The following is a 57,345-nucleotide window of genomic DNA, read 5'->3' on the forward strand; positions in this document are numbered from 1 at the left end:
CTTACCCGAAATCTGATTTATTCAACAAAGCCCACCTGAACTACGAAAACCGATACCTATTTCACCGGCACAAAGGCTGAGTGGGCAAATCTCAAATGCAGACGTTATCGTCACTAATTTTGAGTACGCCTACGATTCTACAATCGAAGGTACTGAACCTTGCGGACAGAAAGTCTGTTATAGACTATCACTGATACGCAAATCGGATAAGGTAACTTATCCAAAGGTGATATACCTTGTAGAACAAGGAGATGATTTCAGGCCTTACCAGGCATCTTATTACTCCCTTGATAACCAATTGCTCAAAAAAGTCTCCTATAAAAATTACCAGAAAATTTTAGGTAAATATCGGCCATCTGAAATTGTCGTACAGAGTGCTCGATATGCAAAAGGCTATTCAGTGATGAAATATAGTAACGTAAGACTGGAAAAATTACCTGAGTATTTTTTTACAAAAGAGGCGATGTTAAGGGGGGGGCAATGAAAATATCTCTCTACGTCCTTATTCCCTTTTTTACTTTAGTCTCTACCCTGGTTCAGGGACACTGTCTGTCCGCAAGTGTGTTGCAAGATAATATGGATGTTACTTTGGCAGCGCAGATTTCATATGTAAATAAAGAACCGTCAATCTGGAAAATTGATGGTCGCAATCCGTACGTGGCCGACAATGTTTATAATGATATTGCGTTAGGCATAAAAGGTCAGTGCGATCTAGTGGATAATAATCTCAATATGGATTTTTCATTTTATTCTTTAGGTTATTATCCGATTCGCAGTCCCGGAGTCTTTGAAAAAGATAAAAATCGTGCAAGGATAATGATAGATCGACTGCGTTTTACCTATGCTTTATCTGATACAACACGCCTGGAAGGAGGGAAGCTGAGACCTTCAAAAGGGGCCTTTTTCTTAAGATCCCCCGCTACATTGCTGACAAATTATTATTCCGGTTTTAAAACAAACCGAATATATGGGCCAGCAATGGAATCAGCTTATAGCGAATCATTTTGGGGGGGCACATTATCTAAAGAGTATCAGGATTATAATTTTTTACTTACGCTAGCTCCCAGATTGAGCAGTATCGATAAGTACTATGAATCATCAGGCAACTGGTCTGCAGCACAACGCTCAAATAGTGAAGAGCGTTACCTATTAACTTATAATGATTACCGACTAGCTAGTCATCGCCTGTCCGCTAATTTACTATTAGGCGATAATCCGGCGTTTTCATTATCAGAACTATATAATTATACATCACAGTTTTTAATTAATGCTGAGTTTTCCTGGCATAAAGGCCAGAAGTGGCGTCACTTCTCAAATGATAAAAAAGAGGCCGTACTGGCTGGCTCATTTCCATCCTCACTCTATTCTGTGGAGGATAAACAAGGCGTTGAGTTTGCGCTTGGCGGGCAGTATACAACTGATAGCTTTAGCGTATTCGGCTTAGAATACTATTTTCAGAGTGAGGGATATTCGAAAAAGGCCTGGCAGGAGCAGATTGATTTCATTCGCTTGATGGGATACAGGACTGGCTACGATTTTTTAGACCGGGCGTTTGATAGCTATAAGTATCTTATGGCCTCAGAGATTGGTAACACTTCAAATAAAGGCATGCTGTTATCCAAACATTACTTTAATACCTATTTTAGTCTGCGTAATAATGACCAGTCCACCCTGCAACCCTATGCAATGATAAATATAGCGGATGGCAGCGTATTATTTGGGGCCCATTTTATTAAACCCTTGCAAGGTAAGTGGGCGCCGTTTGAGTTATATGCCGGCGCATACAGCTCCCTGGGAGGTTCTGAATCAGAGTTTGCGCTATTTGGTGAAACACTAAGCATTTATGTCGGTTTTAAATACTATTTATAAGGATATTTTATGGTATCACAGCTATCAACACCTTCTGTCGCTCTTATCTTTGCAGGACAAGGTAACCCTGTTATTGGAATGGGGTCTGATTTGTGGGATCTGAATGCAGTCACAAAAAATATTTGGGACTGCGCGAGCGATATTACCCAAATTGATATTCGCCGTTTATGCGAGCGCGGGCCGATGAGTCGCCTGGTCCAGACAACGGCTCAGCAAGTTGCCGTTACGGCTATTAACGTGACGCTCTATTGCCTCTGTCTGGAAAAAATGCCTGATTTGCCAATCGTGGGTTCTTGCGGGCATAGCGTTGGCGAGTACAGCGCGCTTTTCGCTGCGGGTGCATTTAACCTGGAGGCGCTTTTTAGGATGATACATACCCGTTCAAAGATTATGAATGATTTAAGTAAAATTCATAAAGGAGCTATGCTCGCGGTTAAGGGCGCTGATTTTGAAACCTTAACTAACATGATTTCCGCATCTGGTATACCTGTCGAGGTGAGTTGTGATAACAGCTGTCGTCAGCAGGTTATCGGTGGCACGACTGCTGATCTGGGCCGTATCTCACAGATCCTTTATGGTGCCGGTTTAGAGGCGGTTAAACTGGGGGTTAGCGGCGCATGGCATACGCGTCTGATGGCCGATGGTGTTCAGATGATGCGCGATTTTTTGCAAAAAATCGATATTTGTTCGCCTAAATACAGCGTGCTGATGAATGTTACCGGGCAAGCAGAATTCCTTCCTGAGCAGATCAAAGAAAATCTGGCTCTACATCTGACGCATACGGTGCAATGGTCAAAATCTCTTACGGCTCATTTACAGAATTCTCAGCCGGTAACTTTTCTGGAGTTCAGCAATAAAGCTTATTTAGGACAACTCCTTTATGACTTCCGGCGTTTCGCGCCAGAAAATGTCGTGCATTGTAGAAAGCTGATTGGCTTGTAATGGAGGCGCTATGATCCCTGACTATTTAACATTTACTCGTTATCAGGATAAACGAGTGATTATTTATCTTTATCTTTTAACTATGTTTTTACTTTTCCTTTTCTGGAAAAACAATGGTTATAACTTACTGCCAAGTAATGTATTGAGCCTGAGCGTTATCCTGGCATTAATTGTCTTTTCTTTTATTTACGAGCTGAAAAACTATTGGGGTTATAAATGTGTCATGAAGCATATAGATTTTTCCTGTTTTCAGGGGAAAGCTATATCCTCGTATGAGGCGTTTTTGTGGCATCCGGCAGTGGTTACCTTCTCATACTTTGCGATCTTTTATCTTCTCATTACGAGCTGCCTGTCGTTTATGTCATCGGGTCATGCACTACTTTGTATTGCTATTATTTCGCCATTGGCTATTTACCTGGCGTTTAAATATGCACGTTATAGCTATGTGAAGCGAATGAAGGATTTTACTGCCCAAAAGGTAGTCTGGCGCAATCTACATCATTACGTCGGTTTTAATCTTTTTATCACCTTTTTAATGAATAGCTTGATAGTCAGCCCGTTAGCAAATGAGGATGATTTTTCTTTGGCGGATGGTTTTTTTTCAGCCAGATTAATGATAGCGATGTTTATTCTTTGCGTTATTGTTTTGTTTTTAGATATGATCTTCATCCGTCCATCGAAACGCTACATTTTTCTCGGGCGATTGTTCCTGAGGGAATTTGACTTCCATCTATCAAAGTCAATCCCCTGGCCATGGCTCTATAATAAAGCGATGTGGCTTAGATTATTCATGGTTTTAATCACTCAGTTTATTTGGATTGTATTGCTCAATGTCATTTTGGCATTTTCGGGATTGAGTATTTATTTTGAATTTTATTTTTTATCCTGCTCTCTGCCTTCATTTTTTTATTTCTATCTACATGCTTACTGGCATTGGCATAATGATTATATCGTCGCATGTGATATGTATTTTCGTTGCGATCGAATTGAACGTTAAAATGAAATAAAACTTACTAAGGAGATATGCACGACAGCATTGCAGTTTACAATCCTGAATGAGCGGATGTAGATTATATGTGAATGTTAATCTGAAAAGATGTATTGTTGAATGGATAAAGCCAGTCAGTTCCCTGACTGGCTTGGTTTTTTATTTCTGTAAAGAAGAAACTACGTCGCCCCAGTTCGTCGCTGCATCATAGACGAAGTTTGACCAGATACCTGATTTTTCATACATCATTGAATTCAGGTGATCTGCCAGTATGCTACCAATACTGGATGGGGAGCCACTCAGCAAGTTGCTAAGCATATCCAGAGAGGTTTCCAGCGCCGTTTTGGCAATGGTAAGGGAGCCATCAAAGCCGACTTTCATCAGTCCAAGTGCGGATTGAATAGTGAAATCAACCAGGGCACAAGGCAGGTCAAAGAGGCCAGCACCCGAGATATTTTCCATTTCATATTGTGTTAATTCTTTCATTTTTTATTCCTGTGCTATTACTATTTATAATTACTTAGTTGCGGGCAAGCTGAGTACACCCTCGTAAATATTAACCAGGGCTTTGTTTTGATAATAGTGAATATTTAAATGAACCGGTAATTCATTATGAATAGTTAACGTGATGATAAATTCGTGCTTCTAATAAAAATTCCGAATAATTGCGTTTTTTATAATTGATTGATTTTATATTTTATGGATATGGGTTTACTACCAATCTTTTATCTCTCTTACTGAAAGTAATCGCTATGTGGCATTTTTAGAACGTAATTTTTAAATTTTATGCTGCGGGTATTATGAATTCACATAGTGATGTTAGATTGTTTTATGTGAATGGCCCTATACTGCTATCCATAAAAATAAGCTATCTATAATTCACCGTCGCTTTCTTCGTTCTAATATAGATAATCCCTCAGGCAGTTCATGTTTGTCCTTTACCTATTTCAAAAAAGTTGTTTTTGATGTTTATCACCAGGTCAGAACAGCTGCACGGTGATAATCCCAGAGACTGAGCGGCGCTGCTATCCTCCCGGTGCGTTTATTGCGAAGCATCTCATGCCGCTTTCTGCTTGTCTGCCTGGGCTCAGCCCTCTTATGGGGAGGTGAAGTGGGGATTTGAAACGTAGCGTTAGCTTAAAGAAGATGAGAGGGATAACGCTAAACCAACGCTTAAAGCGGCGAAGATAATTGGGAGGGGAGACCGTCACGCAAGCTTTCGCCAGTACGCAGCAGGGACATCATACCTGCCACGTACCATGTCCCTGGCTGCTTAACCACTTTACGCGGGAACGGTCTGAACTGCCCCCTGCTTAATCACCTGCTCAATCTCAAAGCGGTTAGTCACCTTACTGTCGATTTTGATATACACCGAACGTTCGTTGTTAACTACCAGTACCTCTTTAACTCCTGCTTGAGCCTGTAGCCGTTGCTGTAGCATTTCATCCGCCACCACGTCGGCAGGGATCTCGACCCGCAGGCTACTAACGTAAGGCGGTTCGCTCATGGTGCTGGCCACCAGTAACCACAGCATTGCCAGCAGGGCGCCAAGCAGGAAAACGGTTTGTGAATCAAAAAAGCCGTCTACCCAGCCGCCTAGCGAACCGCCAATCGCGACTCCAAGAAACTGGCTGGTAGAGTAAATCCCCATCGCTGTTCCTTTGTAGCCGGCAGGTGATTCTTTACTGATTAACGAAGGCAGTAACGCTTCGAGCAGGTTAAACGCGAGGAAAAATAGCTGAACGCCGGCAACCAGTTCCCAGAAATAGCCTCCCGCTCCCCAAAGTACGATCTCGGCGATCAGTAAAATGGCAACGCAGAGCAGAAAAACGCGCTTCATTTTGCGCTTTACTTCGGCGTAAATAATAAACGGCACCACGGCAACAAAAGAGACCAGCATGGTGACCAGATAGATTTTCCAGTGCTCAGCTGCGGGAAAACCGGCAGCTTCCAACTGACCCGGCAGGGCAACAAAGGTGGACATCAGCATAATATGCAGGCACATAATGCCGAAATTGAGCTTCAGTAGTTTTGGCTCGGCAAGCACTTTGCTAAAGCAGCCTTTCACCATACCGGATTCACGGTTAAGCACGTGATTATGGCTATTTGGCACAACCCACAGCGTAAGCAGAATCCCGAGCATCGCCAGAGCGGCAATCATCCAGAATAAGGCGTGCAGGCCTAACTGGTGGGTGATAATAGGTCCGAGGACCATGGCGATGGCGAAGGTAATACCAAAGCTGACGCCGATAAACGCCATGGCTTTAGTGCGATTCTGTTCGCGGGTTAAGTCGGAAAGCAGCGCCATTACCGCTGCGGCAATCGCTCCGGAGCCTTGCAGCGCGCGGCCAAGAATAATGCCCCAGATCGATTCGGAAAGCGCGGCGATAATGCTGCCGAGAACGAAGATTAACAAGCCGCCGACGATAAGCGGTTTACGGCCAATGCGATCGGAGAGGAGGCCAAAAGGAACCTGGAATATTGCCTGCGCCAGTCCATAGATGCCTATAGCCAGGCCAATAAGGGCTTCACTTGCGCCCTGGAGCGCCATGCCATAAGTGGTCAGAACCGGCAGGACCATAAACATGCCGAGCATGCGCAGAGAGAAAACGGTCCCCAGACCCCAGGTTGCGCGCAGTTCGCCTGGCGTCATTTTGTTATCGTTCATTACCACCTCAATCTAAAAACTGCGCCTAGTGTAGTGGGGGGAGCCAGAAGCGTAAATAGATGTTTGTTTAACAGATATTACTGCTGTGTTGCACGATGAGGTGAGGGCGGTAGACAAAAAGAAACCAGCGGAGCGGGCTCCGCCGGCTAGCGGAGATTATTGGCAGTTAAAATCAACCCATTGGCCGCCTGCATCGGCGGATTTGACGCATTGCTCAACCCAGTAGACCCCGTGGAGCCCGGCTTCGACGTCCGGATACCAGAAGTTATCCAGAAACGCCTGGTCACTGCGATCCATTGCATCGATAGCGATGGCGTAACGGCGGTAAAGGTTGGCCCATGCCTCAAACAGCCCTTCCGGGTGGCCGCCGCCGATGCGGTCGTCTGCCAGCGCCTGCGGACTTAAATAGGGCATTCCACGTTCCAGAACGCGCGCGGGTTCGCCCTGCACCTCATAGCTGAGCTGATTTGGGCGCTCATCCCACCACTCAAGGCTGGCTTTTTCGCCAATGACGCGGACTTTTTGTGAGTGCATAGCGCCGCTGTTGACTGCGCTGGTCCACAGTGAACCGACGGCGCCATTATTATATTCCATCAGCACGAAGGCGTTATCTTCCAGCGGCGCGCGCGATTTGACGAAGCTCTGACGTGCGCACATCAGCCGGGTGATATTCAGATTTGGCACCATGGTTTCCGCAATAAATAGCGGGTGAGTCGCCAGATCCCCCAGCACGTAGCTAGGGCCGGCATATTTGGGCGTTACCCGCCAGCGGGTAGATTCAGCCTGCAGTTCAACGGCTTCATTATGAAAACCGTGGGCAAACTGCATATTGATAATGCGGATCTCCCCGAGCATACCCTCCGCGATCATCTGCCGCGCCTGCTGAATCATCTGGTGCCCGGCGTAGCCGTAGGTAACGCCGATTATTTTGTTCTGCTTTTTGCTCAGCGCCAGCAGCTCGCGGGCCTCGGCGGCGGTAAAGCACAGCGGTTTTTCGCAGATAACGTGCAGCCCCGCTTCCAGCGCTGCTTTGGTGATCGCGAAATGGGTATTGTTCGGCGTAGTGACCGAAACGGCTTCAATGCCGTCAGGGCGTTTGGCTTCCTCTGCAAATAGCGTTTGATAGTCGGCGTAGCAGCGCTCGGGGGCGATTCCGAGCTGCTCGCCAAATTGACGGCCGCGTTCGGCATCAATATCGAGCGCGCCGGCCAGCAGGGTAAAGACATTGTCGCGCAGCGCTGCACAGCGGTGGCTGTAGCCAATCTGGCTGGTGCCGCCGCCGCCGACCATTCCCCAGCGCAGGGAGCGAGATAAGGGTTTCATGCCGTTTAACATGATGATGCACTCCTCTAAATAGAGACTTCGGATTTCAGATGTTCTTCTGGATAGCCCGCACCCGGAGAGCGCGGACCGGGTTTCGGGCTTTACATTTCTCCACGCGCCTCGCGCTCTTTCAGCTCTTGCATAATCTGTGGGTACTGTTTATCCAGCCGATAAAACAGCAGGGTGATGATGACCACAATCCACAGGAAGAACGAGCCGTAGAGATAAACGTTATTAATCATGTCGATAGCGCTTTGCGGTTGAACGCCGGATCCGCTGCTGGAACTGACGTAGCCCGAGAGGCTTAACAGGCCGGAGATAACCGCGGCGGCAATGCCTGCGCCGAGCTTCGTACCGACAGACCCCGCAGAGAAGATCATTCCCTCCTGGCGGACGCGCGTTTTCCACTGGCCGTATTCGACGGCGTCGCCGCAGAAGCCGAATAGCACGGCATTCAGCGGCGCGAAGCCGATACCGCGAATAATGGCGTTGGCCAGCGCCCAGTGGTAGTCGTCAGAATTAAACATAAACAGCACCTGGCCTATGGTCGCCAGCACAATGCCGCAAAGGGCCACATTGCGTTTACCGTATTTTCGAATGGGGACGGAACTCAGGAAGGTGAAAATAATGATGCAGGCGGTTTCGGCCACGAAAATGGAGCTGTAGAAAGTATCGTCGCCTAGCACGTAGCGGCAGTAGTAAGGTAGCGCGATACCAACCACGGTGTAATAAACGCTCTGGGCTGTCCAGAGGATCGCACTGGCCCAGAAGTACTGGTTACGGAAGAGGGCGTAAAGCTGCGTTTTTACCGCTACGTTTCCCTGCTTTTCACGCGCTTTGATAACCACTTTTTCTTCACATTTGTAGAAGCAAAACAGCAGTAACAACAGCGCCAGAAAAGCCCAGATGGCCATGGTTTTAATCCATGCTGCCTGATCGTCGCCGAAATATTTCACCAGCGGCAACGTACAAGCTACGGCGAGGATGCGGCCAAATGGCGACATCGACATGCGGGTGATGCTAAGCATATCCCTTTCCCAGGAGGTCCGGGTCATCATCGCGGAGAGGCTGCCATAGGGGAGATTGATCGCGGTGTAGCACACGGTGGTACAGAAGTTATAGGCTACCAGCAGGTAGAGAAACTGCAGCGTTCCGGTGGTTTGGGGCACGGTAAACAGCAGAATCGCCGATACGGCGTAGGGGACGCTCATCCACAGCAGCCAGGGGCGTGATTTTCCCCAGCGAGAGTTTGTGCGCTCAACCATCAGACCCATAATGACATCGGAAACACCGTCAAACAGACGTGAGATCAGCATTACCAGACCGACCGTGGCGATACTAATGCCGACATAATCCGTATAGAAAAGCGTTAAAACTGTGCCGATCATGCCGAAAACGACGTTACAGGCGGTATCGCCTCCACCATAGGCTATTCGGGTTGTCCAGGTTAACTTATCGCCGCGTGATGCTACGGGAGAAATAAGGATCTGCTGTTCACTCATGGTCTATTCCTTTGTCGGGGGGACAAGTAAGGACCTCAGCGCCAGTTCCACCGGCACTACCTTATCCTGATGTCAGCCAGAACATAAGGAAATGTTTGTTTCGTTTCAATGGTTATATGAAATTTAACTTCTGTATATGAGAGGCGGATCGAAAAATAGAAAAGATTGTGCGTCCGATGTGGCTCGGGGAATCATCAAGTCATTCTGATTAATAAGGTTATTTGCTGCCTTTTTTGACGCTCATTGATTCATCTTGTATATGCCATTTGTGATTTTGAGTGCTGATTTTGTGAAGTGAATCGATAAGGCATCAGGTTTTTATTTTTCATTATTAATGTAAATTGAAATTAATTTTTCTTTTTTTGTGGTCGGGCATGCTGCAGCATGCCCGACTGATTAACGCATTTAACCGGTATTGCCGAACGCGGCGGTGGAGGAGGTGGATTTTGGCGCCGAATCAGCCGCGAAAATTCCTTTGGCCGCGAGCCCGGCGACGGTGATCGCGGCGGGGATGCCAAGGATCAGAAAAACGCTTTCGAAGCTAATATTCAGCGCCAGCATCTCAGCTCCGGCAAAAGCGCTGAGGATGGCGCCCATGCGGCCCACGCCGTGCATCCAGCTGGAACCTGTAGCCCGCGCTTCGGTAGGATAGTAGCGGGCGGAAAGCGCATTCATACCGGTATTGGCGCCGTTTAAACAGGCTCCGCTGATAAACGCCAGCAGGCAGATGAGCGCAAAGCTTGCCGCTGCATATCCCATTGCCATCGTAAACAGGCCGCCAACGGCGTAAATCATTCCGAGCGCCCGATGCGGATTAATCCGGTCCATCAACCAGCCCGCAAACAGCGAGCCAATGGTTCCTCCCGCCTGGTACATTGCGGTCATCACCGCCGCCTGGCCAACCGTTAATCCCACCTCTTTCACCAGCGTCGGTAACCAGCTACCGAGAAGATAGACCAGAAAGAGCCCCATAAAATAGACCAGCCAGAGCATCATCGAACCGAAGCGATACTGGCGGGAGAGAACGATACGCATCGCATTTGCCTGCACGGGCTGGGCTGGGAGAGTGAACTCGGCATCATCGGCGATTTGGCCCGGATAGAGGCGCTGCAAAATCAGCCGAATACGTCGGGCTGGCGCGCGCTTAACCACCAGAAAACGCACCGATTCCGGTAACAGCCAGATCAGGAGCGGCGCGAACAGCAGCGGGAGGATGCCGCCGAGCAGCATCAGCGAGTGCCAGCCAAACTTCGGGATTAGCCATGAGGCGGAGAATCCTCCCGCCGCGGCGCCAAAGGTGAAGCCGCAAAAAATAATCGTAATCAGAAACGAGCGCTGACGCTCAGGCGCATACTCCGACACCAGAGTGCCGATATTCGGCATGGCGGCGCCTAATCCGAGCCCGGTCAGAAAACGAAAAAGCACCATCTGTTCGATGTTTTGCGAAAGGGCGGTGGCAATGGTCCAGAAGCCGAAGAAGAAGACGCTATTGATGATGATTTTTTTCCGCCCCAGCCAGTCGGCGAGCGGCCCGGAGAATATAGCGCCCAGCGCAAGGCCTATCAGCGCGGCGCTGATGACAAAACCGAGTTCATGGTTGCTTACTCCCCATTCCTGCTTCAGCGTCGGGGCGATAAATCCCATGATGGCGATATCAAAGCCGTCCAGCGCAATCACGCAGAAGCCTAAAAACACCACCAGTTTTTGAAAGCGGCTGAGCGGATTGGCGTTGATTAACTCCCTGACGTCCAGGCGTTGAGTCTGTGTCATGGGATGCTCCTTATGCGCAAGGGCGCAGGTAGGACTGCGCGGCGTTAAACAGCAACTGAGCGCGAGTGAGTGCCGGCAGCGCGCCGCGTTCGCCGCTTAGCGGAACCTCGATAGAAACCGGCAGCGTCGCCGGAAGCGCCGCCATCAGTCCATGCAGATCGAGCCCGCCTTCGCCGGGCACCTTACGCGCGGCGCGGGCCTGGTAAATCAGCTCCTGTTCATCTGCTGGGATCTGCGGCGAGGCATCGCAAAGCTGCATATAGTTGAGGCAGTTTTTCGGCAGCGCGGCGAGCGTAGACAGCGACTCGCCTGAGCGCCAGAAATGAATCGCGTCGATCAAAATACCGATATCCTGGCGGCCGCTGGCGGCGATAAGCGCCTGGGCTTCGGCGATGGTGCGCAGCTGTGTCCAGGGCATGGGCTCCAGGTTCATGGTTAAACCATACTCCTGGCCAGCTTCGGCAAGCCGGGCCAGATTTTCCGCGCTGCGAGCGCGGTTGTCATCATTTCCGGCGACTAAAACCTGTCTGGCGCCCAGACGCGCGGCGGTATGGAGAAAGAGCTGCAAACGAGCGTCCAGCGAAAAATCTGGCGTCAGGCGGACTATCTCAACGTCCGAGACGCGAATACCGGTTTCTATCAGCGCTGCCAGGGTATCGCGGACAGCGGCAGTATCGCCCAGCATGCCATAGTCAGGGTCGGTCGCCGTGGCGGGAAGCAGGCGCAGGCCGACGTGAGTAAATCCGGTTTGGGCCGCGATCCGCACCTGTTGCGGTGGCGGGACGTCGAGTAGGGTAAGCGCGGCGAGTGACAGGGTTCGCATGTTCATAAAGGACTCCAGTACAGTTGCAGGTGATTGTTGTTATGCGTATTGCCGTCCCTGGTAAAATGCTTTACTGCGTTGCTTTATTAATGTTTTCTGCCAGTTTTTTACCGACCATGTAGCCAAAGGTCATGGCCGGACCAAGCGTGATACCGCCGCTGGGATAGAATCCCCGCATCACGCTCGACATATCGTTGCCGATGGCGTAAAGGCCCTGAATCGGCTGCTGCTGCGCGTTGAGAACCCGCGCATTCTCATCGGTAATTAAACCGCTGAAGGAGCCCAGCGAACCGGGCAGAATGCGTACCGCATAAAAAGGCGCGCGGCTGAGTTTCCCAAGCGTAGGGTGAGGGGAACGGCTGGCGTCCCCCTGCGCGCGGTTGTATGCCGACGCGCCGCGCTGATAATCCTTATCCTCTCCCTGGTCTACAAAACCGTTAAAACGGGCGATCGTTTCCGCCAGCTGCTGCGAATCGATAGCGCATGCTTTCGCCAGCGCTTCCAGCGTCTCGCCGACGTACAGATAGCCGGTGCGTCGCCAGGACTCCGGGGCAAAAGGAAAAGGGCGGGCATGGCCTAACCCATAGCGCCGAAGCGCACGGCTATCGCCAATCAGCCACGCCTGTGGCGCTTCGCCAGGCGGCGTGGCCTCCAGCAGCGCGGCGATAAAATCGTGGTAGGAATCAGCCTCATTGGTAAAGCGTTTACCGTTGGGCAGTACGGCAATAAAGCCGGGCTTGGCGCGTTCAACCAGATGTGGGAAGACCAGCTGCAGACCGCTGGCCTGCGTCACGCGCGAAACGGGCGCCCAGGCCATCGCATGCCTGAGCGTGGTATCAAACTGGCCGCCGACCGTTTCGCCAAGGCGGATGCCCTCCCCCTGATTACCCGGAGGCGCGGCGGAGAAGTGGCCATAGCCGCTGGCGGCGTGCGGCACGTTTTCGGCCAGGCGCTGTCTGTCGTGAGGAAAGCCGCCGCAGGCGAGGATCACCGCACCGGCCCGAACCTCTATCCGGCCGTCGTCGCTGCGTAATATCGCGCCCTTTACTCCGTTTCCGGATGCGAGCAGCCGTTCAACCGGCGCATTAAGCTGAAAAGTCACTCCTGCATCCAGCGCCGAGCGCAGCAGCCGGGCAACCAAAGCGTTGCCGTTAACCAGATGCTGTCCGCGTCCGGCGCGCAGTCGCTGCCAGCCGTGGCGCAGCAGGCGACGGCTGGCATACAGCGCCGATCGCGGCGAGCGAGTGGCGTTGAAAAAGTGTGCCATATCCGTGCCGCCGGCAATGCCCATCCCCGCGAGGCTGATAGTCTCCAGAGGCGGGCGCAGGCGATGCAGCCAGTCGCCGAGCAGCCGCCCATCGAAAGGCTGCGCCGTGACCGAGCGCCCTCCGGCGGCCGATCCCGGCGAATGATGAAAATCGGGCATTTTGCTGCCGGAAAGAAACTGCACGGCAGTATGGCGGCGGAAAAAGTCAATCATCTCCGGTCCGTGCCGTAAGTAGGCAAGCAGGCGCGCATCGGCCGGTTCACCGTTCATTTCATGCTGCAAATAAACCAGCGGTGCGTTGGGCTCTTCCTTAATCCCCTCTTCACGCGCCAGCGGATTATGCGGGATCCACAGCCAGCCGCCGGACCAGGCGCTGGTGCCGCCAATCACCGACTCTTTCTCCGCAACCAGCACGCTGGCGCCGCCAATGGCGGCAGTGACGGCGGCGGAGAGCCCCGCCGCGCCGGAGCCGACCACCAGAACATCCACGTTCATCTGCCCGCTCATAACCGACTCCTTATTGCAGCGGTGAAAAATCAGTAGGGCGCAGAAGAACCGACTCCAGGCGCTCAACGGCGGCCAGTTCGCGGTTCTTGCGTGAAAACGTCAGCCAGCGTTCGTCCTGCGCCATGCGCGCCCGACGCACCAGGCGATCGTCCAGGCTTTCATAGGCCCAGATATGCACCACTTGATTAACCACCCCAATTTCAGTAAAGAAAAAGCCGATGAGTTTGCCGAGATGTTCGGTTTGTACGGCGTAAGCATCGCTTTTATATAACGCCAGCCAGTCGGCCATTTTCAGCGGATTAATGGTGTAGGTACGTTTTTCATAGATCATAATTTTCTCCTGTTGAGAGTGCGTGTTGTTGCGCCATATGGCTGGCTGAGAGATAGCCGAAGGTGAGCGCCGGGCCGAGAGTAATGCCTGGACCGGGATAGGTGCCTGCCATAATCGAATCCATATCGTTACCGACGGCATAGAGCCCTTTAATGGGGCGCCCCTGCTGGTTAATGACCTGAGCATTGGCGGTAGTGACCAGGCCGCGCGAGGTGCCGAGATCGCCGGTATAGAGGGTAATGGCGTAAAACGGCGGGCTGGTCAGCGGAGCGTTACAGGCGTTTGGCCGATGGCCGGGATCGCCCATCGCGCGGTTATAGCTGTTGCCGCCTTTGGCGAACTCCGGGTCGTGGCCTTGGGCGGCATCGCGGTTATAGCGTGCCACCGTTTCTGCCAACGTCTGCGGGTCCAGCCCGAGCTGTTGCGCCAGTTCCGCCAGCGTTTCGGCCTGGTGCAGATAGCCCGCCTTCACCAGCGCGTCGTTATTCACCGGAGCAGGGCGCGCAAGGCCCAGGCCATAGCGCTTCATGGCCAGAGCATCACAAATCAGGAAGCAGGGGGCGTTTTCTGCCCGGCTTTGCATGGCGCTGGCGAAATGGTGATAAGAATTTGATTCATTCACGAAGCGAACCGCTCGCTGGTTAACGGCAATGACGCCGGGTTTCGCGCGGTCGGTGACCAGGTGAGGGAAGCGCTCTTGCGTGCCGTCGGGACGCCGTAAAACCGAGACCGGCGCCCAGAAAAAGTTAGACGGCAGATCGGCGCCTTCGCGGGCATTGACCGCGGCGGCAAGGCGCAGCGCGGCGCCGTCGTTGGCGGCGGGCGACATGGTGTAGTGCTCGCGAGTAGCAGGGCGATAGCGTTCAGCCAGTTTGCCTGCGGCAAAACCTCCCGCCGCCAGCACCACGCCGCAGCGGGCTTTGAGGAGCTGTGGCTGCCCATCGTTCTCGATTTCCACGCCGGTTATTTCGCCATTGCGTTCGCTTAGCGAAAGCACATTCACGTTGAGCCTGAGCTGCATTCCTTTGCGAAAGGCGAGCGTCGCCATGCGCGCTATCAGCGCGTTACCCATCGCCAGCCGTGTTCCTCGAGGGTATTTGAGCCGATCGCGGCCGTAGCGCAGCAGCAGCTTGCCGCAGTGGGTGATAGAGCGCAGGGAGCGGCGCAGATCGAGAAAGTGCTGGATATCGACCCGATTAACCATCATTCCGCCAAATAGCAGCATCCCCGGCGGAGGAGAACGGAGATCGCGGAAATATTCGCCTAGCTTGCGCCCGTCAAACTCCACCACCTCCAGCGCCCGGCCGACGTCGACGGCACCGGGTTCATCCGGGTAATAATCCGGAGAAAGCGGACGCAGGCTATATTTCACCGCCCCCTCTTTTTCAAGAAACGCCAGCGCTTCGCGTCCCGAAGAGATAAAAGCTTCGATCAGATCCTGACGATAGTTGGGCTCGCCGATGATGGTCCGCAGATAGGTTTTGATTGCCTGCTGACTATCGTCTGTAGTCATTGTTCGCGCCTGATCGCTATCGTGGATCCATACCGCGCCGCCGGAAATGGCGGAGGTGCCGCCAAACTGCGGTGCTTTTTCCAGCATCAGCACCGACAGTCCTTTACAGCAGGCGGTCACCGCCGCGGCAAAGCCTGCTGCGCCGCTGCCGATAACGATGACATCCCAGCTTTTCATGCTGCCGCTCCTTGTTCCTGCGGAATGGCGCCAATGAACTGCCCCATGAGTTTCATCTGCGCCAGCGCCATCTCCGGCCCGGTCTGGATAGTGCAGCCGCGATCGCGGGCGAAGGCCAGAAGCGGGGTGACGATCGGCGCGGTTACCACGTCAGCGACATGCGTTGCTGCGGGAAGGGTTTCCAGCAGCGCCTGCGGCAGCGGTAAAGAAGCGAAACCGGTCATTCCCGCCGGAGAGCCATTCACCACTAAATCCAGACCAGTAAGGGTAGCGGGCAGGTCGCTGAGCTGAACGTGGGGAAAATGGGCTGCCAGTCGGTTATGCAGTTGCTGAAGGGTAGCGGGATTCTGGTCATGCAGGGCCAGCTGAAGGATGCCCGCTTCGCATAATCCCCAGGCAATTGCGCTGCCGACGCCGCCGCAGCCGGAGAGCAGCGCCTTTTTACCCGCGGCATTAAATCCATGCGCCTCTGCGGCAAGCTGGAAGCCGACGCCATCCAGCATATCGCCTTGCAAACGGCCATCGGCCAGCTTACGGATGACATTGACGGCATTCAGGTGTCGGGCTCGCGGCGTTAACTCATCAACCAGGGCAGCGGCACGCTGTTTATGCGGAACGGTAACCAGCACGCCGCTCATGTTGTGCCAGCCGCGTAGCGTATTGAGATAATCAGCAACGGCATGCGGAGCGATATCCACCGGGATCATGACGCTATCCATCTGTCGTTCGGCAAAGTAGCGGTTGAAGTTCTCCGGCGATTTAACCTGGGTAATCGGGTGGCCGATAACGGCGACGACCTGAGTGAATCCACTGACCATTTCCAACCTCATTTTGTTAAATGAATGTTGTGAAAGTATTTCAGCGGAAGCTGAGAGCGACAACGCAGAATTCGGCCATACTGGTTGTTAATCGCACCACCACTGCGATAATCGCGCTAAACTGATCATATTGTTGCGAAAGTGTGAACAGCTATGCAAAACCAGATTCATTCCCGCGATCTAATCGTCGGCCTGCAAAAGGGGCTGGCGCTGATCCAGCTATTTTCGAAAGAGTTTCCGCGTCTCACGGTGCCGCAGGCGGCGAAAATGAGCGGTCTGACGCCTAGCGCCGCACGCCGTTTTTTCCTCACGCTGCTGCATGAGCGCTATCTGCAGACCGACGGACGTCACTACTGGCTGACGCCCAAAGCGTTAAGGCTGGGGCAGGCGTATGTGGATTCGGCGCAGTTTCCGCGGATGGTGCGACCGATCGTGGAGTACATCGCCAGCCGAACGGAAGAGCATGCTTCGGTAGGTGTGATTGATGACGATGAGCTGGTTTATATCGCCCGCAGCAAGCATACGCCGTTTAACTCGACTTCAGTGCGTCTGGGAGAAAGGGTGCCGATTTACTGTACCGCCGGAGGGCGGCTCTGGCTGGCTTCGCTGGCGGAAGATGAATGTGAAACCGTTTTGCAGCGGATCCGCCGCGAACAGCGCACGCCCTATACGGTAACGGACGTAGCGGCTTTAATGGAAAAGATCGCTCAGGTGCGTCGGCAGGGCTATGCCGCGATTGAGCAGGAGTTTGAAATTGGCATGCTGGTGCTGGCGGTGCCGCTGTCCGACAGGGAAGGGCTCTACTGGGGGGCGCTGAGCTTAACCAGCCATCAGTCGAGAACGTCGCTGGAGGCGCTGTGTCGCGATCATCTGGATTTACTCTATAGCGCCCAGGCGATGCTGGTGGGCTAACCCGCGTCGCAGCGCGGAGTAGAAATGGGCAGGCTGATAGCCTGCCCGCATAATTACGCTTTCGCGACGTCGATAAAGCTGTTCCAGTCGGAACCTGCGTTGTTAACGAAGGTTGACCAGCTGTTAGAGGCCGTATTAACGAAGCCATTCCAGTTATCCAGACCTGCGGAGACAAAAGCGTTCCAGTCCACTTGACCGCTGAGGAATTTGCCAAACTGTACCGTGCTATCGATCACGAAGTTAGCGAAGGCTGCGCCGGAGGTCGCGACAAAAGAGCTGAAACCAACTCCCGAGTTGACCACGAAATTGGTAAAGCTCGTGGCAGCATCGACGAGGTTGAAACCACCGGAAACGCATTCCATTTCGCAAATATTTAATTCTTTCATTTTTTATTCCCTTATTGGACATATTGTAAATTGCGAGCTACTTGCTCGAGCGAAAGGCTAACACCATGGGAAAGAGAGAAACCAGATGCCAGGCTGAGGGATATGCTTATTTTTCTATCAATTTTTAATGAATCTAATACATATGATGTACATCATTCACCTGTTAGAAAATGAAGCGAATGGCCAGTTTCTTTAAATAATGTGAATTAGAAGGAAGGGTAGATAAAAAAAACAGCCCCCGATCTTACGAACGGAGGCTGTAGAACGATAGCTGACCTGCGAGTTATCTCGCCATTGCCAGCAGGCTATGTGAATCCGGCACCATAAAGTCAACGGACATCATCACCGACAGCGCGGTAATGGCGACAATCGAAAAGACGAACAGCTTACGCGCCCAGACTTTATCATCCGCCACTTTATAGCCGCGCAGCGCCATACCGAGCCACCAGACGCTCACGGCCGCAGCGACAACCAGATATTTATATCCGGCGTAGCCGCCCAGAGAGAGCATCAGCGTAGCCACGGTGAAGGCGATGATGTAAACGGTAATATGATTTTTGGCGACTGAAATGCCTTTCACCACCGGCAGAACCGGAATATTCGCTGCCTGATAATCCTTAAAGCGGAAGATCGCGATAGCGTAGGAGTGGGGCATCTGCCACAGGCTGAAAATCGCCAGCAGAATCGCGGCACCGCTGTCAAAATCACCGGTAACCGCGCAGTAGCCAATCACCGGCGGCGCAGCGCCGGAGAGAGAACCAATCAACGTGCCGTAGACGGAGTGGCGCTTCATGTACAGGCTGTAAACGCCGACATAAACCACGAACCCCATCACCCCCAGCCAGCAGGCCAGGGGATTAGCGCCAAACCACAGGAGCATGAAGCCAGCAATACCCAGCACGGTGGCGTATACCAGCGAAGCTTCTGGCGAGATCAGCCCTTTGACCAGCACCCGGTTTTTCGTCCGTTCCATCTTACGATCGATATCACGGTCGATATAGTTGTTGAAAACACAACCCGAGGCGACCACCAGGGATACTCCGAGGAGCGTCCAGAGAAATAGCGGATAGTCGATGTGGCCTTTGGAGGCCAGCAGGAAACCGCCAATCACGGAGATCAGGTTGCCAAAAATGATGCCTGGTTTCGTTACTTGCAGGTATTGCTTAAACATACTCGCCGCTCTTAGTGCATCATCATGTTGTAGTTCAGGTTCCACATAATCCAGATGGAGCCAACGACTACGATAGCAATGATGATTACGGTGAAGATAAATGCGGTCAGGTTCCAACCTTCGTCCGATTTACTGTTCATATGCAGGAAGTACACGAGGTGTACCACAATCTGCACAACTGCAGTAACCAGGATGGTTCCCAGAATTGCCGCATGCGATGCGGAGCCACTCATCACCATTGCAAACGGGATAACCGTCAGAATGATCGACAGAATAAATCCTGTCATGTAGCTCTTCACGCTGCCGTGAGAAGCGCCGCTATGATCGGTAGAATGACTCATTACATCGCCCCCATCAGATAAACAACAGAGAACACGCAGATCCACACGACGTCCAGGAAGTGCCAGAACAGGCTCAGGCACATAATACGGGTGCGGTTAGTGCTGGTCAGCCCACGACGGGAAACCTGAACCATCAGCACCGCCATCCAGATCAGACCTGAAGTCACGTGCAGACCGTGGGTGCCGACCAGCGCGAAGAACGCTGACAGGAAGCCGCTGCGATCCGGACCCATACCTTCAACAATCAGATGATGGAATTCATAGAGCTCCATCGCGATGAATCCTGCCCCGAAGAGGAAGGTCAGCGCGAGCCAGGAAACGACCTGGCTCTTGTTGTTTTTGTACATGGCGATAGCCGCCATGCCGTAGGTGATGGAGCTGAACAGCAGCAGCGCGGTTTCAACCAGAACGAACGGCAGTTCAAAAATATCTTTACCGGTCGGACCGCCCGCCGTGCCGTTCACCAGAACGGCATAGGTAGCGAACAGAGTGGCGAAGATAATGCAGTCGCTCATCAGGTAGATCCAGAAACCGAATACCTTCATCGGTCCTGTATCATGGTGCCCGTGTTCGTGCGCGTGGGCGTTATGCGCAAGAGTATCAGTTGCCATTTTTCAGCCCTGCTTTGTTAATCTCATCGAAATGCTGATTTTCCAGTTTTTCGACTACTGCAACCGGCACGTAGTAATCCACGTCCTCGTCAAAGCTCTTAATGATCCAGGTCGCCAGGATGCCGACGAAGCTTGCAATCGCCAGCCACCAGATATGCCAGATCATTGCGAAACCAAACAACGTTGCGAAAGCTGCAATGACAATGCCCGCGCCGCTGTTTTTCGGCATATGAATCTCTTCATAGCCAGCCGGTTTCTTATACGCTTCGCCTTTTTCTTTCATTTCCCAGAACGCGTCACGCTCGTGAACGACAGGAACGATAGCGAAGTTGTAGAACGGCGGAGGAGAAGAGGTTGCCCACTCCAGCGTACGGCCGCCCCATGGGTCACCGGTGAGGTCGCGGTTCTGCTCGCGATCGCGGATAGACACGTAGAACTGAATCAGCTGGCAGAGGATACCGCAGGCGATCAGCGCCGCACCGCAGGCTGCAACAACCAGCATCGGATGGAACTGCGGGTCAATCTGCTGGCTCAGGCGACGGGTCATACCCATGAAGCCCAGCACGTACAGCGGCATAAACGCCACGAAGAAACCGATGATCCAGAACCAGAAAGCGCGTTTGCCCCAGGTTTCGTTCAGCGTGAAGCCAAAGGCTTTCGGCCACCAGTAGGTCAGACCTGCGAAGCAACCGAACACCACGCCACCGATGATGACGTTATGGAAGTGCGCGATCAGGAACAGGCTGTTGTGCAGCACGAAGTCTGCGCCCGGTACCGCCAGCAGAACGCCGGTCATACCGCCTACGGAGAAGGTCACGATAAAGCCAATCGTCCACAGCATTGCTGAGTTGAAGACGATGCGGCCCTGGTACATGGTGAACAGCCAGTTGAAGATCTTAACCCCGGTCGGGATAGCGATGATCATGGTCGTAATACCGAAGAAGGCGTTTACGTTCGCGCCCGCACCCATAGTAAAGAAGTGGTGCAGCCAAACGATGAACGACAGAACGGTAATACATACTGTTGCCCATACCAGCGAGGTGTAGCCAAACAGACGCTTACGCGAGAAGGTTGCGGCGATTTCGGAGAAGACGCCGAATACTGGCAGAACCAGAATGTACACTTCCGGGTGACCCCAGGCCCAAATCAGGTTGATGTACATCATCATGTTGCCACCCATATCGTTGGTAAAGAAATGGGTGCCCAGGTAGCGGTCCAGGGTCAGCAGCGCGACGGTGACGGTCAGAATTGGGAAAGAGGCGATAATCAGGATGTTGGCGCACAGAGATGCCCAGCTAAATACCGGCATCTTGAACATGGTCATGCCAGGGGCACGCATCTTGATAATCGTAACAAAGAAGTTAATACCAGTTAACGTTGTACCAATACCGGATAGCTGGAGAGCCCAGATCCAGTAATCGACCCCGACGCCTGGACTGTACTCAATTCCCGATAGCGGCGGATAGGCCAGCCAACCGGTCTGCGCGAATTCACCGACGCCCAGAGAAAGGTTAACCAGAATCACGCCCACAACGGTGAACCAGAAGCTCAGGTTGTTAAGGAATGGGAAGGCAACGTCGCGCGCACCGAGCTGAAGCGGAACCACCAGGTTCATCAGACCGATAACAAACGGCATCGCTACGAAGAAGATCATGATAACGCCGTGGGCGGTAAAGATCTGATCGTAGTGATGAGGCGGCAGGAAGCCTGCTTCCCCGGCCGAGGCCAGCACCTGCTGGCTACGCATCATAACGGCGTCAGCAAAGCCACGCAGCAACATGACGATTGCTACGATAACGTACATGATACCGAGACGTTTGTGGTCAACCGAAGTCAGCCACTCGTTCCAAAGGTAGGACCACTTACCGAAGTAAGTGATGGCAGCCAGAAGCGCCAGCCCCCCAATGATAATTGCAGCCACCGTAACCACAATAATGGGTTCATGGTAGGGCACTGCATCCAGTGTAAGTTTTCCGAACATCGTTTTCTTCCTCGGCCCCTTAGTGAGCGGTTTCCGCGTGGCTCATGTCCATGCCTTCCATTCCTTCGTGCGCTGCACGCTCGCCCTCGGGTTGGGTCATATCCATGCTCTTACCGTGAGACATAAATTTGTTCACCACATCTTTAAACAAATCAGGTTTCACGTTAGAGAAGTATTCCACTTTGTTGTATTCGCTAGGCGCAGCCAGTTTGTCGAACGTTTCCATGGAGTCCATAGCGTTCGCAGACTGTTTGGCTTTCGCTACCCACTGATCGAAGGTTGCACGATCCGGCGTGGCGATAGCTTTGAACTTCATTCCTGAGAAGCCCGGGCCGCTATAGCTGGCGGAGATACCGTCGTAAGTACCAGGTTCGTTCGCGATGAGGTGCAGCTGAGTTTGCATCCCGGCCATTGCGTAAATCTGGCTACCTAAACGTGGGATAAAGAACGAGTTCATCACGGAGTTGGAGGTCACTTTGAAGTGTACCGGTACGTTCGCCGGGAAGGCGATTTCGTTGACGGTAGCAATGCCTTGTTCCGGATAGATGAAGAACCATTTCCAGTCCATCGAAACGACTTCGATGGTGATAGGTTTTTCATCGTGAGCAAGCGGTTTGCTCGGCTCTAATGCGTGAGTTGTTTTCCAGGTCAGAACGGCCAGGAACAGGATGATCAGAATAGGAACCGTCCAGACCACAGCTTCAACTTTGTTGGAGTGTGACCAGTTCGGGCTATACTTCGCATCTTTATTGCTCGCACGATACTTCCAGGCAAATCCTACTGCCATCAAGACGGCTGGAATAACGACGATCATCATCAGGCCAAAGGCCGTCAGAATCAGAGAGCGTTGCTCCAGTCCAATCTGTCCTTTTGGGTCGAGGAGTGCAGAATCACAACCACTGAGTAATACAGTGCCTGCGATTAATGACATCCATCCCAAACTTTTATTGTATTTCCTAAGTCTCATTGAACGACCTCAATTCCACGGAATCTGGTGGCGCTTAAAGTGTACGGGCATTTTACGGGAAGGTTGCATTACTGTAAACATAGTTGGAGCTGTGTCTGTTCTATGTTAGCGGCTTCTGCTTGCCTTGTCACATATGTTACGGAGTGTGACATTATAGCTTGCAAACCTTGATTTACGCGGGATTGATAACGAAAGGGATAAGAATGAAAGGGTTTATAAGAGAATGAGCATAACCACCTGCAAAACAACACAAATAATTAACAATTAATTATCAAATTAAAGACATCATAAAAGCCGAAAATAAAACCAGCTGAGCTGAATCGGTTAAATTATTTATAGATTCGCATAAAAATTGTCAATAATTTCCAGAAATCTAAAACGCACAAAACAACAAATCAGGTACATTGAATATAGAATCGTTAATAAGACGTTATAATTACGTTTAGTAATTACAACGTCCATTTACGTTCTTGCGCTGATTTAAATCAACTCGGTTTTGCGCAATGCGAGGTAGTCAAGGAACGCGCCGAGCAAAATACCCGCAACGGCGGTAAGAACGGCAACCTCAAGCAGGCCCGCGAGGAAGGAAAAGGTGGTGTAATCCAGCGCGTTGAGGACCAGCAGCAGTAGCCATATCGCCAGTATCAGGCAGCCAATCGCCAGAATAACTAATGCCAGCCCGTAGGCCTGAGGAAAAAGCGTGCGCGGCATAAAGCTCTCCGAACGTTGAGTATGTTCAAGCGTACGGCGACAAATTAACAGCAGCAAAATCCCCGGAACCGCAGCAACAACGGAAAAGAGATAGAAAGCAGGCCATCCGTGAGCTTCGACAAACCAGCCGGCGATAGGCCCCACATATACGCGCCCAACGGCGGAGAGCGCTGAGAGCAAAGCGAACTGGGTGGCTGAAAATGACTTATTGCACAGCGTCATCAGCAGCGCAACGAATGCCGCCGTGCCCATTCCGCCGCACAGGTTTTCGAAAAACACCGCCGTCGCCATGGAGAAAAGGTGTTTATCGGTAATTGAGAGCAGCCAATACCCGGCGTTGGATACCCCCTGCAGCAGGCCGAAAATCAGCAGCGCGCGGAAAAGCGTCAGGCGCTGCATAAGCACGCCGCCATAAAGCGCACCGACAATCGTGGCGAACAGGCCGAGCGTTTTATTGACCATGCCCACTTCGCCCGCATCAAAACCGACGCCGCGAATCAGGAAGGTGGTGGTCAGACTCATGGCAAACGCGTCGCCAAGCTTATAAAGGACGATAAGCAAGAGAATAAGCCAGGCATTATTGCGGCCGAAGAAGTCGCGCAGCGGTGCGGCGACGGCCTGCTCCAGCGTCTTCGGCACCGGAATGACGTCGCTGGGTTCCGGGGCCAGCAGAGTAGCTATAATGCAGGGGATTAGCAGGGCGGCCATCAGCCAGTACATTCCCTGCCATCCCAGCCAGCGATCGGCCAGCCATAGCGCCAACCCGCCGGAAACCAGCATCCCCAGACGATAGCCCAGCACGCTGATTGCCGCCCCGGTGCCTCGCTCTTCAGCGGCCAGCACGTCGGTCTTCCACGCGTCAAACACGATATCCTGCGAGGCGGAGCAAAAGGCGATAACGACCGCCAGCGCCGCCATCCAGCGTAGTTGCGTGGAAGGTTCAAGGAATCCCATCGCCGCAATGGCAATAAGTAGCAGGATCTGAGTCGCCAGCAGCCAGCCGCGTCGACGACCAAGAAACGGCGGCGTATAGCGGTCCATTACCGGCGACCAGAGGAATTTAAAGACGTAGGCCTGCCCGACGAGCGAGAAAAAACCGATGGTTTTGAGATCGATGTTTTCAACGGTCATCCACGCCTGTAGCGTGCCGGAGGTCAGGGCTAGCGGTAATCCAGAGGCGAAACCGAGAATCAGCAGGATAGCTGATTTTGGCTGCGTGAAAATGCGTAAATAATGATTGGACATAGCATATCGTGCAGACCCGACGCGAGGCCGGGTCTGCAACTCAAATTAACGCGCGTTTTGCTTGATGAAATCGTGAATGCTGGTGTCCTGCGCCATGTCGGCGATGGTGTCGGTCATGACGCTATTAACCGCATCGGCAATATTTTTGTTCGAGGCCTGGAAGGCGCCTTCAACAGAGTAGCTGGCACGGTAGTTTTTCGTCATCTTATTGCCGTTGGCGGCGGTCGCGATAATCGCAATATCCGCTTTGGTCGCAATGTTGTAGCGTACGTTGCCTTGAGAAACGTCGGCGTACAGTTTGTTGACGATGATTTGCAGGTCAACCGCGCCGTTTGGACCAATCATGTAGCCACGCGAGGTCATCTGCTTCTCGAGCACTTCCTGCAGCAAGAAACGCAGATCGCGGGAGGCGGTTAGCGTAACCTGCTGATTATCACGGGTGACTTTCGCCAGCGCCTGATCCGGACGCTGATCGGCGCCGTTAATGCTGACGGTCACGCCCATCAGGCTCGGATCCTGCTGCGGCAGCGTGATTTTCGGCGATACCTCAATAGTGGTCGGCGGAGTGGCGCATCCGGCCAGCATAAACAGCGCGACCAAAGGAAAGAGAATTTTCTTAAACATGTTCAGGGTCTCAACGCATGGTGGAGTGGTAATGAGGAAAATTCCCGCCATCATAACATCGCCAACGGCAAGGGGAAGTGGCAACGCATGTAAATTCATCGTCTTGTGCGTTTTCTGGCCTTGCCATATCGGTTATCGCCATCCGGACGGGGCTTCAGCGAGACAGAATCAGTAAACCTGATACTTTTGCCGCAAAATATCAGAGGAATGCTAATTTTTTGTTGTTTTCGCCCAATGGAAGCGGTAAAAGCGGCTAACATTTAAAGGGAATGGCGGCAATACAGCGTTGTCGGAGGAGAAAATTCATGATGATACGTGAACAGATCGAAGCAAAACTTAGGGCAGCGTTCGACCCGGTGTATCTTGAAGTCGTGGATGAAAGCTATCGCCACAACGTTCCTGCGGGCTCTGAAAGTCATTTTAAAGTGGTGTTGGTAAGCGATCGCTTCCTTGGCGAGCGTTTTCTTAATCGTCACCGTATGATTTACGGAACGTTGACTGAGGAACTATCAAGCACCGTGCACGCTCTGGCGTTGCATACCTACACAATCAAAGAGTGGGAAGGGCTACAGGATACCGTCTTTGCTTCTCCTCCTTGTCGCGGAGCTGGAAGTATCGCGTAGAAATCACATTTGCAACCGCTGGAGCTTTTCCAGTATGTTGCGTGGAGATTTATGAGAAAACGGCCTGCGGGCCGTTTTGTTTTGCCTGAAAATTGTGCGATGCGCGCATTTTGGCAGGCAAATTTGCTCGGGAAATGTGAAAAAAGCCGCAGCAGTGGGCGACAACCGTTCTCGACTCACAAAAGTGATGCCGCTATAATGCCGCGTCTTTTATTATGAATGTCTTCGGGATGATTCTGACGACAGGGAATGTGTTTCTGATTTGAAGAGGGCATCCCGGTTCTGCGAAGCAACCAGTTCGCGCTTCCAGAGTTGACCGAGCACTGTGATTTTTTTGAGGTAACAAGATGCAAGTTTCAGTTGAAACCACTCAGGGCCTTGGGCGCCGTGTAACGATTACTATCGCCGCTGACAGCATCGAGAATGCTGTCAAAAGCGAGCTGGTCAACGTAGCGAAAAAAGTTCGCATTGACGGCTTCCGTAAAGGCAAAGTGCCGATGAATGTTGTTGCTCAGCGTTATGGCGCATCTGTTCGCCAGGACGTGCTGGGTGATCTGATGAGCCGCAACTTCGTTGACGCGATCATCAAAGAAAAAATTAATCCGGCCGGCGCGCCGAACTATGTTCCGGGCGAATACAAGCTGGGTGAAGATTTCACCTACGCGGTAGAGTTCGAAGTTTATCCGGAAGTTGAGCTGCAGGGTCTGGAAGCGATCGAAGTTGAAAAACCGGTTGTTGAAGTGACCGACGCCGATGTTGATACCATGCTGGATACTCTGCGCAAGCAGCAGGCTAACTGGAAAGAAAAAGACGGCGCAGTTGATGCTGAAGACCGCGTTACCGTTGACTTCACTGGTTCCGTTGACGGCGAAGAGTTCGAAGGCGGCAAAGCCTCTGACTTCGTCCTGGCGATGGGCCAGGGCCGCATGATCCCGGGTTTTGAAGAGGGTATCAAAGGCCACAAAGCTGGCGAAGAGTTCACCATCGACGTGACCTTCCCGGAAGAGTACCACGCTGAAAACCTGAAAGGTAAAGCGGCGAAGTTCGTTATCAACCTGAAAAAAGTTGAAGAACGTGAACTGCCAGAACTGACTGAAGAGTTCATCAAACGTTTTGGCGTTGAAGATGGTTCCGTAGCCGGTCTGCGCGCTGAAGTGCGTAAAAACATGGAGCGCGAGCTGAAAGGCGCCGTGCGTAATCGCGTTAAGTCTCAGGCTATCGAAGGCCTGGTAAAAGCTAACGATATCGACGTACCGGCTGCACTGATCGACAGCGAAATCGACGTTCTGCGTCGTCAGGCTGCTCAGCGTTTTGGCGGTAACGAGAAACAGGCTCTGGAACTGCCGCGTGAGCTGTTCGAAGAGCAGGCTAAACGCCGCGTTGTTGTTGGTCTGCTGCTGGGCGAAGTGATTCGTACCAACGAGCTGAAAGCTGACGAAGATCGCGTAAAAGGTCTGATCGAAGAGATGGCTTCCGCTTACGAAGATCCGAAAGAAGTGGTCGAGTTCTACAGCAAGAACAAAGAGCTGATGGACAACATGCGCAACGTTGCGCTGGAAGAGCAGGCCGTTGAAGCCGTGCTGGCGAAAGCTAAAGTGTCTGAAAAAGCCACTTCCTTCAGCGAACTGATGAACCAGCAGGCGTAATTTCGCCTCCAGGTTTAAGGTTTGAGTAAAAACCCGTTGCCGAAAGGCTGCGGGTTTTTTTATTGCAATGATAGCCTTAGGATGAGTGCGAAAAGGCGATTTCAGTGATAGCGTTACGGCAAAAGATTGTTATGCTTGAATTATGGCGACGTCATCCCCATAACCGGGAGACGTAACTGCATTGGCATAATCATGCGTCGTAATGAAGCGTGCATCTATGCACTTCTGCCCGACAGCAGAAATTCTGGCTGATAATCCGTCCGTAAGGTTACAATCAGTGCAGCGGTTTTTTTCAAATTAATCCAGGAGACGGAAATGTCATACAGTGGCGAACGAGACAACTTTGCACCCCATATGGCCCTGGTGCCGATGGTCATTGAACAGACCTCACGCGGCGAACGTTCATTTGATATTTACTCCCGTCTGCTCAAGGAGCGCGTCATTTTTCTGACCGGCCAGGTAGAAGATCACATGGCTAACCTGATCGTGGCGCAGATGCTGTTTCTGGAAGCGGAAAACCCGGAAAAAGATATCTATCTGTACATTAACTCTCCGGGCGGCGTGATTACCGCCGGGATGTCTATCTATGACACCATGCAGTTCATTAAACCAGACGTGAGCACCATTTGTATGGGCCAGGCGGCCTCTATGGGCGCATTCCTGCTCACCGCCGGGGCGAAAGGCAAGCGTTTCTGCCTGCCGAACTCACGCGTGATGATTCACCAGCCGCTGGGCGGCTACCAGGGCCAGGCGACGGATATCGAAATCCACGCCCGCGAAATCCTGAAGGTGAAAGGTCGCATGAATGAACTGATGGCACATCATACGGGTCAATCTCTTGAGCAGATCGAGCGTGACACCGAGCGCGATCGCTTCCTGTCTGCCTCAGAAGCAGTGGAATACGGCCTCGTCGACTCCATTTTGACTCATCGTAATTGATGCCCCTGGCGCAAGGGTGCCGCTATACTTGGTTGTAAGAGGGCGGCACAACGCTTCATAGCGGTTTGCGCCTGAGAATGGCATTTGCGTCGTCGTGTGCGGCACAAAGAACTTAATAAGAGGTTTGGACTCATGACAGATAAACGCAAAGATGGTTCGGGCAAACTGTTGTACTGCTCTTTTTGCGGCAAAAGCCAGCATGAAGTGCGTAAGCTAATCGCCGGGCCATCCGTGTATATCTGCGACGAATGCGTTGATTTATGTAACGACATCATTCGCGAAGAAATTAAAGAAGTCGCGCCGCATCGCGAGCGCAGCGCGCTGCCGACTCCGCACGAAATTCGCCACCATCTGGACGATTACGTTATCGGCCAGGAGCCGGCGAAAAAAGTGCTGGCGGTGGCGGTATACAATCACTACAAACGTCTGCGCAATGGCGACACCAGCAACGGCGTAGAGTTGGGTAAAAGCAACATTCTGCTGATCGGACCGACCGGTTCCGGTAAAACGCTGCTGGCGGAAACGCTGGCGCGCCTGCTGGATGTGCCTTTCACCATGGCGGATGCCACCACTCTGACCGAAGCCGGTTACGTGGGTGAAGACGTTGAAAACATCATCCAGAAGCTGCTGCAGAAGTGCGACTACGACGTACAGAAAGCCCAGCGCGGTATCGTCTACATTGATGAAATCGACAAAATTTCCCGTAAATCGGATAACCCGTCGATCACCCGCGATGTCTCCGGCGAAGGCGTGCAGCAAGCGCTGTTGAAGCTTATTGAAGGCACCGTTGCCGCGGTTCCGCCGCAGGGCGGGCGTAAGCATCCGCAGCAGGAGTTCCTGCAGGTTGATACCTCTAAGATCCTGTTCATCTGCGGCGGCGCCTTTGCAGGACTGGATAAGGTCATTTCTCACCGTGTTGAAACCGGTTCTGGTATCGGTTTCGGCGCGACGGTTAAGGCTAAATCCGACAAGGCCAGCGAAGGCGAGCTGTTGTCTCAGGTTGAACCGGAAGATCTGATTAAGTTTGGTCTGATTCCTGAGTTCATCGGGCGTCTGCCGGTGGTGGCGACCCTGAGCGAGCTGAGCGAAGAAGCGCTGATTCAGATCCTCAAAGAGCCGAAAAACGCCCTGACCAAGCAGTATCAGGCGCTGTTCAGCCTCGAAGGCGCTGAGCTGGAGTTCCGCGACGAAGCGCTGGATGCTATCGCTAAGAAAGCGATGGCGCGTAAAACCGGCGCTCGCGGCCTGCGTTCTATCGTTGAAGCTGCGCTGCTCGATACCATGTACGATCTTCCGTCAATGGAAGATGTGGAAAAAGTGGTCATCGACGCCTCGGTTATCGATGGTCAGAGCAAGCCGCTGCTGATTTACGGCAAACCGGAAGCGCAGCAGGCATCTGGTGAATAATTAACCAATTTGCTCAAGCAGTTAACAAAAAGGGGGGATTTTATCTCCCCTTTTATTTTTCCTGCATTCCCGCCGTTGAATGTATGGAATACATCCCCATATACTGGTTTACATATTAACGGCGACGCGTCGTTGAGTTGCGTCGTCGGCTACCTGGCGGACTTTAAACTAAGAGAGAGCTCTATGAATCCTGAGCGTTCTGAACGCATTGAAATCCCCGTATTGCCGTTGCGCGATGTGGTGGTTTATCCGCACATGGTCATACCCCTGTTTGTAGGGCGGGAAAAATCTATCCGTTGTCTCGAAGCAGCCATGGATCATGATAAAAAAATCATGCTGGTTGCGCAGAAAGAAGCCTCGACGGATGAGCCGGGTGTAAACGATCTTTTCACCGTCGGGACCGTGGCGTCTATTTTGCAAATGCTGAAGCTACCGGACGGTACTGTCAAAGTGCTGGTCGAAGGTTTGCAGCGCGCGCGCATCTCTGCGCTATCTGATAACGGCGAGCATTTTTCGGCGAAAGCTGAATATCTCGAATCGCCGGCGATTGACGAACGCGAGCAGGAAGTGCTGGTTCGTACCGCTATCAGCCAGTTTGAAGGCTACATCAAGCTGAACAAGAAAATCCCACCGGAAGTGCTGACGTCGCTGAATAGCATCGACGATCCGGCGCGCCTTGCGGATACCATCGCAGCCCATATGCCGCTGAAGCTGGCGGACAAACAGTCCGTGCTGGAGATGTCCGACGTTAACGAACGTCTGGAATATCTGATGGCGATGATGGAGTCAGAAATCGATCTGCTGCAGGTTGAGAAGCGCATTCGCAACCGCGTGAAAAAGCAGATGGAGAAATCTCAGCGCGAGTACTACCTGAATGAGCAAATGAAAGCCATTCAAAAAGAGCTCGGCGAGATGGACGACGCCCCTGACGAGAACGAAGCGCTGAAGCGTAAGATCGACGCGGCGAAAATGCCGAAAGAGGCAAAAGAGAAAACCGAAGCGGAACTGCAAAAACTGAAAATGATGTCCCCGATGTCGGCGGAAGCAACCGTCGTTCGCGGCTACATTGACTGGATGGTGCAGGTACCATGGAACGCCCGCAGCAAGGTTAAAAAAGACCTGCGTCAGGCTCAGGAGATCCTCGACACCGATCACTACGGTCTGGAGCGCGTGAAGGATCGCATCCTTGAGTACCTCGCGGTGCAGAGCCGTGTTAACAAGCTCAAAGGGCCAATCCTGTGCCTGGTTGGGCCTCCGGGGGTTGGTAAAACCTCGCTGGGTCAATCTATCGCCAAAGCAACCGGACGTAAGTACGTGCGTATGGCGCTGGGCGGCGTGCGTGACGAAGCGGAAATCCGCGGTCACCGCCGTACCTACATTGGCTCAATGCCGGGCAAACTGATCCAGAAAATGGCCAAAGTGGGCGTTAAAAACCCGCTGTTCTTACTGGATGAGATCGACAAAATGTCTTCGGACATGCGGGGCGATCCGGCATCGGCGCTGCTGGAGGTGTTGGATCCGGAACAGAACGTGGCTTTCAACGACCACTATCTGGAAGTGGATTACGATCTCAGCGACGTGATGTTCGTCGCGACCTCTAACTCCATGAATATTCCGGCGCCGCTGCTGGATCGTATGGAAGTGATTCGCCTCTCCGGCTACACCGAAGATGAGAAGCTGAACATCGCCAAACGCCATTTGCTGTCAAAACAGATAGAGCGTAATGCGCTCAAAAAAGGCGAGCTGACGGTTGATGACAGCGCGATTATCGGCATTATCCGTTACTACACTCGTGAAGCGGGCGTGCGTGGTCTGGAGCGCGAAATCTCGAAACTGTGTCGTAAAGCGGTCAAACAGCTGTTGCTGGATAAGTCGCTGAAGCATATTGAGATTAACGGCGACAACCTGCATGACTTCCTGGGCGTGCAGCGCTACGACTATGGCCGTGCGGATAGTGAAAATCGCGTGGGTCAGGTGACTGGCCTGGCGTGGACGGAAGTGGGCGGCGATCTGCTGACCATTGAAACCGCCTGCGTTCCGGGTAAAGGCAAGCTGACCTATACCGGTTCACTGGGTGAGGTTATGCAGGAATCTATCCAGGCTGCGCTGACCGTGGTGCGTTCGCGTGCGGATAAGCTGGGTATTAACTCAGACTTTTATGAAAAACGCGATATCCACGTGCACGTACCGGAAGGCGCAACGCCGAAAGATGGCCCAAGCGCCGGTATTGCGATGTGTACCGCACTGGTTTCCTGCCTGACGGGTAATCCGGTGCGCGCCGATGTGGCGATGACCGGGGAAATCACCCTCCGCGGTCAGGTGTTGCCAATCGGTGGTCTGAAGGAAAAACTGTTGGCTGCACACCGTGGCGGCATTAAGACTGTTCTGATTCCTGATGAAAATAAACGTGACCTTGAAGAAATTCCAGATAACGTTATCGCCGATTTAGATATCCATCCGGTGAAACGAATCGAGGAAGTTCTGGCACTTGCACTGCAGAACGAGCCGTTTGGTATGGAAGTCGTCACGGCAAAATAGTGATTTCGCGCAAATAGCGCTAAGAAAAATAGGGCTGGTAAGTAAATTCGTACTTGCCAGCCTTTTTTTGTGTAGCTAACTTAGATCGCTGGCAGGGGGGTCAATTACAACTCTGTTGTAAGGGCATGACAGTCCTGATATAACTGCTGCGCGGTCGCGCCACGAAGGATTCTGGTGCGATATAAATTATAAAGAGAGGAAGAGAACAGTGAATAAATCTCAACTGATTGACAAAATTGCTGCCGGTGCGGACATTTCTAAAGCCGCAGCTGGACGTGCGTTAGATGCTTTAATCGCTTCTGTTACTGAATCTCTGCAGGCTGGGGATGACGTTGCGCTGGTAGGGTTTGGTACTTTTGCTGTTAAAGAGCGCGCTGCCCGTACCGGTCGCAATCCGCAAACAGGCAAAGAAATCACCATCGCTGCTGCTAAAGTACCGGGTTTCCGTGCAGGTAAAGCGCTGAAAGACGCGGTAAACTGATCGACTTCCCCACTGGGGTCTGTGACGAAGTACAAGGGCGCATCGCAAGATGTGCCTTTTTTATTTGCCAGAATGAGACTTAATGTGACTTTATACGCACTTGTGGGCTGACAATCACCCCGTTTTCTTGTCAAAATACGTCCTCACGCGCGGCGGCCATCACATGCTATGCTGCGCGAGCAAAAGTCATCTACAGCGGAGCGTTGTTACACCATGATGGACAACCTACGCACGGCCGCCAACAGCGTCGTGCTCAAGATTATTTTCGGTATCATTATCGTCTCGTTCATTTTGACCGGGGTGAGTGGTTACCTGATTGGCGGTGGAAACAACTATGCCGCAAAAGTTAATGACCAGGAGATTGGTCGCGCACAGTTTGAAAATGCCGTTGCCAGCGAGCGTAACCGCATGCAGCAGCAGCTTGGCGATCAGTTTTCTGAACTGGCGGCCAATGAAAATTACATAAAGACCATGCGTCAGCAGGTGTTGAACCGTCTGATTGACGAGGCGCTGCTCGATCAGTACGCCCGTGAACTGGGCCTTAATATCAGCGACGACCAGGTCAAGCAGGCTATCTTCAAGACCCAGGCTTTCCAGGCGGATGGCAAATTTGATAACGAGCGCTTCAGCCGTATCGTTAATCAAATGGGGATGACGACGGACCAGTACGCTCAGGCATTACGTAATCAGCTGACGACTCAGCAACTGATTAACGCCGTTGCCGGTACCGATTTTATGCTGCCGGGCGAATCCGACCAGCTGGCGGCGCTGGTGTCGCAACAGCGCGTCGTCCGTGAAGCGACGATTGACGTAAACGCGCTGGCGGCGAAGCAAACCGCCACCGACGATGAAATCAACGCGTTTTACCAGCAGAACCAGGCGCGTTTTATGGCGCCTGAGCAGTTCCGCGTCAGCTACATCAAGATGGATGCTGCGAGCATGCAGGAAAACGTCTCTGACCAGGAAATTCAGTCATGGTACGACCAGCATCAGGATCAGTTCACTCAGCCGCAGCGTAATCGCTACAGCATCATCCAGACCAAAACCGAAGCGGATGCTCAGGCGGTGCTTGATGAGCTGAAAAAAGGCGCTGATTTCGCCGCGCTGGCCAAAGAAAAATCAACCGATATTATCTCTGCCCGCAACGGTGGTGATATGGGCTGGCTGGAAGATGCGGCTACCGTGCCGGAGCTGAAAGAGGCCGGTCTGAAAGAAAAAGGCCAGCTTTCAGGCGTAATTAAATCTTCCGTCGGTTTCCTGGTGGCGCGTCTGGATGACGTTCAGCCCGCTCAGGTAAAACCGCTGGCTGACGTTCGCGATGATATCGCGGCTAAAGTGAAGCAGGAGAAAGCTCTGGATGCTTACTATGCGCTGCAGCAAAAAGTCAGCGACGCGGCGAGCAACGATAACGAATCCCTGGCTGGCGCGGCTCAGGTTGCCGGTCTGAAAGTGGTTGAAACCGGCTGGTTTGGTCGCGATAACCTGCCGCAGGAGCTGAATTTCAAACCGGTTTCTGACGCTATCTTCAACGGCGGTCTGGTTGGCGAAAACGGTACGCCGGGCAGCAACTCCGATATCATCACCGTCGACGGCGATCGCGCGTTTGTTCTGCGCATCAGCGAGCATAAACCGGAAGCGGTCAAACCGCTGGCGGAGGTGAAAGCGCAGGTGAGCGATATTGTTAAGCACAACAAAGCGGAGCAGCAGGCGAAGCTGGATGCCGATAAGCTGCTGACGGCCCTGAAAGAGGGTAAAGGCGATGAAGCGATGAAAGCGGCGGGCCTGAGCTTCGGAGCGCCGCAGACGCTGTCGCGTACCGGTCAGGAAGCGTTGATCCAGTCTGTCTTTGCGCTACCGCTGCCGCAGGCGGGTAAGCCCAGCTACGGCGTGGGCACGGACATGCAGGGCAATGTGGTACTGCTGGCGCTGGATGAAGTGAAAGCGGGTACGATGCCGGAAGAGCAGAAAAAGGCGATGATTCAGGGCATCACCCAGAATAACGCACAGATCGCCTTCGAAGCGCTGATGAGTAACCTGCGTAAAGCGGCGAAAATTAAGCTCGGCGACATTATCGATCAGCAACAATAATTACGTGCTGCTTCGCAAAAGCAAGTAACGTGATGCAATTATCAAAGGCCGCTTTCGCGGCCTTTTCCATTTCTGCATTTTGCCTTTTGTACTCTTTTTCCCTCATCGCTATCGTGACCTTGCTGTCTACAAACAAGGAGATAACAGCATGAAACGAGGATTGAAAACGCTTCTTACCGTCGCCGTACTGGTTTGCGCAGCGGGAAGTCAGGGCGCTTTTGCCGCGCCTTCCAGCGGGAAGACGTCGCCGGCAACAAAGGAGAGCGTGCAGACGCCGCAGGCAAAGGCACCTGATGCGTTGAACGCGCCCGATAGCGAAGGCACCAGGGTGAGTATCAATAACGCCAGCGCCGAAGAACTGGCGAAGGGGCTGAACGGCGTTGGCCTGAAGAAGGCGCAGGCTATTGTCAGCTATCGTGAAGAATATGGGCCATTTAAAACCGTTGACGATCTTAAGCAGGTGCCGGGGATGGGCAATTCGCTAGTAGAGAGAAATCTGTCACATTTGAAGCTGTAAATTTTCTTCACAAGTTTGCACAGTCATTATTATTTGCCAGACTGAAGAGGTCACACCAGTGGTGTGACCTCTGACCTCAAAACAACAATTAAAGATAAGGCATTTGCGCTATGCAGACACAAATCAAAGTTCGCGGCTATCATCTCGACGTCTATCAGCATGTCAATAACGCGCGGTATCTGGAGTTTCTCGAAGAGGCGCGCTGGGATGGCCTGGAAAGCAGCCCGGCCTTTCACTGGATGACCGCTCGCAACATCGCCTTTGTGGTGGTCAATATCAATATCAACTATCGCCGACCGGCGGTACTGGGCGATGTATTAACCGTCACCAGCAAGCTCGAACAGCTGAACGGAAAAAGCGGGACGCTAAGCCAGGTGGTTACCCTTAACCCTAACGGCGAGGTGGTCGCCGATGCGCTTATCACTTTTGTCTGCATTGATCTAAAAACGCAGAAAGCGCTGCCGCTTGAGGGCGAACTGCGCGAAAAGCTGGAGCAGCTGGAGCCTCGCTAACAGGCCAGCCGGAGGGGGATGTCCCGGAGGCGGTGCTGCGCACCTGTCCGGGCTACTTCTCCACAACCACCTGCGATCTGGTAACGCGGGCTACGCGTCCTCAGCAGCCTGCGATCCGGTAGCCCGGGCAGGCGCATCGCGCCGCCCCCGGGAGCAAGCGCACAGAAAGGGGCAGAACTAGCCCCGAAGGCGCTGCTGCGTATCAGACCAGGCTATGCATCGTGAGCCGCCTGCGATCCCGCCACGCCGCCGGGAAATAACCGGCTACTGCAGTCCTGTTTTCTGCTTCATGTCAGTCATCACCCCAACCTTATCGCCCAGATACTGGCGCAGCCCGTTGGCGCGGAGGTTACAGGAGGCGCACTGCCCGCAGCCGTCGCCTTTAATGCCGTTATAGCAAGTCAGGGTTTCATGGCGTACCAGGTCCAGCTGGCCCCAATAATCGGCCAGGGCCCACGTCTCGGCTTTATTCAGCCACATCAGCGGCGTCTCAAAGCGAATATCTTTCGCCATTCCCAGACTGACGGCCTGGTGCAGCGCTTTGACGAACTCATCGCGGCAGTCCGGGTAGCCCGAAAAGTCGGTCTCGCAAACGCCGGTGATGATAGCTTCCGCTTTAACCTGATACGCGTAAATGGCCGTCAGGGTTAAGAACAGAATGTTGCGACCGGGCACGAAAGTGTTGGGGATGCCGCTGGCGTCCGGTTCATAATCCGGAACCGGAATGCTATCGCGGGTCAGGCTGCTGACCGCCAGTTCGTTAAGCAGCGTGACATCAAGGACTTTGTGGGCAACGGCGCCCAGCTTTAGCGCCAGTTCGCGAGCAACGTCAATCTCCGCGCGATGACGTTGGCCATAATCAAAAGTGACGCAATGCACTTCATCATACTGTTGCAGAGCCTGCACCAGGCAGGTCGTCGAATCTTGTCCTCCACTGAAGACAACTACGGCGCGTTTCATGGTAATTCCTGACAATCGAAGTGAAGCGCATATGGTAGCGCCTGATGAAGATGACCACCAGCCCCGTCACGGCGTCGAAGCCGGTAGCCAGGCGCTGGCGAAATCAAACCAGCCTCGCGCGTTCAGGCGCAGCCCGTTGACGCCAGGCGGTGCGCTGATGCGATAATTATAATTAAACAGCGGCGTCATGATGGCATCGTCCATCAGTGTGTTAAAGACGTTGCGCAAAGCTTCGCTGCGGCTGCGTTCGTCCGGTAATACCTGAACGGCATCCAGCGTTGCCTGAAGATGCGCATATTGCGCCCCGGTCAACAAATTAGGCCACAGGGCATCGCAGCGTAGCCACTGCTCCAGCGCATAAACCGGCGCTTCGCCAATCAGGCGATCGCCCATCATCAGGTCCGCCTTCGCAAACTGCTGGCAACCATCCCAGTTTTTCGCGTCATGAAAAATTATCGTCAGCTCGCAGCCGAGTTCTGCCAGCCGTTGCCGAAGGCGCTCCGCCATGGCGTGTAGCTCTACGGGAAGGTGATAGAGCAGAGTTAGCCGTTCGGGCAGCGGTGTATCACCATTTTCTGGCCACTGCGGAATAGTCCATCCCGGCAATACTTCGTTGCTCGGCGCGATCAGGTCTTCATCCAGCGGCAGCGTTTCTAACAGACCGGAGCGATGAATCAGCGAAACCAGTCTTTGGGCCTGCGCTTTATTCAGGCGGGGGCTCTGGCGTAGCGTCAGATAGCAAAATCCAAGACTGATGCTATTGCTGACCTGGCGCAGTCTGGTCAGCTCATCAGGGTCGCCAATAGTTATCTGTACCGGATGACGACAGCTGGTGCCCAGATCCTGTTCGAACAGCTGCGGCGTGATCCAGAATTCAACGGCCTGCAGCAGCGGATGGGTGAGATGATAACGCTGATGGTTTTCCAGCCGCACCAGTTCCTGAGTAAACAGCTTCAGGCGAAATGGCCCGCTGCCGATCGCCGGATCGTCCGGATGCGCCAGCACGCTGCAGTAGCTGGCAAGGCGGAACGGCAGCCAGTAATCGGCGCGGTGCAGGGTGATAGTCAGACACTGGGAGTGGGTGACGCTAATCTCGCTGATACTGGCGAACAGCGTACGCAGCGCGGGGAGCTGCAACAGCATCAAAAGCCGCTGCTGCAGCTGTGAGGTTTTTATCGGATCGCCGTTATGCCAGAACAGGGTGGAACGAATATAAAAGTGCCAGCGCAGACCGTCAGGCGACACCTCCCAGTGATGGGCTAAATCGCCTATCGGGCAGGTACTTTGCGCATCGAAACGGGTCAGGCCGGAAAATATCTCCCCTGCCAGGTGCTGCTCCGCGCGTCCCGGCATAAAACCCGGGCGCAGCGGCTCCAGCGGACGGTAATAAGGAATACGCAGGGTAGGCGTATCGTTCTGCCATTGGCCGCCGAGAAAGGGGGAAAGCAGCGCTTTAAGCTCTACAGGCGCCAGCTGGGCCAGTTCGAGGGCGTTCTGCTGCTGTCCTTTACTTAGCGCCTGCTCCATCATTTCATTGCGCAGCGTTTCCGGCGCTTTGTAAAACTGGAGTAGCCCGCGCTTTCCGCGACCGGAGCTGGCCTTCCAGCTTAGCCAGCCGGATTCTTGCGCCTGGCGCAGCAGGGTTCGGATATGTCGTTCGCTGCAAAAGCAGCGCTCGGCCAGCTCGCCGACGGTCACCTGCTGCGGCTCGCCGGAAGAGGGTAGCCAGAGTCGCTGATACTGATGCAGACGGTTTAATAGCCTCATCGCTGTTTAGTCCTGCGGTAGATGATAAACCCGGAACAATAAAATTTATCTATTCACTATTACTTCCGTATATCTCAGGCAATACTGCAACACAAGCAAAATCCACCACGATAGGGGGAACAGGACATGGCCAGACTGGCTGCATTCGATATGGACGGTACGCTACTGATGCCTGACCATCGTCTGGGAGAAAAAACGCTTTCGACGCTAAAACGCCTGCGCGATCGCGACATCACCCTGACTTTCGCCACCGGTCGTCATGCTCTGGAGATGCGCCACGTTATCGGCGAGTTCTCTCTGGATGCGTTTTTAATTACCGGCAACGGGACGCGCATTCACTCTCTTGAAGGTGAAGAGCTGTATCGTCGCGATCTGGCCCCTGATGTGGCGGAAGAGGTGCTGCATAGCGCCTGGGATACCGCGGCGAGTATGCATTTTTTCAACGACGGCGGCTGGTATACCGGGCAGGAGATTCCAGAAATTCTGCAAGCGCACGTCTTTAGCGGCTTTCGCTATCAGCTATACGATCCAAAGCGAATGCCGGCGCATCAGGTCACCAAAATCTGCTTCTGCGGCGATCATGACGATCTCCGGCGGCTAAGGCTGCAACTAAGTGAAGCGCTCGGCGGCCGAGCGGATCTCTGTTTTTCAGCGATGGATTGTCTGGAAGTTTTGCCCGGGGGCTGTAACAAAGGCGCGGCGCTGGCGGTATTAAGCCAGCATCTGGGCCTGACGTTGCAGGATTGCATGGCGTTCGGCGACGCCATGAACGATCGGGAAATGCTTGGCAGCGTCGGGCACGGCGTGATCATGGGCAACGCGATGGATCAGCTGAAATTTGAACTTCCGCATCTACCGGTTATTGGCGACTGCCGTCATCAGGCCGTTTCCCATTTTTTGACTCATTGGCTGGATTATCCTGATCTTCCTTATTCCCCCGAATAAAGAGACCTTGCCAGCAAGCCGGATATCCTGTGATATCTGGCTTTTTTTATTTTGCCTGCAGCATTTGCGCAATTTGCGCCTGCCAGGGAGAGACGTCGCCGATATTGGCCGCCACCCACTGCGGGTTGTAGTAGCTTTCCAGATAACGTTCGCCGCTGTCGCACAGCAGCGTGACGATAGAGCCGGTGCGTCCCTCTTCGCGCATCCGTACGGCCAGCTGCAGTACGCCCCACATGTTGGTGCCGGTTGAGGCGCCGACCTTGCGCCCAAGCAGCGTTTCCAGCCATAGCGCGGTGGCGATGCTGGCGGCATCCGGTACCCGCAGCATCTCATCGACCACGTCGGGAATAAACGATGGTTCGACACGCGGCCGGCCAATGCCCTCAATTTTACTGCCGACCGGGCTGCGCAGGCTGGCGTCGCGGCTTTGCCAGTAGTCCAAAAACACGGAGTTTTGCGGATCAACCACCAGCAGCTGCGTATCGTAACCCTGACTGCGAATATAGCGTCCGATAGTCGCAGAGGTACCGCCGGTGCCCGCGCTCATCACAATATACGACGGCTGCGGATGCGGCTCATGGCTCATCTGACGGAAGATACTGTCGGCGATATTATTATTCCCTCGCCAGTCGGTAGCCCGTTCGGCAAAGGTAAACTGATCCATATAATGACCGTTCAGCTCGCGCGCCAGCGTTTCGGAGGCGGCATAGATTTCACAGGCGCTGTCGACGAAATGGCAGCGACCGCCGTAAAACTCAATTTGTTCAATTTTACGCTTTGCCGTACAGGAAGGCATCACGGCGATAAACGACAGGCCTAAGAGACGAGCGAAGTAAGCTTCAGAGACGGCGGTCGAACCGGAAGAGGATTCGATAATCGTCGTTCCTTCTTTAATCCAGCCGTTGCACAAGCCATACAGAAACAGCGAGCGGGCCAGGCGATGCTTCAGGCTACCGGTTGGATGGGTGCTTTCATCCTTCAGATAGAGTTGGATCCCAGGGAACGCCGGCAGCGCCAGACGTATAAGGTGCGTGTCGGCGGAACGCTGATAATCGGCATTAATTTCACTAATCGCGTGTTTTACCCAGGCGCTGTTCATCTCAAATTCCTGTTTGTCATTTTGTGCCCAGCTTAGCGGAAATCGAAGGAAAAATTGTTGCCATTTAGCCTTTCAATTACAATAAAAGGAGTAAATTTTTCTCCTGAGGCGCCCAATGTTAGATAAAATTGATCGTAAGCTGCTTTCTTTACTGCAAACCGACTGCACCCTCTCTTTGCAGGCATTGGCCGATGCCGTTAATCTGACTACCACGCCCTGCTGGAAGCGGCTGAAGCGGCTGGAAGACGAAGGTATTCTTCGCGGGCGCGTCGCGCTGCTGGATGCGGAAAAGGTCGGGCTTGGGCTGACGGCGTTTGTACTGATTAAGACTCAGCACCACAGTAGCGACTGGTATTGCCGCTTTGTCAGCGAGGTCTCGCAGATGGCGGAAGTCCTCGGCTTCTGGCGTATGGCCGGCGAGTATGACTATCTGCTGCGGGTCCAGGTGGCGGATATGAAGAACTATGATGATTTTTATAAACGTCTGGTTAACAGCGTGCCGGGACTCTCGGATGTCACTTCGAGTTTTGCCATGGAACAGATAAAATACACTACAGCCTTGCCTATTGATTAACGGCAGCAGCCGCTACGAATTACACACTCAGGATTTAACTGCTTGCGATTATTTGCCCAACTTAGCTGGTATTTCCGCCGGGAGTGGCGCCGTTACCTCGGCGCTATTGCTCTGCTGATTATTATTGCCATCCTGCAACTGGTGCCGCCGAAAGTGGTGGGCATCGTGGTTGACGGCGTAACAAAACAACATTACACCGCGGAAAAGGTGTGGATGTGGATTGGCCTGCTGGTCGTTATTGCGGTGATGGTCTATCTGTTGCGCTATGTCTGGCGCGTGCTGTTGTTCGGCGCATCGTATCAGCTGGCCGTCGAGCTACGTGAGGATTTCTATCGCCAGCTCAGCCGCCAGCATCCGGCCTTTTACCTGCGCCACCGTACCGGCGATCTCATCGCTCGCGCAACCAACGACGTGGATCGGGTGGTGTTCGCCGCCGGTGAGGGGGTGCTGACGCTGGTGGATTCACTGGTGATGGGCTGCGCGGTGCTGATTGTGATGTCGACGCAAATCAGCTGGCAGCTCACTCTGCTGGCGCTGCTGCCGATGCCGCTGATGGCGCTGGCGATTAAGCGTAACGGCGATGCATTACACGAGCGTTTTCGCGTCGCTCAGGCGGCCTTCTCCAGCCTCAATGACCGCACCCAGGAAAGCCTGACCAGCATTCGCATGATCAAAGCTTTTGGTCTTGAAGACCGACAGTCGGCGCAGTTTGCTGCCGACGCTGCGGATACCGGGGCGAAAAATATGCGCGTGGCGCGCATTGATGCTCGCTTCGATCCGACGATTTATATCGCTATCGGGACCGCTAACTTGCTGGCCATCGGCGGCGGCAGCTGGATGGTGATCCAGGGCAGCCTGACCCTGGGTCAGCTCACCAGCTTTGTGATGTACCTCGGCCTGATGATCTGGCCAATGCTGGCTCTGGCATGGATGTTTAACATCGTGGAGCGCGGCAGCGCGGCCTACGCGCGTATTCGCACCATGCTGGAGGAGGCGCCGGTAGTGAACGACGGCAGCGAGCCGACGCCGGAAGGGCGCGGTACGCTTAGCGTCGCCGTGCGCGAGTTTATCTATCCGCAGGCGAACAAGGCCTCGCTGGAAAAAGTTAACTTTACGCTCCAGCCCGGGCAAATGCTGGGAATTTGCGGCCCAACCGGCTCCGGTAAGAGTACGATTCTGGCACTGATTCAGCGTCATTTTGACGTTACCGATGGCGATATCCGCTTTCATGACGTTCCCCTGACCCGACTGCAGCTGGATAGCTGGCGCGCCAGGCTGGCGGTAGTCAATCAGACGCCGTTCCTGTTCTCCGATACCGTCGCCAGCAATATTGCTCTCGGTAAACCGGACGCCACGCAGGAGCAAATCGAACGCGTTGCCCGGCTCGCCAGCGTGCATGAGGATATCCTGCGCCTGCCGCAGGGGTATAACACCGAAGTCGGCGAGCGCGGCGTTATGCTTTCCGGGGGGCAAAAACAGCGTATTTCCATCGCCCGCGCGCTGCTGCTGGAGGCGGAGATCCTGATCCTGGATGATGCGCTGTCGGCGGTGGATGGTCGAACGGAGCATCAGATATTGCACAACCTGCGCCAGTGGGGTGAGGGGCGGACGGTAATTATCAGCGCTCATCGCCTGTCGGCGTTGACCGAGGCCAGCGAAATTCTGGTAATGCAGCATGGGCATGTTGCCCAGCGCGGTCGTCATGAGGCGCTGGCGACGCAGCCGGGCTGGTATCGCGATATGTACCGTTATCAGCAGCTGGAAGCGGCGCTGGATGATGTTCCGCTGGAAGATGAGGAGGTCGCCGGTGCGTAGTTTTACTGAACTCTGGCCGACATTAAAGCGCCTGCTGGCCTACGGCTCTCCGTGGCGTAAACCGTTAACGATAGCGGTTGCTATCATGTGGGTCGCGGCGGTGGCGGAGGTGAGCGGCCCGCTGCTGATCAGCTACTTTATCGACAATATGGTAGCGAAGAACTCGCTGCCGTTGAAGCTGGTCTGCGGCCTGGCCGCAGCCTACATCGGCCTGCAACTCCTCGCCGCGGGTCTGCATTACTGCCAGGCGCTGCTGTTTAACCGCGCGGCGGTGGGCGTGGTGCAACAGCTTCGCAGCGACGTCATGGACGCCGCCCTGCGTCAGCCGCTCAGCGAGTTTGATACCCAGCCGGTCGGGCAGCTCATCTCGCGGGTGACCAACGATACCGAAGTGATTCGCGATCTCTATGTGACCGTCGTGGCTACCGTCCTGCGTAGCGCGGCTTTGATTGGCGCGATGCTGGTGGCGATGTTCAGCCTTGACTGGCGAATGGCGCTGGTGGCTATCGCTATTTTCCCGGCAGTACTGATCGTGATGATGATTTATCAACGCTACAGTACGCCCATCGTCAGGCGGGTTCGCGCGTGGCTGGCGGATATCAACGACGGTTTTAATGAAGTGATTAACGGAATGGGCGTTATTCAGCAGTTCCGTCAGCAGGCGCGGTTCGGCGAACGGATGCGCGAGGCCAGCTACGCGCACTATCTGGCGCGTATGCAAACTCTGCGCCTTGATGGTTTCCTGCTGCGCCCGCTGCTGAGCCTGTTCTCTTCGTTAATTCTCTGCGGTCTGTTGATGCTGTTTGGTTTCAGCAGCAGCGGAACGATTGAGGTTGGGGTTCTGTACGCTTTTATTAGCTATCTTGGACGACTAAACGAGCCGCTGATCGAACTGACGACCCAGCAATCAATGCTGCAGCAGGCGGTCGTCGCGGGCGAGCGCGTTTTCGAACTGATGGACAAACCGCGTCAGGCGTGGGGCGACGATAGCGAACCGTTGCGCAGCGGCTCGATTACTATCGAGCATCTCTCTTTTGCCTACCGCGACGATAGCCTGGTGTTGCAGGATATCAATCTCGACATACCGTCGCGCAGCTTTGTGGCGCTGGTCGGCCATACCGGGAGCGGTAAAAGCACCCTGGCCAGCCTGATGATGGGCTACTACCCGTTAACTCAGGGAGAGATTCGCATCGATGGTCGTCCGCTGTCGTCCTTAAGCCACAGCGCGCTGCGTCAGGGGATTGCGATGGTGCAGCAGGATCCGGTGGTGCTGGCTGACACCTTCTATGCCAACGTTACCCTCGGTCGCGACATCAGCGAAGAGCAGGTCTGGGAGGCGCTGGAGGCGGTACAGCTGGCGGAGCTGGCCCGTGAAATGGAAAACGGTATTTATACTCAGTTGGGCGAGCAGGGGAACAATCTCTCCGTTGGGCAGAAACAGTTGCTTGCGCTGGCGAGGGTGCTTGTCGATACGCCGCAGGTGCTGATACTTGATGAGGCGACGGCTAATATTGATTCTGGCACCGAGCAGGCGATTCAGCAGGCGCTTGTACGGGTGCGCGAGCATACGACGCTGGTGGTCATTGCGCACCGCTTATCGACTATCGTTGAGGCTGACACGATCCTGGTGCTGCATCGGGGTCAGGCCGTCGAGCGCGGCAATCATCAGCAGCTGCTGGCGGCCAAAGGCCGCTACTGGCAGATGTATCAGCTGCAGCTGGCGGGCGAAGAACTGGCCGCCAGCTCGCAGGAAGAGTCGCTTATCGCCTGATGCACCATAAACAGGCAGCTTCTGCTTTGCGGTTTCCGGTGGTGCAAAAACGTCACAGTACGCGCACTGAAATGGTGCAATTTAAGGCTAAAGCGGCGTTTTGCCGCTTCGTTTCCGCCAGATTCTTCTTTTTCCTCCTCAAAAAGGGCCGCCTGGCGGCCCTTTTTCATTTCTGGCATAGCCCTTGCTTTATTAGATTCGTGTTAGCTGCGGCCATTACCGAATTCTGACTGGAGGGGACTTATGAAGCTGGTTACCGTGGTAATCAAACCATTCAAACTGGAAGACGTGCGTGAAGCATTATCTTCAATGGGGATTCAGGGCCTGACGGTCACTGAGGTTAAAGGGTTCGGCCGTCAGAAAGGCCACGCGGAGCTCTATCGCGGCGCCGAATATAGCGTCAATTTTCTGCCGAAAGTGAAGATTGACGTCGCGATTGCCGACGATCAGCTGGATGAAGTCGTCGATGTCATCAGTAAAGCGGCTTACACCGGAAAGATTGGCGACGGCAAAATTTTTGTCGCCGAGCTGCAGCGCGTCATTCGCATCCGTACCGGCGAATCTGACGAAGCGGCACTGTAACTTTCAGACCACACAGTGATGGGGAACGAAACAATGAAGATAGCAACAATGAAGACAGGTCTGGGAGCGCTGGCTCTTCTTCCGGGGCTGGCGATGGCCGCACCGGCGGTAGCGGATAAAGCCGACAACGCCTTTATGATGATTTGCACCGCGCTGGTGCTGTTTATGACCATTCCGGGCATCGCGCTGTTCTACGGCGGGCTAATCCGCGGTAAAAACGTTCTTTCCATGCTGACGCAGGTTATCGTCACCTTTGCACTGGTCTGCGTGCTGTGGGTGGTTTATGGCTACACGCTGGCTTTCGGTACCGGCGGCAGCTTCTTCGGCAACTTCGACTGGGTGCTGCTGAAGAATATTGAGCTGAAAGCGCTGATGGGCAGCTTCTATCAATACATCCACGTTGCTTTCCAGGGCTCGTTTGCCTGTATCACCGTCGGCCTGATCGTCGGCGCGCTGGCGGAACGTATTCGTTTCTCTGCGGTACTGATTTTTGTTGTGGTGTGGATGACGCTTTCTTATATCCCGATCGCCCATATGGTATGGGGCGGTGGTCTGCTGGCTACCCACGGCGCGCTTGATTTCGCCGGCGGAACGGTTGTACACATTAACGCCGCGGTTGCCGGGCTGGTGGGCGCTTATATGATGGGTAAACGCGTGGGCTTTGGTAAAGAAGCGTTCAAACCGCATAATCTGCCGATGGTATTCACCGGCACCGCTATCCTCTACGTTGGCTGGTTTGGCTTTAACGCGGGTTCAGCCAGCGCGGCGAACGAAATTGCCGGTCTGGCTTTCGTTAACACCGTGGTTGCCACAGCGGCGGCTATCCTGGCGTGGACCTTCGGCGAGTGGGCAACCCGCGGCAAGCCGTCGCTGCTGGGCGCCTGTTCAGGGGCGATTGCCGGTCTGGTCGGCATCACTCCGGCCTGTGGTTACATCGGCGTCGGCGGGTCTCTGATCGTGGGAATTGCCGCGGGTCTGGCGGGTCTGTGGGGTGTCACCGTACTGAAGCGCTGGCTGCGCGTTGATGACCCGTGCGATGTGTTTGGCGTCCACGGTGTCTGCGGTATCGTCGGATGCATCCTGACCGGTATCTTCGCCGCGACTTCTCTGGGCGGCGTCGGTTATGCGGAAGGCGTGACCATGGGCCACCAGGTTCTGGTACAGCTGGAAAGTATCGGTATCACCATCGTCTGGTCCGGCGTGGTCGCCTTTATTGGTTACAAAGTCGCCGATATGACCGTTGGCCTGCGCGTACCGGAAGATCAAGAGCGTGAAGGTCTGGACGTCAACAGCCACGGCGAAAACGCCTACAACGCCTGATTCATCGTTACCTTGTTAATCGTAAAAGCGGAGCCAGGCTCCGCTTTTTGCATGGTTAGCTAATCGATTGGATCCAGGGCAATAGCGTTGAGACCCAAAGCCAGGAGAGGGGCATGACGATGATCAGACCTGGCAGTAAATTGGCGACCGGGAATGATTTAATACCGCAAATTCTCAAACCCGTCACAAACATAATAAATCCGCCTAACCCGGAGAAATCAGCAACCATATCAGGCGTTAGCATTGGCATTATTGATTGCCCGATAAAGAGCAGAATCATTTGGACGATAAATTGCGGGATCGCGATAGTGGCGACCGAAAGACCAAGCAGGGTGGCAAAAATACCGGCGGTCAGGATATCGAGAAATGATTTAGTTAACAGTATCGATATGTCGCCGGTTATTCCTTCCTGCATAGCGCCAAAGATGCCCGTTCCCGAAGCCACGAAGAGCACCAGAATTCCAACGAATTTGTCGAGATACTCCTCTTGCGATAACGTGCTGCCGCTTTTCTGCGGGGCAATTTTATCAATGATAAAACGTAGTTTTGATGCGCCACGGCCAATGTTTTTCTCGATAGAAAATATTTCACCGATAATTGCGCCGAAGAGTAACGAGGCGACAACAACGGGTAGCGCATATAATTTGATAATAACCGTAATCCCCATTCCCATGGAGGCTGCGCCAAAAGTCAGAGGCAGCGCGGTACGGAATTTATCACTTAATCGATCCCCAATTAAGCCGCCGACGATCCCGCCGATAAGCGTTGAAGTAGAGTTAATGATTGGCCCTATCATTGTTTTTCCTTGTTAGTATTTGCGAAATATCGCTTGCTGTTGTCGGACCGCAAACGCACTCACTTTCCGGCAGGTTTTGCGGATTGCGAACCTGCCAAAAGTGAGCGACTATTTTTTGAAGCCGGGAATAAAGCGATTGACATCCACTTCAAGGAATTTGCTGCGCTGAAAATTCTCTTTCAGGTTCCAGGGAACGGTACAGTCAAAAATTGTTTTACAGGCGATTCCGTGGCCGAGTATTGACGGGCTGAATGCTGGGTCGGATGAAGGATCGAGCGGGTGACAGCGTACTCCGGGAATAAAAATAGTACTGACATCCCCCTGGTAACGCGTTGTCATTGCCCACATCACATCGTTAATATCAAATACATCAACATCCTCATCAACCAACATGACATGCTTCAATTCTGAGAAAGCTGAAAATGCGAGAAGTGCGGCTTGACGCTGCCTGCCCTCATCTGCTGGTCCGCGTTTTTTTACCTGTAAAACGGCGAGATACTTGCCCGTGCCCGGCGAGGGGCAATGAACGTTCTGCACGAAGCCGGGCAGTGCCTTTTCAACCATTTGTAAAATACTGGCTTCCGTTGGGATACCGGCCAGATTGGTGTGCTCATCGCTTGGCCCGATGCAGGTTTGCAGGATTGGATGACGGCGATGAGTAATGGCTTTGACTTTGATGACCGGCACCTGCGCCTGGGCGCTGCCGGTATAGCCAGGAAACTCTGGCATGGCTTTACCTGTATCAGTGTTCTGATCTTCACGGACCCTCACGTCAGGCAAGAGCTCGCCTTCGATGACGACTTCGGCATTAGCGATAGCCAGCGCATTCACGCTGACACAATCGGTGAGTTCTACCGCCTGGTTGCGCAAGCTACCGGCAATTGATAGCTCGTCAAAACCTAAAGGCGTTGTCGGGGGCTCGAAGCAGGCTCCGATTTCAATTGCCGGATCGACGCCAATACTAATGGAGATAGGCAGGGCTTTTCCGGCGGCTTCCGCTTTCTGGCGAAAAGTATCAAGGTGGCGTCCCGGAACGAAATACATTGAGATTTCATCTTTGCTCTGGACGCACAAGCGATGGATCGTGACGTCGTGCTCGCCAGTTTCTGGATCGGCGGCGTAGCACATGCCCAGCGTAAAGTACGGGCCAGCATCTTCCGGGGTATTGGTTGGCGCGGGCAAGATTTTCAGGATATCAAAGTCAGGATCGGTCGCCAGGTGGATAACTTCCTGACATACGGCCTGGTCGCGTGGAATAACAATCGGCGCAATAGGATTGGCGACGGAATCTTTAAGCATAAAAGCCAGGTTTTCAGGCGTGGTGCCAAAAAGGCGGGCGACGCGCTTGCGCGAGCAAAGCAAGCCGATCAAGACTTTGACATCATCGTATCCTTTGACTTTGTTAAAAATCATGGCCGGGCCAACTCGTGTGGGGCGCTGAACGGTGCCATGTGCGCCGACGTAGCGATATACGCCAGATAATTCTGCGATTGGATCAACGGGTTCATCGGTATAGATCAGTTCATCATCGTAGTGGCTTAATACAGCCAATGCGGAACGCAGATCGGTCACTTTTTGCTGTTCCTTAACCATTAAATTCTCCTTTAAGTATTACTAAACGATGATAGCGGCGGCTATATAGCGCCGTCCCTGATTTTTAATCATCGTGACAGGTTTAATTTTCGATAAATAGAAATAAGAGTCCAATAACATTACCCATTGTTTTAATAAGGATCTATTATTAGTGACTTCAAGGAGGACGCTATGGATTATCGGCAACTACATGCCTTTGTGGTTCTGGCTGAAGAGCTGCATTTTGGGCAGGCGGCGTTGAGGCTGAACGTGACGCAGCCTGCGCTCACGCAGCAGATTAAAAACTTTGAGAACGCGCTCGGCATAATGCTGTTTGTTCGCGATCGGCGGCATGTTTCACTGACCGCGGAGGGACTATTTTTGCTTGACGAAGCGCGGATTATTCTGGGCCACTGCGACAGGTTTCTTGAAAGTGTAAACAGTTTGCGTCGCGGGCATCAAGGACAGTTAAAAGTGGGTTATGTTGGCTCATCTATTCTCGATCCGGCATTAACCTTGTTAATAAAAAATTACCGATATAAGAAACCCGAGACCGATCTGATAATTGAAGAACATAACGCACATGATTTATTAACATTATTATTGGATAAACGGTTGGATATTGCTTTTGTTCGCTCACCGATACCGCAATATGAACAGCTGGAATATATGAATATCGCTACTCGTTCACTTATTGCCGTCTTGCCGCGTAATCATGAACTGGGCAATCGCCGAAAAATTTCTCTGGCATCGCTGCGCGAAGAGCAATTTTTTGTGCAAAAGGATCCCTACGGCGTAGGGTTAGGCTGGTCGGCGGTTAGCGCCTGCCGGGAGGCCGGGTTCACTCCTCAGAAAATTCAGTATACGCGTGATGTATCGGTAGCTATCGGTTTAGTGTCAATGGGCATGGGCGTTGCGCTGGTGCCTGAAACGCAGAGCTCTGTACTCATGTCGGACGTAAGCTACTGTCTGCTGGAAGAAGCGTATGCAACGACCACCTTAACCTTGTGCTGGCGGCGGCATACTCAAAATAACCTTTTACGCGGTTTTATAAACTATACCCGGGACCTTACCGGCCGCCAGCAGCACCAGTCAGCGCAATGTGCGGCGGGCCAGTAAGCTGGCGGTTTACGCTAAGCCTGGCGCTTACCGGCGTAAGCGCCTATTTTGCAGGGAAAAGGCTTCGGTTACGCATGACGCCTTCCTGTACTGTCGACGCTACCAGCGTACCGTCCTGCGTATAGAACTCGCCGCGGACAAAACCGCGCGCGCTGGAGGCGGAGGTGCTTTCTACGCTGTAAAGCAACCAGTCGTTGATGTTGAACGGGCGATGGAACCACATTGAGTGATCGATGGTGGCCACCTGCATTCCCGGTTCCAGAAAACCGACGCCGTGCGGCTGCAGCGCAACGGGAAGGAAATTGAAGTCAGAAGCGTAGCCCAGCAGAGACTGATGGATGCGCAGATCTTCCGGTACAGCGCCGTTGGCGCGGATCCAGACCTGACGCGTCGGTTCTGCAACGTGACCTTTCAGCGGGTTGTGGAATTCAACCGGGCGAATCTCCAGCGGCTTATCGCAAAGAAATTTCTCTTTGACCTGCGGCGGCAGCAGATGGGCCAGCTTGCGGGCAATGTCCGTTTCAGAGGGCAGCGCATCCGGCGCGGGGGCTGCTGGCATGGTTTTCTGATGTTCGTAGCCGGGTTCTGGCGCCTGAAATGAGGCGGTCATGTAGAAAATCGGCTTCCCGTTCTGAATCGCCGCCACCCGGCGGGCGCTGAAGCTATTGCCGTCACGCAGGACTTCAACATCATAGATGATGGGTTTCTGGCTGTCGCCGGGACGCAGGAAGTAGCTGTGAAACGAATGGATCAGGCGTTCTGCGGGGACGGTCTCCTTTGCCGCATATAGTGCCTGACCGACCACCTGGCCGCCAAAGACCTGACGTAATCCCAGATCCTCGCTCTGCCCGCGGAACAATCCCTCTTCGATTTTTTCCAGATTTAACAATGCCAGCAGATTGTTTAATGCCTGACTCATAATTACCCTCAATCAATGATGACTGCCTTGCGCAGCGCGTTATTGAGGCAAAGTATAACCTGGAATCGTAAGTGGTCCGATGGGTGCAATAAACTGAATAGGGACGTTTTTTCCGACGTAAATCTCCCAGGCTGCGGGATTGTTAGTTATGGATGGTTGCAACTATTCATCGCCTGTTGGTTTCAGAACCCCGCGCGAGCTTTCGTGGCGGCCAACCCGTAAACGGGGAAGAGGCGCCATCTTCACTCTTGTGAGCCGAGGCTACGCGCCAGACGAGATGATTCATTTGCTTTTAGCTGCTTCCGGCGGATGGTAATAACCCCTGTTTCGGCCGACAGAGGATCCCCAGAAAGCGGCATTATGCTCACCGTATCACTTTTGCTGCCGGGACGTTGCAGGCAGTAATAATCTGAATATGGCGCTTTTCCGGGCGAAAATTGAGAACTGTGCCACACTTATTCATGGTGAAAATGTTTCGCCGCATTGCATTGCGGTCGAACATGCTCAAAGGGATGAAAGGAGAAAAGAATGAAATTTGCCTATATGTTAAGTGCTATAGCCGTAGCGGCTACGTTGTCTGCCTGTGCGAATAATCACAACAGCAATGCAGCGAACCAGGCGGCGCCCGATCCTTATGGCATTGCTTCACTAAGCTCCTCGCAGCAGCAGCCTAACGTATCCGGGACTATCAATATTCGCCAGCGCGTGGCGTTACCGCCGGACGCAGTATTGACCCTAACTCTGTCGGATGCGTCGCTGGCCGATGCGCCGGCGCATGTGCTGGCGCAAAAAGCGGTCAGGACCGAAGGGAAGCAGGCGCCGTTTAATTTTGTTCTGCCCTATAACCAGGCGCAAATCCAGCCTAATGCCCGCATTCTTCTCAGCGCGGCGATTACCGTTAACGGTCAGCTGATGTTCATTACCGATACCGTACAGACGGTGATTAACCAGGGCGGCAACCGTGCCGATCTGGTGCTGGTGCCGGTCCAACAAACGGCGGTACCGGTGGCGAACAACAACGTTCCGCCCGTGCAGTAACTCCACATCATGCCCCTTCCCAGGGGCATTTTTTTGTCTTCAATAAATCCAGCGGTAGTGCTGTAGATCAATATGCCCACTGCCTGACACCTGGACTCCCTCCGCTAATAGCGCCTGGCGTTGACGCTGCAGGTCCGGCCCGGTGAGAGAGATATCGCCGTGACGGTTGACCACCCTATGCCAGGGGAGAGTGGAACCTTCCGGCAGACGTTTTAATACCCCACCAACCTGACGCGCCGCGCGCGGTGAACCCGCCAGCTGAGCAACGTCGCCGTAGGTCGCCACGCATCCTTCTGGTATTGAGGCGACAATTTGCCAGACGCGCTGCGGAAAAGTATCGTGAGAATCCATGGAAGGTCCTGTTGCCGGTAAAAGTTCAGAATAAGCGTTACATCATGGGCTGTACAGCGGGTGGATTAAGCCGGGTTTACTACGGTGAATTCCAGCGTCAGACCCAGCACCTGCATACCATGAACATTTTCATGCGGCGTATGGTTAGCAGGGCTTCAAGAAACTTCGGGCGTTCAGACTGGGCGTTAATCATCAGTTTGGCGCGCATGGCCGGGAGCTTAAGGGGTGATATCGGATACACCACGAGACCGCTGGCTTCGATGGGAAGTTTACGTAATTCAGCGTGCTGAAGGACGCCAACGGTTGAGTAGAGCAGCGCAACCGGGGGGACGGCCAGCAGCTGATTAGCGCTAATCGTGACAAAATCAATGAGCAGTCCCGGACGCAAAAAATGTAAACCGTGGAAGGGCACAGACACTTCAGGAATGGGCGGCATTGTCAGGGTGGTGATGAACGCGGTGATTCACTCATTCATATTCCGTTGAGATAGTGCCTTGATGATAAAAGGGGCGGTGAATAATCCACATTATGGCTGCCGGAAGGAGTTTTTGCTGAGAGTATGCTCGCAATCTCTTGAGGGGCGCGGGATCATTTATCGTGAAAAGCCTGTGGAGACGCGACTTTGCGCAATAAACCAGCACCCGATCGGCGGTGGCTTGCAATTCAAGGATTCAGCAGGGATAATGCGCCAGCGCGTTAGGTAACTAGCGCTCTCAATGGGGGCTCTGTTGGTTCTCCCGCAACGCTACTCTGTTTACCAGGTCAGGTCCGGAAGGAAGCAGCCAGAGCAGACGACGTGTGTGCCGGGATGTAGCTGGCAGGGCCCCCACCCATTTCAGCGTGTCCCTGGCGCGATTCGCACAAATCAGCTGCTTCATATCCCCTTCATGGTTAATATCCTTAATTAAAGTGTGAATTTATTTCGTTTCTAAAACTCCATTTTTTTATGCTAAAAATTCACTACGTCATAAATTTGAAATTTAAGTGAAATATTATTGTCATCTTAATGTCATATATCAGGTGCAGATTACTGATGGGAAACTGTTGTTAGATATAAGCCAAAAATATATCTCTGGATCAGCATGTTAAGTTCGTGTATTAGTTATATGATGATTATATTTCACGGGAAGCGTGACTATGACTACTGTGGTTCTGAACGTCAAAATTGATAGTGAGTTAAAAGAAAAGCTGCGTCAGTATGCGGAAGAAAATAACGAAAATTTAGGAACAGCTACGGAGAAACTGCTGCTGCTGGCCTTCCAGGTAGCGGAATCAGCAGACGAGGCGGGGGTTTCGGAAGAAGATATTGATAGCCAGCACACCGAAGAGGAAGCATCTCCATTAACCCCTAAAGAAATCAAAGCATTACGTAAACTCCTGAAGAAGAAAAAATGAAACAACAACTCTCTACAGCCAGCAACTATAGCGAAGCGTGCGCCATGCTGCGTTCCGGCTATGTGAAGCATGTACGCCTGAACTGGAATATCGGTAGTGATGAGTTCTTTCGCATTGCCTCCGACTGGTGTGATACGGGCGCAAAAATTAAAAAAGATGAAGACGGTTTTATTATTTCCCTTAAAGGTTTTCCGATTCCGCGACAGCATTAATGAAAATATTTCATTTTTGTCATCGGACTGACACGACACGAAGACAAACTTGAAGCGCAATTTTATAAAAACATCTCATATGCATCACGGATGATGGCTTTTGACGGGCTGGCTCCAGCCCGTCGATATTTTATTAAATAATTTTCCGTGGGCGGAAGCTCTCTTTCTGCTCCGTAAGACTATGCCATAACGGCTGCAATATATTAAAAGCGTGACGTAGTTCATCATCCGCAAGCGTAAACGGTAAGCGTAAATAGCGGTCAAAGGCGCCCGCCAGGCCAAATCGCGTTCCTGTTCCGATGTGAATTCCCCGGCTTTCCGCGCGAACGGAAAACAGCGTTGCCAGCATCCCGGGTAACTCAACCCAAAAAGAGAGTCCTCCTTCCGGCGGCGTGAAGCGCCAGTGGGGAAAATACTCCGCCATCAGCGCGCCGCACATATCCCGACGGGTTGCCAGCATGGCGCGCCGCGACGGCAACAGCATTTTCTCATTCTCCAGCAGCCAACAGCAGGCCAGCTGCTCCAGCAGCGGGGAGCCGAGATCGAGGGAGTCCCGCGCCTGAACCAGAGATGCAATGGTGCGCGAGGATGCGCGGATCCAACCTATGCGCAAACCGCCCCAGAAGCTTTTTCCCGCAGAGCCGATGGTTATCACCGGAGCATCAGGATTATACGATGCTAAAGGCGGCGGCGGCGGGGCGTCGTACCATAGGTCGACCATCGTTTCATCTACTACCAGCGTGGTGCGGGTTTGCGCGGCGATCTCTGCTACCCGCTGGCGCGTGGGGCTATCCATACAGCGACCGGTAGGGTTATGAAAGTCCGGCATCAGCCATGCCAGCCGCGGCGCCGTTTGGGCAATTGTCGCCGCTAAACCGTCGCAGTCCCATCCCTGCTGCGGTAACGCCACGCTGACCGGGCGGCATGATGCTCCCTGAATCGCGCTAATCGCCATAGGATAAGTCGGCGCATCCACCACCACCCGATCGCCGGGCCCGGTAAATAAGCGCAAAACCAATGCCAGGCCGCTAAGTGCCCCGTTAACAATCATTACTTCATCGCTTCGGGTTGGCAGGCCGCGTTCGCTATAGCGGTGGGCGATCGCTTCACGCAGAAGCGGCAGACCCTGCTGATCGTAACCGGTATTGGCTAAGTGCTGCGGCATGATTTTCAGGGCCTGGCTGAAAGCCTGATGAATTTCAGGCCCGGCGCTGAGCGCGGCGACGGCCAGATTGACCGACGGCGAGTCCGGTTTATTGGTCTTGATCTCCACCGTCCGCTCCGGCAAAGCGATCCGCGAACCGCTTCCCTGACGGCTGTAGAGATAGCCTTCTTCCCGTAGCTGTCCAAGCGCGCTGGCAACCGTAGTACGGCTGATATTCAGCGCCGCCGCCAGCTCCCGTTCGCCGGGCAAACGGGTTTCCAGCGCAAGGCGGCCATCGAGAATCAGCAGGCGCAGCGCTTCCGCCAGCTGACGCCAGAGCGGCATGCGGGAACCGGATTCCTGCCAGTGACCGAGCAGGCGCACCAGCGATTGTGAACCAAAGCGACGAGATGACATAGCAATCCACTTTTTTAAAACTGGCCATTAATTATCAATCCATTTTTACTGATGATGAGGGGAATCGCAATTGTCCTGAGGTGGAAAATGGTACGTCGCTTGCTGCAACTTTATATTGGTCTGGTCCTGTACGGCGTGTCGACCGCGCTGTTTGTTCATGCCAATCTGGGGGCCGATCCGTGGGATGTTTTTCATCTGGGGATCGGCAAACAGTTCAATCTTGATTTCGGAACGGTGATGATTCTGACGGGCGCGGCGGTGCTGCTGCTGTGGATCCCGCTACGACAAATGCCGGGGCTGGGCACGGTAAGCAATGTGATTGTGCTGGGCCTGGCGGCAAACGCCACTCTGGCTATCCTGCCGCCGTTAGAATCGCTGGTGGCGCGTAGCCTGCTGTTGGCTGGGGCTATCGTACTGAATGCGCTGGCGACGGGAATGTATATTGGCGCAGGTTTCGGCCCCGGTCCGCGCGATGGGCTGATGACCGGACTGCATGCACGTACCGGATGGTCGCTGCGCGGCATTCGCACGGCGATTGAACTTTCCGTTCTGCTGATTGGCTGGATGATGGGCGGCAAATTTGGCGTGGGAACCGTACTCTATGCGATAACCATTGGGCCGTTGATTCAGCTCTGCCTGCCGTGGTTTCATCAGTCGGCTGCACGTAAGGCGCTGGCGAAACCGGGCGAGGCCATCTCCTGATATTAAGCTGCTATCCGCGCTGGAGACTAAACTTATCACTGCAGATACGGCCGGATTGTCCGGCGGTACTGTTCACTTCGGAGAGCATACTCATGAAGTACGTTGATGGTTTTGTTGTTGCCGTACCGGCGGAAAATAAGGAGGTATACCGCGCGATGGCGGCAAAGGCGCTGCCGCTATTTAAAGAGTTTGGCGCCCTACGCGTTGTCGAGTGCTGGGCGGATGATGTCCCGGATGGCAAGCTGACCGATTTTCGTCTGGCGGTAAAAGCTGAAGATAATGAAGAGGTGGTATTCAGCTGGATTGAATACCCCTCTAAAGAGGCGCGCGATGCCGCCAACGCTAAAATGATGGCTGACCCGCGGATGAAAGAGTTTGGCGAAAATATGCCATTTGATGGAAAACGAATGATATACGGCGGGTTTTCCCCGCTCCTCGATGAGTAATTCATCTTTGCCATCCCCATAGTCGGTGGGGATGGCGATAGAAGCCCTACAGATTACGCCAGCCGTGCAGCAGCATATAGCAACCCACCACAATAATCAGCGCACCGGAAATCCACGGCGCTTTCCGTGAGAGATCGTTTAGTCCCGGCCAGCGGTTGGCGACGTGCTTCAGGCTCAGGGCGGCAATTGCGCCTGAAGCCACT

Annotated in this window: 52 protein-coding genes, 1 other RNA gene and 2 pseudogenes (1 of these 55 only partly in view); 27 read left to right on the plus strand and 28 right to left on the minus strand. The window is 53.4% G+C overall.

All coding sequences use genetic code 11. The features are described 5' to 3' along the window. Positions 1-34: 34 nt before the first annotated feature. The 4 genes and pseudogenes from HMPREF3178_RS29470 to HMPREF3178_RS04075 all read left to right on the plus strand — a co-directional run. Positions 35-484 (plus strand): annotated as a pseudogene (locus HMPREF3178_RS29470) (outer membrane lipoprotein-sorting protein); the annotation flags it as partial. After that, positions 481-1,869, plus strand: coding sequence for a hypothetical protein (locus tag HMPREF3178_RS04065; protein WP_070585026.1), 1,389 nt, complete (start codon positions 481-483; stop codon positions 1,867-1,869). The pseudogene HMPREF3178_RS29470 and the gene HMPREF3178_RS04065, both read left to right, overlap by 4 nt. Positions 1,870-1,878: 9 nt before the next feature. Beyond that, positions 1,879-2,811 carry an ACP S-malonyltransferase gene (locus tag HMPREF3178_RS04070; protein ID WP_004099500.1) on the plus strand — a complete coding sequence of 311 codons (933 nt, stop codon included), beginning with the start codon at positions 1,879-1,881 and terminating at the stop codon, positions 2,809-2,811. Between the two features lie 10 nt (positions 2,812-2,821). Next, positions 2,822-3,808: a hypothetical protein gene (locus tag HMPREF3178_RS04075; protein WP_004099501.1), complete on the plus strand. Its 987-nt coding sequence runs from the start codon at positions 2,822-2,824 to the stop codon at positions 3,806-3,808. Positions 3,809-3,958: 150 nt separating this feature from the next. Here HMPREF3178_RS04075 and HMPREF3178_RS04080 read toward each other — a convergent pair whose 3' ends face one another. The 10 genes from HMPREF3178_RS04080 to HMPREF3178_RS04125 form a co-directional block, all read right to left on the minus strand. Next, positions 3,959-4,285, minus strand: a complete 327-nt coding sequence (locus HMPREF3178_RS04080) for a hypothetical protein (protein ID WP_004099502.1) — start codon at positions 4,283-4,285, stop codon at positions 3,959-3,961. Between the two features lie 796 nt (positions 4,286-5,081). Then, entirely contained in the window at positions 5,082-6,467 is a 1,386-nt protein-coding gene (locus HMPREF3178_RS04085; protein ID WP_004099503.1) for an MFS transporter, read from the minus strand. 156 nt (positions 6,468-6,623) lie between these two features. Then, positions 6,624-7,802: a Gfo/Idh/MocA family protein gene (locus HMPREF3178_RS04090; protein ID WP_017146503.1), complete on the minus strand. Its 1,179-nt coding sequence runs from the start codon at positions 7,800-7,802 to the stop codon at positions 6,624-6,626. Positions 7,803-7,891: 89 nt separating this feature from the next. Beyond that, positions 7,892-9,292, minus strand: a complete 1,401-nt coding sequence (locus tag HMPREF3178_RS04095) for an MFS transporter (RefSeq protein WP_017146502.1) — start codon at positions 9,290-9,292, stop codon at positions 7,892-7,894. A 405-nt stretch (positions 9,293-9,697) separates the two neighbouring features. Continuing rightward, complete coding sequence (locus HMPREF3178_RS04100; protein ID WP_004099507.1) at positions 9,698-11,062, minus strand: MFS transporter; 1,365 nt, start codon at positions 11,060-11,062, stop codon at positions 9,698-9,700. Between the two features lie 10 nt (positions 11,063-11,072). Next, a complete protein-coding gene (locus HMPREF3178_RS04105) occupies positions 11,073-11,891 on the minus strand; it encodes a sugar phosphate isomerase/epimerase family protein (protein WP_017146501.1) in 819 nt (272 codons plus the stop codon). Positions 11,892-11,955: 64 nt separating this feature from the next. Next, positions 11,956-13,659, minus strand: a complete 1,704-nt coding sequence (locus tag HMPREF3178_RS04110; RefSeq protein ID WP_017146500.1) for an FAD-dependent oxidoreductase — start codon at positions 13,657-13,659, stop codon at positions 11,956-11,958. Positions 13,660-13,669: 10 nt separating this feature from the next. Beyond that, a complete protein-coding gene (locus tag HMPREF3178_RS04115) occupies positions 13,670-13,990 on the minus strand; it encodes an NIPSNAP family protein (RefSeq protein WP_004099512.1) in 321 nt (106 codons plus the stop codon). Then, entirely contained in the window at positions 13,980-15,680 is a 1,701-nt protein-coding gene (locus HMPREF3178_RS04120; RefSeq protein WP_024273843.1) for an FAD-dependent oxidoreductase, read from the minus strand. The genes HMPREF3178_RS04115 and HMPREF3178_RS04120 overlap by 11 nt, the downstream gene beginning before the upstream one ends. After that, entirely contained in the window at positions 15,677-16,498 is an 822-nt protein-coding gene (locus HMPREF3178_RS04125) for a shikimate dehydrogenase family protein (protein ID WP_017146498.1), read from the minus strand. Before HMPREF3178_RS04125 ends, HMPREF3178_RS04120 begins: the two co-directional genes overlap by 4 nt. Positions 16,499-16,651: 153 nt before the next feature. Between HMPREF3178_RS04125 and HMPREF3178_RS04130 the strand changes: the two genes are divergently transcribed. After that, complete coding sequence (locus HMPREF3178_RS04130; RefSeq protein ID WP_004099518.1) at positions 16,652-17,410, plus strand: IclR family transcriptional regulator domain-containing protein; 759 nt, start codon at positions 16,652-16,654, stop codon at positions 17,408-17,410. Positions 17,411-17,463: 53 nt separating this feature from the next. Here HMPREF3178_RS04130 and HMPREF3178_RS04135 read toward each other — a convergent pair whose 3' ends face one another. From HMPREF3178_RS04135 to HMPREF3178_RS04170, 8 genes are all read right to left on the minus strand, one after another. Next, a complete protein-coding gene (locus HMPREF3178_RS04135) occupies positions 17,464-17,796 on the minus strand; it encodes a hypothetical protein (RefSeq protein WP_004099519.1) in 333 nt (110 codons plus the stop codon). Positions 17,797-18,079: 283 nt separating this feature from the next. Next, complete coding sequence (cyoE, locus tag HMPREF3178_RS04140) at positions 18,080-18,967, minus strand: heme o synthase (protein ID WP_004099521.1); 888 nt, start codon at positions 18,965-18,967, stop codon at positions 18,080-18,082. 11 nt (positions 18,968-18,978) lie between these two features. Further along, entirely contained in the window at positions 18,979-19,308 is a 330-nt protein-coding gene (locus HMPREF3178_RS04145; protein WP_004099523.1) for a cytochrome o ubiquinol oxidase subunit IV, read from the minus strand. Then, complete coding sequence (locus tag HMPREF3178_RS04150; RefSeq protein WP_004099525.1) at positions 19,308-19,919, minus strand: cytochrome o ubiquinol oxidase subunit III; 612 nt, start codon at positions 19,917-19,919, stop codon at positions 19,308-19,310. The genes HMPREF3178_RS04145 and HMPREF3178_RS04150 overlap by 1 nt, the downstream gene beginning before the upstream one ends. Further along, the gene (cyoB, locus tag HMPREF3178_RS04155) at positions 19,909-21,900 is read right to left on the minus strand and encodes a cytochrome o ubiquinol oxidase subunit I (protein ID WP_004099527.1); all 1,992 of its coding nucleotides are present in this window, start codon (positions 21,898-21,900) and stop codon (positions 19,909-19,911) included. Before cyoB ends, HMPREF3178_RS04150 begins: the two co-directional genes overlap by 11 nt. Positions 21,901-21,919: 19 nt before the next feature. Next, the gene (gene cyoA / locus HMPREF3178_RS04160; RefSeq protein ID WP_017146497.1) at positions 21,920-22,867 is read right to left on the minus strand and encodes a cytochrome o ubiquinol oxidase subunit II; all 948 of its coding nucleotides are present in this window, start codon (positions 22,865-22,867) and stop codon (positions 21,920-21,922) included. A gap of 480 nt (positions 22,868-23,347) precedes the next feature. Then, positions 23,348-24,823: a muropeptide MFS transporter AmpG gene (gene ampG / locus HMPREF3178_RS04165; protein ID WP_004111020.1), complete on the minus strand. Its 1,476-nt coding sequence runs from the start codon at positions 24,821-24,823 to the stop codon at positions 23,348-23,350. Between the two features lie 45 nt (positions 24,824-24,868). After that, positions 24,869-25,447 carry a lipoprotein gene (locus HMPREF3178_RS04170; RefSeq protein ID WP_004111021.1) on the minus strand — a complete coding sequence of 193 codons (579 nt, stop codon included), beginning with the start codon at positions 25,445-25,447 and terminating at the stop codon, positions 24,869-24,871. A 305-nt stretch (positions 25,448-25,752) separates the two neighbouring features. Here HMPREF3178_RS04170 and bolA point away from each other — a divergent pair, with 305 nt between their 5' ends. The 9 genes from bolA to HMPREF3178_RS04215 all read left to right on the plus strand — a co-directional run bounded on the left by bolA (position 25,753) and on the right by HMPREF3178_RS04215 (position 36,198). Then, positions 25,753-26,070 (plus strand): transcriptional regulator BolA, encoded by a 318-nt coding sequence (gene bolA, locus HMPREF3178_RS04175; protein WP_004133447.1) that lies wholly within the window; start codon positions 25,753-25,755, stop codon positions 26,068-26,070. A 347-nt stretch (positions 26,071-26,417) separates the two neighbouring features. Continuing rightward, a complete protein-coding gene (gene tig, locus HMPREF3178_RS04180) occupies positions 26,418-27,716 on the plus strand; it encodes a trigger factor (protein WP_004099537.1) in 1,299 nt (432 codons plus the stop codon). A 315-nt stretch (positions 27,717-28,031) separates the two neighbouring features. Beyond that, positions 28,032-28,655, plus strand: a complete 624-nt coding sequence (gene clpP / locus HMPREF3178_RS04185) for an ATP-dependent Clp endopeptidase proteolytic subunit ClpP (protein WP_003021624.1) — start codon at positions 28,032-28,034, stop codon at positions 28,653-28,655. A 132-nt stretch (positions 28,656-28,787) separates the two neighbouring features. Then, positions 28,788-30,062 (plus strand): ATP-dependent protease ATP-binding subunit ClpX, encoded by a 1,275-nt coding sequence (clpX, locus tag HMPREF3178_RS04190; RefSeq protein WP_004099538.1) that lies wholly within the window; start codon positions 28,788-28,790, stop codon positions 30,060-30,062. A 183-nt stretch (positions 30,063-30,245) separates the two neighbouring features. After that, a complete protein-coding gene (gene lon / locus HMPREF3178_RS04195; RefSeq protein ID WP_004099539.1) occupies positions 30,246-32,600 on the plus strand; it encodes an endopeptidase La in 2,355 nt (784 codons plus the stop codon). A 208-nt stretch (positions 32,601-32,808) separates the two neighbouring features. Continuing rightward, positions 32,809-33,081 carry a nucleoid-associated protein HU-beta gene (hupB, locus tag HMPREF3178_RS04200; protein WP_002444653.1) on the plus strand — a complete coding sequence of 91 codons (273 nt, stop codon included), beginning with the start codon at positions 32,809-32,811 and terminating at the stop codon, positions 33,079-33,081. 213 nt (positions 33,082-33,294) lie between these two features. Then, positions 33,295-35,169, plus strand: coding sequence for a peptidylprolyl isomerase (ppiD, locus tag HMPREF3178_RS04205; protein ID WP_017146496.1), 1,875 nt, complete (start codon positions 33,295-33,297; stop codon positions 35,167-35,169). A 148-nt stretch (positions 35,170-35,317) separates the two neighbouring features. Beyond that, positions 35,318-35,686: a helix-hairpin-helix domain-containing protein gene (locus HMPREF3178_RS04210; protein ID WP_004099556.1), complete on the plus strand. Its 369-nt coding sequence runs from the start codon at positions 35,318-35,320 to the stop codon at positions 35,684-35,686. 110 nt (positions 35,687-35,796) lie between these two features. Further along, positions 35,797-36,198 carry a YbgC/FadM family acyl-CoA thioesterase gene (locus HMPREF3178_RS04215; protein ID WP_004848264.1) on the plus strand — a complete coding sequence of 134 codons (402 nt, stop codon included), beginning with the start codon at positions 35,797-35,799 and terminating at the stop codon, positions 36,196-36,198. 264 nt (positions 36,199-36,462) lie between these two features. Here the strand turns inward: HMPREF3178_RS04215 and queC are convergent, their stop codons facing one another. Both queC and HMPREF3178_RS04225 read right to left on the minus strand, forming a co-directional pair. Beyond that, positions 36,463-37,158, minus strand: a complete 696-nt coding sequence (gene queC / locus HMPREF3178_RS04220; RefSeq protein ID WP_004099562.1) for a 7-cyano-7-deazaguanine synthase QueC — start codon at positions 37,156-37,158, stop codon at positions 36,463-36,465. 66 nt (positions 37,159-37,224) lie between these two features. Then, positions 37,225-38,925 (minus strand): SgrR family transcriptional regulator, encoded by a 1,701-nt coding sequence (locus HMPREF3178_RS04225; RefSeq protein WP_017146494.1) that lies wholly within the window; start codon positions 38,923-38,925, stop codon positions 37,225-37,227. A 126-nt stretch (positions 38,926-39,051) separates the two neighbouring features. Here HMPREF3178_RS04225 and cof point away from each other — a divergent pair, with 126 nt between their 5' ends. Then, positions 39,052-39,870, plus strand: a complete 819-nt coding sequence (gene cof, locus HMPREF3178_RS04230) for an HMP-PP phosphatase (protein WP_004111026.1) — start codon at positions 39,052-39,054, stop codon at positions 39,868-39,870. Positions 39,871-39,916: 46 nt separating this feature from the next. Here cof and HMPREF3178_RS04235 read toward each other — a convergent pair whose 3' ends face one another. After that, complete coding sequence (locus HMPREF3178_RS04235) at positions 39,917-40,969, minus strand: PLP-dependent cysteine synthase family protein (protein ID WP_017146493.1); 1,053 nt, start codon at positions 40,967-40,969, stop codon at positions 39,917-39,919. Positions 40,970-41,084: 115 nt separating this feature from the next. On the opposite strand from HMPREF3178_RS04235, the gene HMPREF3178_RS04240 reads away from it, so the two are divergent. The 5 genes from HMPREF3178_RS04240 (at position 41,085) to amtB (ending at position 47,031) form a co-directional block, all read left to right on the plus strand. Beyond that, positions 41,085-41,543, plus strand: a complete 459-nt coding sequence (locus HMPREF3178_RS04240) for an Lrp/AsnC family transcriptional regulator (protein ID WP_004099567.1) — start codon at positions 41,085-41,087, stop codon at positions 41,541-41,543. A 42-nt stretch (positions 41,544-41,585) separates the two neighbouring features. Further along, on the plus strand, positions 41,586-43,358 hold the full coding sequence (locus tag HMPREF3178_RS04245; protein WP_017146492.1) for a SmdA family multidrug ABC transporter permease/ATP-binding protein: 1,773 nt from the start codon (positions 41,586-41,588) through the stop codon (positions 43,356-43,358). Next, positions 43,351-45,129 carry a SmdB family multidrug efflux ABC transporter permease/ATP-binding protein gene (locus tag HMPREF3178_RS04250; RefSeq protein ID WP_004099570.1) on the plus strand — a complete coding sequence of 593 codons (1,779 nt, stop codon included), beginning with the start codon at positions 43,351-43,353 and terminating at the stop codon, positions 45,127-45,129. Before HMPREF3178_RS04245 ends, HMPREF3178_RS04250 begins: the two co-directional genes overlap by 8 nt. A 243-nt stretch (positions 45,130-45,372) precedes the next feature. Then, the gene (gene glnK / locus HMPREF3178_RS04260) at positions 45,373-45,711 is read left to right on the plus strand and encodes a P-II family nitrogen regulator (RefSeq protein ID WP_004099573.1); all 339 of its coding nucleotides are present in this window, start codon (positions 45,373-45,375) and stop codon (positions 45,709-45,711) included. Positions 45,712-45,744: 33 nt separating this feature from the next. Further along, positions 45,745-47,031: an ammonium transporter AmtB gene (gene amtB, locus HMPREF3178_RS04265; RefSeq protein ID WP_004099575.1), complete on the plus strand. Its 1,287-nt coding sequence runs from the start codon at positions 45,745-45,747 to the stop codon at positions 47,029-47,031. 55 nt (positions 47,032-47,086) lie between these two features. Here amtB and HMPREF3178_RS04270 read toward each other — a convergent pair whose 3' ends face one another. Beyond that, complete coding sequence (locus tag HMPREF3178_RS04270; RefSeq protein WP_017146489.1) at positions 47,087-47,827, minus strand: DUF554 domain-containing protein; 741 nt, start codon at positions 47,825-47,827, stop codon at positions 47,087-47,089. 108 nt (positions 47,828-47,935) lie between these two features. Continuing rightward, positions 47,936-49,420: a UbiD family decarboxylase gene (locus HMPREF3178_RS04275; RefSeq protein WP_004099579.1), complete on the minus strand. Its 1,485-nt coding sequence runs from the start codon at positions 49,418-49,420 to the stop codon at positions 47,936-47,938. A gap of 171 nt (positions 49,421-49,591) precedes the next feature. Here HMPREF3178_RS04275 and HMPREF3178_RS04280 point away from each other — a divergent pair, with 171 nt between their 5' ends. Next, complete coding sequence (locus HMPREF3178_RS04280; protein WP_070585028.1) at positions 49,592-50,518, plus strand: LysR substrate-binding domain-containing protein; 927 nt, start codon at positions 49,592-49,594, stop codon at positions 50,516-50,518. A 43-nt stretch (positions 50,519-50,561) separates the two neighbouring features. On the opposite strand, the gene tesB is transcribed toward HMPREF3178_RS04280, so the two are convergent. Beyond that, a complete protein-coding gene (gene tesB / locus HMPREF3178_RS04285) occupies positions 50,562-51,437 on the minus strand; it encodes an acyl-CoA thioesterase II (RefSeq protein WP_017146488.1) in 876 nt (291 codons plus the stop codon). Positions 51,438-51,965: 528 nt separating this feature from the next. Here tesB and HMPREF3178_RS04290 point away from each other — a divergent pair. Then, entirely contained in the window at positions 51,966-52,475 is a 510-nt protein-coding gene (locus HMPREF3178_RS04290) for a YbaY family lipoprotein (RefSeq protein WP_017146487.1), read from the plus strand. 39 nt (positions 52,476-52,514) lie between these two features. Here the strand turns inward: HMPREF3178_RS04290 and HMPREF3178_RS04295 are convergent, their stop codons facing one another. Both HMPREF3178_RS04295 and HMPREF3178_RS04300 read right to left on the minus strand, forming a co-directional pair. Then, complete coding sequence (locus HMPREF3178_RS04295; RefSeq protein WP_004099584.1) at positions 52,515-52,826, minus strand: MGMT family protein; 312 nt, start codon at positions 52,824-52,826, stop codon at positions 52,515-52,517. A 65-nt stretch (positions 52,827-52,891) separates the two neighbouring features. Then, positions 52,892-53,297: pseudogene (locus HMPREF3178_RS04300) on the minus strand (dTDP-glucose pyrophosphorylase). Positions 53,298-53,552: 255 nt separating this feature from the next. Here HMPREF3178_RS04300 and ffs point away from each other — a divergent pair. The 3 genes from ffs (at position 53,553) to HMPREF3178_RS04315 (ending at position 54,433) form a co-directional block, all read left to right on the plus strand. Continuing rightward, positions 53,553-53,649, plus strand: an RNA gene (gene ffs, locus HMPREF3178_RS04305) — signal recognition particle sRNA small type. A gap of 314 nt (positions 53,650-53,963) precedes the next feature. Next, complete coding sequence (locus tag HMPREF3178_RS04310; RefSeq protein ID WP_004099591.1) at positions 53,964-54,221, plus strand: hypothetical protein; 258 nt, start codon at positions 53,964-53,966, stop codon at positions 54,219-54,221. After that, positions 54,218-54,433, plus strand: coding sequence for a hypothetical protein (locus HMPREF3178_RS04315; RefSeq protein WP_004099598.1), 216 nt, complete (start codon positions 54,218-54,220; stop codon positions 54,431-54,433). The genes HMPREF3178_RS04310 and HMPREF3178_RS04315 overlap by 4 nt, the downstream gene beginning before the upstream one ends. A 133-nt stretch (positions 54,434-54,566) precedes the next feature. Here HMPREF3178_RS04315 and HMPREF3178_RS04320 read toward each other — a convergent pair whose 3' ends face one another. After that, complete coding sequence (locus tag HMPREF3178_RS04320) at positions 54,567-55,994, minus strand: MocR-like transcription factor YczR (protein ID WP_004099599.1); 1,428 nt, start codon at positions 55,992-55,994, stop codon at positions 54,567-54,569. Positions 55,995-56,081: 87 nt separating this feature from the next. Between HMPREF3178_RS04320 and HMPREF3178_RS04325 the strand changes: the two genes are divergently transcribed. Beyond that, positions 56,082-56,696 carry a membrane protein YczE gene (locus HMPREF3178_RS04325; RefSeq protein ID WP_017146486.1) on the plus strand — a complete coding sequence of 205 codons (615 nt, stop codon included), beginning with the start codon at positions 56,082-56,084 and terminating at the stop codon, positions 56,694-56,696. A gap of 92 nt (positions 56,697-56,788) precedes the next feature. Further along, positions 56,789-57,142: a DUF1428 domain-containing protein gene (locus tag HMPREF3178_RS04330; protein ID WP_017146485.1), complete on the plus strand. Its 354-nt coding sequence runs from the start codon at positions 56,789-56,791 to the stop codon at positions 57,140-57,142. A 46-nt stretch (positions 57,143-57,188) separates the two neighbouring features. On the opposite strand, the gene HMPREF3178_RS04335 is transcribed toward HMPREF3178_RS04330, so the two are convergent. After that, a protein-coding gene (locus tag HMPREF3178_RS04335; RefSeq protein WP_070585029.1) for a nickel/cobalt efflux protein RcnA crosses the window boundary here: on the minus strand, positions 57,189-57,345 show its final stretch. It continues 716 nt past the right edge of the window; the window shows 157 of its 873 coding nt (coding positions 717-873); its start codon lies off the right edge, out of view — the gene reads right to left on this strand; it ends in the stop codon at positions 57,189-57,191.

The sequence above is a fragment of the Klebsiella sp. HMSC09D12 genome (assembly GCF_001808475.1).
Classification (GTDB): domain Bacteria; phylum Pseudomonadota; class Gammaproteobacteria; order Enterobacterales; family Enterobacteriaceae; genus Klebsiella; species Klebsiella oxytoca.

Bases quoted from the DNA above. Each gene is read 5' to 3' on its own strand.
- HMPREF3178_RS04065 (WP_070585026.1), top strand. From the start codon at position 481: ATGAAAATATCTCTCTACGTCCTTATTCCCTTTTTTACTTTAGTCTCT.
- HMPREF3178_RS04070 (WP_004099500.1), top strand. From the start codon at position 1,879: ATGGTATCACAGCTATCAACACCTTCTGTCGCTCTTATCTTTGCAGGA.
- HMPREF3178_RS04075 (WP_004099501.1), top strand. From the start codon at position 2,822: ATGATCCCTGACTATTTAACATTTACTCGTTATCAGGATAAACGAGTG.
- HMPREF3178_RS04080 (WP_004099502.1), bottom strand. From the start codon at position 4,285: ATGAAAGAATTAACACAATATGAAATGGAAAATATCTCGGGTGCTGGC.
- HMPREF3178_RS04085 (WP_004099503.1), bottom strand. From the start codon at position 6,467: ATGAACGATAACAAAATGACGCCAGGCGAACTGCGCGCAACCTGGGGT.
- HMPREF3178_RS04090 (WP_017146503.1), bottom strand. From the start codon at position 7,802: ATGTTAAACGGCATGAAACCCTTATCTCGCTCCCTGCGCTGGGGAATG.
- HMPREF3178_RS04095 (WP_017146502.1), bottom strand. From the start codon at position 9,292: ATGAGTGAACAGCAGATCCTTATTTCTCCCGTAGCATCACGCGGCGAT.
- HMPREF3178_RS04100 (WP_004099507.1), bottom strand. From the start codon at position 11,062: ATGACACAGACTCAACGCCTGGACGTCAGGGAGTTAATCAACGCCAAT.
- HMPREF3178_RS04105 (WP_017146501.1), bottom strand. From the start codon at position 11,891: ATGAACATGCGAACCCTGTCACTCGCCGCGCTTACCCTACTCGACGTC.
- HMPREF3178_RS04110 (WP_017146500.1), bottom strand. From the start codon at position 13,659: ATGAGCGGGCAGATGAACGTGGATGTTCTGGTGGTCGGCTCCGGCGCG.
- HMPREF3178_RS04115 (WP_004099512.1), bottom strand. From the start codon at position 13,990: ATGATCTATGAAAAACGTACCTACACCATTAATCCGCTGAAAATGGCC.
- HMPREF3178_RS04120 (WP_024273843.1), bottom strand. From the start codon at position 15,680: ATGAAAAGCTGGGATGTCATCGTTATCGGCAGCGGCGCAGCAGGCTTT.
- HMPREF3178_RS04125 (WP_017146498.1), bottom strand. From the start codon at position 16,498: ATGGTCAGTGGATTCACTCAGGTCGTCGCCGTTATCGGCCACCCGATT.
- HMPREF3178_RS04130 (WP_004099518.1), top strand. From the start codon at position 16,652: ATGCAAAACCAGATTCATTCCCGCGATCTAATCGTCGGCCTGCAAAAG.
- HMPREF3178_RS04135 (WP_004099519.1), bottom strand. From the start codon at position 17,796: ATGAAAGAATTAAATATTTGCGAAATGGAATGCGTTTCCGGTGGTTTC.
- cyoE (WP_004099521.1), bottom strand. From the start codon at position 18,967: ATGTTTAAGCAATACCTGCAAGTAACGAAACCAGGCATCATTTTTGGC.
- HMPREF3178_RS04145 (WP_004099523.1), bottom strand. From the start codon at position 19,308: ATGAGTCATTCTACCGATCATAGCGGCGCTTCTCACGGCAGCGTGAAG.
- HMPREF3178_RS04150 (WP_004099525.1), bottom strand. From the start codon at position 19,919: ATGGCAACTGATACTCTTGCGCATAACGCCCACGCGCACGAACACGGG.
- cyoB (WP_004099527.1), bottom strand. From the start codon at position 21,900: ATGTTCGGAAAACTTACACTGGATGCAGTGCCCTACCATGAACCCATT.
- cyoA (WP_017146497.1), bottom strand. From the start codon at position 22,867: ATGAGACTTAGGAAATACAATAAAAGTTTGGGATGGATGTCATTAATC.
- ampG (WP_004111020.1), bottom strand. From the start codon at position 24,823: ATGTCCAATCATTATTTACGCATTTTCACGCAGCCAAAATCAGCTATC.
- HMPREF3178_RS04170 (WP_004111021.1), bottom strand. From the start codon at position 25,447: ATGTTTAAGAAAATTCTCTTTCCTTTGGTCGCGCTGTTTATGCTGGCC.
- bolA (WP_004133447.1), top strand. From the start codon at position 25,753: ATGATGATACGTGAACAGATCGAAGCAAAACTTAGGGCAGCGTTCGAC.
- tig (WP_004099537.1), top strand. From the start codon at position 26,418: ATGCAAGTTTCAGTTGAAACCACTCAGGGCCTTGGGCGCCGTGTAACG.
- clpP (WP_003021624.1), top strand. From the start codon at position 28,032: ATGTCATACAGTGGCGAACGAGACAACTTTGCACCCCATATGGCCCTG.
- clpX (WP_004099538.1), top strand. From the start codon at position 28,788: ATGACAGATAAACGCAAAGATGGTTCGGGCAAACTGTTGTACTGCTCT.
- lon (WP_004099539.1), top strand. From the start codon at position 30,246: ATGAATCCTGAGCGTTCTGAACGCATTGAAATCCCCGTATTGCCGTTG.
- ppiD (WP_017146496.1), top strand. From the start codon at position 33,295: ATGATGGACAACCTACGCACGGCCGCCAACAGCGTCGTGCTCAAGATT.
- HMPREF3178_RS04210 (WP_004099556.1), top strand. From the start codon at position 35,318: ATGAAACGAGGATTGAAAACGCTTCTTACCGTCGCCGTACTGGTTTGC.
- HMPREF3178_RS04215 (WP_004848264.1), top strand. From the start codon at position 35,797: ATGCAGACACAAATCAAAGTTCGCGGCTATCATCTCGACGTCTATCAG.
- queC (WP_004099562.1), bottom strand. From the start codon at position 37,158: ATGAAACGCGCCGTAGTTGTCTTCAGTGGAGGACAAGATTCGACGACC.
- HMPREF3178_RS04225 (WP_017146494.1), bottom strand. From the start codon at position 38,925: ATGAGGCTATTAAACCGTCTGCATCAGTATCAGCGACTCTGGCTACCC.
- cof (WP_004111026.1), top strand. From the start codon at position 39,052: ATGGCCAGACTGGCTGCATTCGATATGGACGGTACGCTACTGATGCCT.
- HMPREF3178_RS04235 (WP_017146493.1), bottom strand. From the start codon at position 40,969: ATGAACAGCGCCTGGGTAAAACACGCGATTAGTGAAATTAATGCCGAT.
- HMPREF3178_RS04240 (WP_004099567.1), top strand. From the start codon at position 41,085: ATGTTAGATAAAATTGATCGTAAGCTGCTTTCTTTACTGCAAACCGAC.
- glnK (WP_004099573.1), top strand. From the start codon at position 45,373: ATGAAGCTGGTTACCGTGGTAATCAAACCATTCAAACTGGAAGACGTG.
- amtB (WP_004099575.1), top strand. From the start codon at position 45,745: ATGAAGATAGCAACAATGAAGACAGGTCTGGGAGCGCTGGCTCTTCTT.
- HMPREF3178_RS04270 (WP_017146489.1), bottom strand. From the start codon at position 47,827: ATGATAGGGCCAATCATTAACTCTACTTCAACGCTTATCGGCGGGATC.
- HMPREF3178_RS04275 (WP_004099579.1), bottom strand. From the start codon at position 49,420: ATGGTTAAGGAACAGCAAAAAGTGACCGATCTGCGTTCCGCATTGGCT.
- HMPREF3178_RS04280 (WP_070585028.1), top strand. From the start codon at position 49,592: ATGGATTATCGGCAACTACATGCCTTTGTGGTTCTGGCTGAAGAGCTG.
- tesB (WP_017146488.1), bottom strand. From the start codon at position 51,437: ATGAGTCAGGCATTAAACAATCTGCTGGCATTGTTAAATCTGGAAAAA.
- HMPREF3178_RS04290 (WP_017146487.1), top strand. From the start codon at position 51,966: ATGAAATTTGCCTATATGTTAAGTGCTATAGCCGTAGCGGCTACGTTG.
- HMPREF3178_RS04295 (WP_004099584.1), bottom strand. From the start codon at position 52,826: ATGGATTCTCACGATACTTTTCCGCAGCGCGTCTGGCAAATTGTCGCC.
- HMPREF3178_RS04310 (WP_004099591.1), top strand. From the start codon at position 53,964: ATGACTACTGTGGTTCTGAACGTCAAAATTGATAGTGAGTTAAAAGAA.
- HMPREF3178_RS04315 (WP_004099598.1), top strand. From the start codon at position 54,218: ATGAAACAACAACTCTCTACAGCCAGCAACTATAGCGAAGCGTGCGCC.
- HMPREF3178_RS04320 (WP_004099599.1), bottom strand. From the start codon at position 55,994: ATGTCATCTCGTCGCTTTGGTTCACAATCGCTGGTGCGCCTGCTCGGT.
- HMPREF3178_RS04325 (WP_017146486.1), top strand. From the start codon at position 56,082: ATGGTACGTCGCTTGCTGCAACTTTATATTGGTCTGGTCCTGTACGGC.
- HMPREF3178_RS04330 (WP_017146485.1), top strand. From the start codon at position 56,789: ATGAAGTACGTTGATGGTTTTGTTGTTGCCGTACCGGCGGAAAATAAG.